This window comes from Pontibacter liquoris, assembly GCF_022758235.1.
GTDB classification, from domain to species: domain Bacteria; phylum Bacteroidota; class Bacteroidia; order Cytophagales; family Hymenobacteraceae; genus Pontibacter; species Pontibacter liquoris.
Window position 1 is genome coordinate 172323 of record NZ_JALEBG010000001.1, and the last position, 57671, is coordinate 229993.

Sequence of the window (57671 nt, forward strand, 5' to 3'; positions counted from 1 at the left end):
TTTTGCTGCCCGGCAAGTTTGGTCTCATTCAGCGCGCCGCTGCTTTTTACCGGTCCCATCTTGCTGCTGCGCCAGCCGGGCATAAGTATGCTTGCAGGCAAAGTATAAAAGGTGCCTGCAGCTACAATGCTCCCCATTTACGGGGGCCAACCTATGTTGTTGCATGCTACTCGTGGTGTGCCGGGGCAAGCGCCATACCTCCAGGGACTTGCCCTGGCGGGCGACGGGAATTAATTTCCTGGAACTTTGTAACCGTTCCTGTTTTGTGGCATCTAATCTTAATAAACCACAAAACCAGAACGTATGAGAACTTGGAAAACAATGGCGGCATGGGCAACAGGGATGTTGTGCTGCCTCCTTTTACCGGTCGTGCCAGCTGCTGCGCAGGATAACCCGGAACTATCGGATCCGGAAGTAGCTTCGGTGGCTGTGGTTGCCAACCAGATCGATATTGATCACGCCAAAATCGCAAAAGAAAGGTCAAAAGATCCGAAGGTGCTCCAGTTTGCGCAGACCATGGCCAGCGACCATCAAGCCGTAATCGACCAGGCCGTGGCCCTTGTTCAGAAGCTGGGTGTTACCCCGCAGGACAATGCCGTAAGCAAGAAATTATTGGCCGATGCTGCCACAACAGACAAAATGCTGCGCACCAAATCCGGCGTGGCCTTTGACAAAGCTTACATCGACAACGAGGTGGCCTACCACAAAGCTGTGATCGGGGCGGTAGAAAACCTGTTGATCCCGGAATCGGAAAATGCTGAATTAAAGGAATTGCTCCAAAGTATAGTACCCGCTCTTAAAACCCACCTGGAGCATGCCCAAATGTTGCAAACAGAATTGCAGGGCAAATGAGATCTTCCATTGCGCGCCGGCTAAGTGGGGTATACCTGGTGTGTGCCTTCTTTCTTTTGTATGGGCACACACCAGCCCGGGTTAACCCTGCCCCTAAAACATATACCGTAGAAATAAAGCAGATGCAGTTTCAGCCGGCGGAGCTTACCGTGCAGAAGGGCGACAAAATTGTTTTTATTAACCGGGACATCGTTACCCACAACGTAACAGAAGCTTCAGGCAAAACCTGGAAGTCACCGGACCTGATCTCCGGAAAATCCTGGAGCATGGTAGCCACCAAAAGTGCAGTCTATTACTGCAGCTATCACCCGGTGATGAAGGGGACCATACGTGTGCAATAAGCTTATTTGTAATCCATGCAGGTGCCGAAAGGAAAGTTAGTGGCCATTGGCGGCAACGAGGACAAAGGAACGGGAGAGGCAACGCTCGCCAGGCAGGGCTCCTTTTTTGACCAGGGCATTTTGAAGCGGATACACGACGAACTGTACGGGCCGGGCACCCGCATCGAGGTAGTGACCACGGCAGCCCTGGTGCCCGAACAGGCTGGCGAAGTGTATACGCATGCGTTCCTGTTGCTAGGCTGTGATAATGTGGGCGTGCTGCCCATACAACAAGCTGCGGATGCCCACCGGCCCGACTACCTGGAGCGGCTCTGCAAAGCGGATGCCGTGATGTTTACGGGCGGCGACCAAAGCCGTATTACGCGGGTTTTTCTTCATTCGGAGGCACTCGCCATACTTCGGCGCCGCTATCAACAGGAGGAAAAGTTCCTAATTTCCGGGACCAGTGCCGGCGCTATGGCCCTGTCGTTGCACATGATACATGGCTCGCTGGAGATGGACTCGCTGGTGAAAGGAACTGTGACGATGCAGGCTGGCCTGGGGCTGCTGAAGCATGTGATCATAGACACCCACTTTGTAAACCGCCGCCGCATCCCGCGCCTCATCGAGGCCATTGCTTGCGTGCCTTCCTGCATCGGCATCGGTCTTGGAGAAGATACCGGCATCCTGATAAAACAGAACCGGTGCATCGAAACGATCGGCTCAGGGCTGGTAATCGTGCTCGACGGGCGCAGGCTGGAAAAAAACAATTACAAGGACATCCGCGAAGGCGAGGCACTTTGCATGGAGAACCTGATCATGCATGTGTTGCCAAAAGGACAGGCCTATAACATTGCCTCCGGCGATTTTGTATAAGGCAGGCCGGCTCCTGATCAGCAACATGTCGTTTTTGCTGGCCATACTTCCCCGGCTGCAAAAGCACTGCGTCCTATAGCCTGCAAAACGTTAGTGCAGGCTCTGCAGGCGCTGAGTTATTTCCTCGATCAGCTCCTCGCTCCATTTGCCGGCAATTTCCTCATACTCCTGCTTTGTCCAGTTCTGGCAATACATCTTTTCAAGCCAGACCACGTTTTTGCCAGGTCCCACTTCATAGCTCATATAACCCAGTTTTAGCAGCAGGTCTTTGGTGATATCAAATGGCGGAGCGCCTGCCCGTTCAAAACCCTCCAGGCGAAGTTTTAAGCCCATTTGCTGCACGTTGCCGTTTTCGATGCTGATGGGTGTGCCCTCCTCGGCGTCTGGGTCCTTTGTCCAGGTATCGACTACGATCTCCAGGCCAAAATCGTGGAACAGGGGTGTAATGTCGGTCAGGTTCTGGTGGATGTGCGTTGCCAGTTGGGGCAGCACGTTGTTATAAAGGTGTTGGAGCGCCTCTTTGCTGCGCCGTGTCTGGTTATCGTCCATGTGCTATGTTGAAGGGTGCCCCGCCGGCTCCGCGGAGATACGGAGGGGTGGGGTAGCTATACTTATACCTTTTTGAATAAGCCTGAAAGCAGCTCGTAAGAGTGCAGCCTGGCCGCGTGCTCGTAAATGTTGGAAGCCACCATGATCTCGTCTACCTGCGTATCGTCGAGGAACGCCTGTAGCTCTTCCTGCACGGTGTGGGCACTGCCGATAAAGGAATAACGCAGCATCTGGTGCACCGAATATTTTTCCGAGCCATCCCAAAGGCCGTCCATACTATCCACCGGCGGCTGGGCCGGCTTTCCGGTGCCGCGGATGACATTCAGGAACGACATGTATAGCGTAGTAGCCAGGCGGTTTGCTTCTTCGTCCGTGTCGGCGGCAACTACATTCACGCAGGCCATAGCATAGGGTTCCTGCAGGCTTTCGGAGGGTTGGAAGCTTTCGCGGTATACTTTGAGGGCAAGCTGCAGGCTGGCCGGGGCAAAATGGCTGGCAAAGGCATAGGGTAATCCCATCATACCGGCCAACTGGGCGCCATAGGTGCTGGAGCCCAGCAGCCAGATAGGTACCCGGGTACCTTCCCCGGGAATGGCGCGCACCCGCGCGCCGGCATCGGCTGGTCCCAGGTAAGCCTGTAACTCCGCTACATGCTGCGGAAAATCCTCCACGTTGCCCCGCAGGTCGCGGCGCAGGGCCATGGCTGTTACCTGGTCTGTGCCGGGCGCGCGGCCCAGGCCCAGATCAATGCGGCCGGGGTAAAGGGTTTCGAGCGTGCCGAATTGCTCGGCAATGACTAATGGGGCGTGGTTGGGGAGCATAATGCCGCCCGAGCCTACCCGGATCGTGGACGTGCTGCTGGCTATATGGCCGATCAGCAGCGAGGTGGCCGAACTGGCAATGCCGGCAATGTTGTGGTGCTCGGCCAGCCAGTAGCGCTGGTAACCCCACTGCTCGGCGTGCTGCGCCAGGTCTGCGCTGTTACGGAACGACTCGGCCGCGGTTTTACCTTCCAGCACAGGCACCAGATCGAGTACGGATACAGGAATACCAGCCAGGTTTTGCTTTTCGTTTGTCATATGTCTGTACTTGTTGCGGAGCCTTATTTTTCAGTTTTTTCTTCCTGCCATACCTGCTGCAGGGCTTTCAGGAAAACCTCGCTGGGCTGGGCGCCCGAGAGGCCATACTTGTGGTTGATCACAAAAAAGGGCACGCCGTTGACGCCGATCTGCTGGGCTGTTTGGATATCGGCGTTTACCTCTTCGGCCAGCGCATCAGACGCCAGCATGGTGCGCACCTCGGCTGCGTCCAGGCCGATCTCAGTTCCCAGTTGCACCAGTGTTTCAGGATCCTGCACGTTCTTGCCTTCAATAAAGTGGGCTGCAAAGAGGCGCTCCTCTGCCTGGCTCTGCAGGCCATGGCTGGCTGCTAAATGGGTCAGGCGGTGGGCATCGAAAGTGTTGGCCACCTGTACTTTGTCAAAATTATAGTGTAGGTCTACTTCCCGGGCCATGTCAGCCACGCGGTTGTTCATTTCCTGCGCCTGCTGGCGGGTAGTGCCTTTTATTTCCGCCAGAAAATCATAGGTGTCCTTGCCGGGCACATGCTGCACGTCGGGCTGCAGCTGGTAGCTGTGCCAAACCACTTCTACTTCTTGGGCGTTGGGGAATTGTGCCAGCGCGTTTTCAAACTTGCGTTTGCCAATATAGCAGAAGGGGCACATGATATCGGACCAGATGTCTACTTTCATATCAATTTATACTTTGTTAAACGTTTTGCCTTGTGAGGGCCTTGCACCTGCCTGCTGCCACACAGCGGGTAAGTATAGCGCGGCAACCCCGGGCAATGTGCCGGCAAAGGTAAGGGAACACCGCCTTTTTAACGCACTTACGCCAGGTGGGTTTGCTCCTTTGCCCTTCTTTATACCTGTTCGGGCACGCTGCTGGCGGCCTGAAAGAGATGACCTTGAAGGAAATAGGTAGGAGCGGCTTCCGGAAATGATTTAAAATAAGCGGAAGTGTGTACCTTAGCAGGCGACCGGATATACATGTTTAACCAACGATCACCGGTTTTGTTTTAATCCTGATAAAAACGAACGATGGGCTTAAGAGCAACGAAAGCAGCTACGCTTCAGGTATGGCTGCTGTTGATAACACTGTTACCCGGCTTGCTAAGCAGCTGCGCCACCAATACGCAGATAGCAGGCAACAGCAAGGCGCGGGGGTATACCGCCGAAAAAGCAATGGTGGTATCGGCGCACCCCGAGGCCTCGCGGGTGGGCATGCAGATTATGGAGCAGGGCGGCAACGCCTATGATGCGGCCGTAGCGACCCAGTTTGCACTGGCCGTGGCCTTGCCCGTGGCCGGCAACATCGGCGGCGGCGGCTTTATGGTATACCGCAGCGCCTCCGGCCAGACGGGTGCCCTGGACTATCGCGAGACAGCCCCGGTAGCGGCTTCCGAAACCATGTACCAGGACAGCGCCGGCAATGTGGTGGATGGCCTGAGCACCGACGGCCACCTGGCTGTGGGCGTGCCCGGTTCGGTAGACGGCATGGTGAAACTGCACCAGAAGCTGGGGTCTTTGCCCTGGGCCGCCCTGGTGCAGCCCGCCATCGACCTGGCCCGCAACGGCGTGGTATTAACGCAGAAAGAGGCTGACGGCCTGAACAGCTCCCGCGAGGCTTTTATCAGCAATAACAAGCATATGCCCTACTTGGTGCGCAGCCGGCCATGGCAACCCGGCGATACGCTGCGCCACCCCGACCTGGCCCGCACGCTGGAGCGCATCCGCGACAAAGGCCGCGAAGGGTTTTACGCCGGCGAAACAGCCGACCTGCTGGTAAAGGAAATGAAGCGCGGTGGCGGTATTATTTCCACGCAGGATCTGGCAGATTATACTTCGGTATGGCGCCAGGCAGTGGAAGGCACTTACAAAGACTATAAAGTGATTTCGATGCCGCCGCCTTCCAGTGGGGGTATTGCCCTGCTGCAACTCCTCACGATGGTGGAACCTTATAACCTGCACAAGTATGGCTGGCAAAGTGCCGAAGCCGTGCAGGTGATGACGGAGGCCGAGCGCCGCGTGTATGCCGACCGTGCCCAATACCTGGGCGACCCGGATTTTGTGCAGGTGCCCGCGCAGCAACTGCTCGACAAAGACTACCTGAAAGCGCGCATGCGTACCATGAGCCTGGCGCAGGCCACCCCTTCCGAAGTCGTGAAAGCGGGCGAGCTGCAGGTGCATGAATCAGACCAGACCACCCATTTTAGTATCGTGGACCCTGCTGGCAACGCAGTTTCCATTACCACCACGCTCAACGGGGCCTATGGTTCCAAAGTAGTGGTAGAGGGCGCGGGTTTCCTGCTCAACAACGAGATGGATGACTTCAGCGCCAAGCCGGGCGTGCCTAACATGTTCGGGCTGGTAGGCGGCAAAGCCAATGCCATACAGCCCCACAAGCGCATGCTCAGCTCCATGACGCCCACCATACTGGAGAAAAACGGTAAACTCTACATGGTGGTCGGCACGCCGGGAGGTTCAACCATCATTACCTCTGTTTTCCAGACGGTGCTCAATGTACTGGAACATGACATGACGATGCAACAGGCCGTGGCGGCCCCGCGTTTCCACCACCAGTGGCTCCCCGACGAGCTCCAGCACGAACAAACTGCCCTGGCTGCCGAAGTGCGCGCCACCCTGACTAGCAAAGGGTATAAGCTGGAGCCCCGCGGCCGTTACGGCCGGGTAGATGCCATCCTAGTGCTGCCGGATGGCACCCTGGAAGCCGGCGCCGACCCGCGCGGCGACGATGCTGCAGCCGGTTTTTAACAAGTATAATCTCATTCCCGGCAGGCTATTTTATACTTGCCAAGCGAAGGTGTAAAAGTAAAAGCTGTACCCGGGTAACCAGGTACAGCTTTTTTATTGATAAAGAATTTTCTAAAACAGGCAGCTCCGGTTAGCTTAAGGGTTCTGATGCGGCTGCCAGAAATCGTTCCTGAAATTAGGTAACAAAGTATAGGCTGCGATCGGCAAGCCGAAAATAAGCATGTGGGAATCAGCATTTGGTTGCTACAGCATTCGGCAGACTACTTTCCATTAGTTGCCCATTGCAGTACCTGGGTACTGCGCTTGCTCAGCCATGCATGGCCGTGCTGGTCATCCGTGGCATCGTGTTCAAAAAGCTTGGAGCCCAGCCCCACGGCTTTTACACCCGCTGCAAACCACTCGGTTATACTTGCCCGGGTGGGCGCTACGCCGCCTGTGGGCATAAACAGCAGGCCGGGAAACAAGGGTTTGATAGCCTTCAGAAAGTCGGTGCCGAGCAGGTTGCCTGGAAACAGCTTGACTAGTGGGGCGCCTGCTTTTTCGGCCTGCGCAATTTCGGTAGGGGTCATGCAGCCGGGCACCCACAGCAACCCGTGCTGCTGCACCGTGCGGCCAATAGCCGCATCCATGATCGGGCAAACAATAAAGTCAGCGCCTGCCGCGATGAATTCCTCGGCCCGGGCACTGGTCTTGATTGTGCCGATGCCCAGTTTCAGATCCGGGTATTTGGTGCGGGCATCTTCTTTTAGAAGCGTGAAGTTATCGAGCGCTTCCGGGCCCCGGTCGGTAAACTCAAATACCCGAATGCCCCCCGCGTAGCAGGCTTCCAGCACCGCACGGCATTCGGTTGCATCGGGGTGAAAGTATACCGGGAGCACAGGCGTTTTAAGCAGCTGGTCGAGAACCTGGTTTTTATCAGTCGCCATAAGTATAAAGTATAAGTCAGGAACTCCACAAAGTGGCCATACTTGCTTTTATTTCTGATACGGTATGTTGGCCAAAGTCGCCGGCCACAAACAGTTTCTGAATAGCGGCGGCGCTGGCAAAGTCTACAATCGCCTGACCATCCAGCTGGTGGTATAAGCCATAGAGCAGCCCGGCCATAAACGCATCGCCGCTGCCGGTGCGGTCCAGTACCTCAAACGTTTCATACTGTTCAGAAGCAAAATCCTGCCCGCCGTGGTGGTAAGAGCCGTAAAAGAGGTTGTGCTGCGGGGTATCCATAAACCGGAAGGTAAAGGCTACATGGCGGCACTGCAGGTATGTTTTCTGCAGGACTCCGGCCGTTTGCGCAGCATGCGCCAGGTAATCTTCCCGGCTGGTCTGCCGGCTCAGGCCCGGTGCCAGCGGCGTGCCAAGCATCGTATGCGCAGCCCAGATGTTGCCCATCACCACATCACAATACGCCACCAGTTCGGGCATCACCTCCAGGGGTGTTTTGCCATAATCCCAGAGCCGATTTCGGTAGTTCAGGTCCACCGAAATAGTCAGCCCCAGCTTTCTGGCTGCGGTAAGGGCCTCTTTGCACACGGCTGCTACTTGGGCATTGAGGGCCGGCGAGATGGCGCTCCAGTGAAACCATGTATAATCCTGCAGCACCTGTTCCCAGTCGATGGTGCCGGGCGCCAGCTGACTGAAAGCCGAGTACTTGCGGTCGTATACCACCTGGCCGGTACTCAGGCCATTGGCGGCCAGCAGGAAGTATAAGCCCATCCGGTCGCCCTGCCGCAGCACCGGGCTGGTATCCACGCCGGCGTTTTGCAGCACCTTCAGCGCTTTCTGCGCCAGTTCATTTTGTGGCACGCAGGTAAAGTAGGAGCAGGGCAGTTGCCAAAGGCCCAGCGAGGCTGCTACGTTCGCCTCAGCGCCACCTGGGTGCATCTGCAGCGTAGCCCCGGCAGCTTGCAGCCCCTGATCGGTAGTGGCCAGCCGCCAGAGCAGTTCCCCGAAAGCGAATATCTTGCCTTGTCTCATACTAGTTCAGCATTGCTCGTAAAAAGCAGCGGGAGCCTGCCGGCCTGTTCTTTCGCCTGACAGGCTCCCGCCATCTCTTATCCGTTTCCTTAAATATAACGGTTGATCAGGTTCTCGAGGTACTCCTGGCGGCCGCTTCTTACTTCCGGCTCCCCCTGCTCGGCAGCATAGTTGCGCAGGTCTTCCAGGCTCAGCTTGCCTTGCTCATAGGCCTTGCCCTTGCCGCTGTCGAAAGAGGCATAGCGCTCCTCGCGGATCTTCCGGAAATCCGAGTTCTGCAGAATCTTATCGGCTGTGATGAGTGCACGGGCAAATGTGTCGGCGCCGCCAATGTGGGCGTAGAACAGGTCGGCCGGGTCAGTGGAGTTCCTTCTGATCTTGGCGTCGAAGTTGATACCGCCGCCCTGCACGCCACCGGCTTCCAGGAAGACCAGCATGGCCTCTGTCAGCTCGTTGATGTTGTTAGGGAACTGGTCGGTATCCCAGCCGTTCTGGTAATCGCCGCGGTTGGCGTCTATACTTCCGAGCAAGCCGGCATCGGCGGCTGCCTGCAGCTCATGCTGGAAGGTATGGCCGGCCAGCGTGGCGTGGTTTACCTCGATGTTGATCTTGAAATCTTCCAGCAGATCATACTTGCGCAGGAAGCCGGCTACCGTGGCTACATCATAATCATACTGGTGCTTGGTAGGCTCCATCGGCTTTGGCTCGATAAAGAACGTGCCTTTAAAGCCCTGCTTGCGGGCGTAGTCTCTAGCCGTCTGCAGGAAGCGGGCCAAGTGCTCCTGCTCTCGTTTCATGTCTGTGTTGAGCAGCGTCATGTAGCCTTCGCGGCCACCCCAGAACACGTAATTCTCTCCACCCAAGGCAATGGTCGCATCCAGGGCGCCTTTTACCTGCGCAGCGGCATGCGCCAGCACATGGAAGTCGGGGTTGGTAGAAGCTCCGTTCATGTAGCGGCTGTGCGAGAACACGTTGGCCGTGCCCCAAAGCAGTTTCACCCCGCTTTCCTGCTGCTTCTGTTTGGCATACGCCACCATCGTCTGCAACCTTCTTTCGTTTTCGGCTACATCGTTGGTATAATCCACTACATCCACGTCGTGGAAGCAGTAGTAGGGCATGTTCATTTTGGTGATAAACTCGAACGCCGCGTCCATTTTATCTTTGGCACTTTCGATCGGGTCTGCTTTCGTATTCCATGCAAAGTTCAGCGTAGGGCCACCAAACGGGTCAGAGCCGTTGGCATTGAACGAGTGCCAGTACGCCACGGCAAAGCGCAGGTGGTCTTTCAGGGTTTTGCCGGCCACCACTTTGTTCTCGTCGTACCAGCGGTAAGCCAGCGGGTTATCTGATTCCGGGCCTTCATACTTGATCTGGCCGATGCCTTTAAAATATTCCTTTTCTCCTAATACAATGTTTGCCATAGAGGTATCCTGATTAGTTGTTTTATAGTTTGTTTAGTTTTTATTCAGATGTTGCTGCAGCAGCGCTTTCCACTCCTGGTAAACCGGCTCATATTGGTCGATGGCGGTGGGCTCGACTACCTGCAGCTTTTTGCTTTTGGTAAAGGCTTCCTCTTCCGACTGAAAGGCTTTTACCCCGATGCCTGCGCCCAGGGCAGCGCCTACGCTGCCGTCGTTCTGGTAGAGCTCCACCGGCACGTGCGTGGCGTTCACAAACGCCTCCGTAAAGGTGTCGCTCAGAAACAGGTTGGCCTTGCCTGCCCGGATAATGCTGGGGTTCATGCCGCTTTCGCGCATAATGTCCAGGCCGTAGCGGAATGCAAAGGCAATGCCCTCCTGCACGCCCCGGAACAGGTGCGCTTTGGTATGCAGGTTCAGGTCGATGTTGTGAAAGTGGCTGCCCACCAGTTTATTACCCAGCATGCGCTCGGCACCATTGCCAAACGGAATCACGCGCAGATCGTTGCTGCCAACAGGAATGCCGGCAGCCAGCCGGTTCATTTCGGCGTAACTGATGCCTGTGCCGGCAATGGTTTTGATCCAGCGATTGAGGCTGCCCGTGCCGTTGATGCACAGCAACACACCCAGCCGCTTCTGCGCCTCGCCATAGTTGACGTGGGCAAAGGTGTTTACCCGGGACTGGGGGTCATAGATGAGCTGATCGCTTACGCCATAGATCACGCCCGAGGTGCCGGCCGTGGCGGCTACTTCGCCCGGCCTGAGCACGTTAAGCGAGAGCGCGTTGTTGGGCTGGTCGCCCGATTTATAGGTGACCGGAATGCCTGCTGTCAGGCCCAGTTCCGCGGCCACGGCTTGCTGCACGGTACCATGCTCCGAAAACACCGGGTTAATGGTAGGAATCAGCGACTTCTCAAACTGGTAATAGTCCAGCACATCGCCCGAGAGCTGGTCCTCCTGAAAATCCCAGAACACGCCTTCCGACAGGGCCGACACGCTGGTGGTGATGCTGCCCGTCAGCTTCATGGCCACGTAATCGCCGGGCAGCATGATCTTGTCGATACTTTCGTACAGCGCTGGCTCGTTTTCCTTTACCCAGGCCAGCTTGGAGGCCGTAAAATTACCCGGTGAGTTGAGCAGGTGTGCCAGGCTTTTTTCAGGACCAATGCTTTCAAAGGCTTTGTTTCCGATCTCCACGGCGCGGCTGTCGCACCAGATTATGGCATTGCGCAGCGTTTGCTGGGCCTTGTCTACCACGACCAGCCCGTGCATCTGGTAGGCAATGCCAATGGCGCCGATATCCTTGGGGTTATACTTGCCTGTGGCATTGGCCCGCAGGATGGCTGTTTTGGCATGCTCCCACCACATTTCCGGCGACTGCTCGGCCCAACCTGCTTTGGGAGAGATGATAGCCGATTCTTCATCCGGAAACTGGGCCGAAGCCACGCATTCCTGGGTCAGGGCATCTACTACCGCTACTTTAATGGACGATGTTCCGACGTCTATACCTAATAAGAGCATATGATTTTATTGGGAGGATGAACTTTTAGAGACACTTTTAAGCACCGCATCCAGCGCCGGCTTGGGCTGGTAAGTACGGTCGAAGAGCAGCGGATAGCTGGTGCGCCCTTTGATAGGCCAGTTGTTGAGCCACGAATCGGCATCCGTCACGCCCCAGAAGGTAACGCGCGCAATCTTTTCACGATGCTTATGAAAAAGGGCAAAGATGTCGGCATAGCGCCTGGCCAGTTTCTGCTGCACCTCTTCGGGCAACCCGTTGGTATACACATTATACTTTTCGTCGAAGGCAAAGGTCGCGTCAATGTCGGCGCCGTTGCGGTTGCTGGGGTTAGGCAGCACATCGATGTCGAGTTCGGTGATCATTACTTTCCCTACTTTCGAGAAGGCGACGATGCTTTCTTCGATCTGCGCGATGCTGGGGCTCTCCAGACCCCAGTGGCCCTGCATGCCAATACCGTCCACTTTCAGGCCCTTTGCCTGCAGGCTGCGCACCAGGCGCAGAGCGCCTTCGCGTTTGGCCGGTTTCCAGAGGTTATAGTCGTTGTAGTATAGCTCGGCTTTGGGATCGGCTTTGCGGGCCAACTGGTAAGCCTGCGCCAGGTAGTCTTCCCCGATAATGGTATACCACTTGGATTGCCGCAGGGTGCCGTCGTCGTTCAGCGCCTCGTTCACCACATCCCAGCCACCTATCTGGCCTTTATACCTGCCGGCCACCGTGTTGATGTGCTCTGCCATGCGTTGCTGCAGCAGCGCTTTGCCAGCCGCCTTGCCGTGCGCATCCTCAAACACCCAATCCGGCGTCTGGCTGTGCCACACCAGAGTATGGCCTACGGTAAACATGTTGTGCTGGCGACCAAACGCCACATAAGCATCAGCCGGGCCAAAGTTATACTTCTCGGGCTGCGGGTGAATGGCTTCCCACTTCAACACGTTTTCCGGGCTGATGGTGTTAAAGTGCTGCGTGATTATGGCCGTCGCTTCCGGGTCTTTGCCGCTTGCCTGTTTGCCGTTTAAAGCTGCACCCATTAAAAAGTCGTTTTTAAATACTTTTTTGAGTGAAGCCTCCGGGCTTGTGGTGGCCGTAAACCCACAGCTGGCCAGCACCAGGCAGGCCATTAACCATCGTTTGCTTTTAATCATATTCCTAAAGATAATCATTCTGTTGATGCAAAAAAGCGGGCGTCTTTTCCTGGCTTCCGGCCGGATAGCTACAGGTATGCCGGCCCTGAAAAAACGAAGTATAAACGGCCTGTTAAAACCCGATAGAATTGCCGCCATCTACCGGCAACACCGTGCCGGTCACATACCTGGCGCCTTCGGTGGCATAAAAGTAAACGGCGTCCGCCACATCAGCTGGGGTGCCCAGCTTGCCCATGGGCGTACGCGATAGTACCTTGTTTTTGCGTTCCGGGTCGTTGTCCAGTGCCTTGGCCGACATGTCAGTGGCGATAAAGCCCGGGGCCACGCAGTTTACCCGGATGCCCAGCGGCGACAGTTCCACGGCCATGGCTCTTGTCATGCCCTCGATGGCTGTTTTGGATGCGGAATAAGCAATGACTTTGGGGATGCCATACTGGGCCGTCATGGAGCTGATGTTCACAATAGCCCCGCTCCCGTGAGGTAGCATGGTTTTAACCACTTCGCGGCTCAGCGAAAATACGGAGGTGACGTTGGTGAGTATGATCTGCTGGAAATCCTCGTCGGTGACATCGGTAAAAGGCTTTTTCATGTTGATGCCCGCATTGTTTACCAGAATATCGATGCGGCCGTACGCCTCCACAATATGGTTGACCAAAGCAGGTATGCCGGCCAGGTTGGTCAGATCGAACACAATGTAGGTGCACAGCTCCCCAAACGTTTCTTTAGCCTGCTGCAGTTTCTGCTCGTTGCGGCCGATGATGATGGTGCGGATGTTTTGCTGCACGAATTTCTGGGCAATGGCATAGCCCAGGCCCGAGGCGCCTCCGGTTACAATAGCGGTTTTGATCGATTCTGAAGTCATAAGGTCTGTCAGGTTAAATGCCAGGTACAAATTTGGGGTCCAGGCCCATGTAATACTCCAGGGTCTTGTCAGGCTTTTCCAGTTCCTGGGGTATCGATCTTTTGGAAAAGGTCTGGAAGTATAGCAGGCACGAATTGCGCCACCAGGTCGCCTCTTTCTCCTGCATGGCCAGGAACATTTTCACGTGTTGAAATCTTTCTTCATCCACCAGTTCCTGCAGGTTGTCCCAGGTCTGCTGCATCTGGCGCACCGTGTCCACGCCGCTGCTATACTTGTAACAGAGCTCGTTCCACAGCGTTCTGCCGGAGTTCATTTTGTAATCCCAGCCTACATGGTGGAACCAGAGCAGGTAGGACTCGGGCACTTTTTTAAGGGAGCCGAATTGCCTGGCCACCGGCGCGAAGTACTGTTCAACAGCGTTGCTGCCGGTTTTGGTGCGGTCAAAGCCGATGCCTTCACCATCGGCGCGGTGGTAGTATACGGCCGTCCAGTCGGCGCGGTGCTTGTTGTTTACCCAGGGGCCGGGTCCGTAATGGTGGTCCCAGGCCATAAGGTGGTGCAGGCCCAGCGGCGTCATATAATTCACGATGGCCTCGCGCGAGTGCAGCAGTATGTTTTTGACAGGCGCTACAAACGTGTTGTTGTTGGTAAAGGTCATCTTCAGCCACTCGTCTGCCAGTTTTTCAGAAGACAAGGTATGATCCCAGGCCAGGCGGCCGAAGCTATACCAGTTAGCCTGGCCAAACTGATGCCCCGTCCAGTTGCGTTCAGTTCCAATGTTGGCCACGCCGGCTATACCTGTTAAAGGGTGCCGATCCAGGGTACCGTCCACTACTTTGGCCACGGTAGCGCCTTTGCCTTTGGCGTAGGTATCCGCCCCCAGCACCTCTTTGAACAGCGGAGCAAGATAGGCCAGCGTGGTGCCCTGCCCCAGGTACTCCTGCGTGAGCTGGAATTCCATCATCAGCGGGGTTTTGGGCATGGCGCCAAACAGGGGGTGGAAGGGCTCGCGCGGCTGGAAATCAACGGGGCCGTTCTTTACCTGCACCAGCACGTTGTCGCGGAACTGGCCATCCAGCGGCTTGAATTCGTTGTAGGCTTGTTTAGCGCGGTCTTGGGGTTCTTCGTTGCTGTAGACAAAAGCCCGCCACATCACAATGCCGCCCTTTGGGGCAACGGCATCGGCCAGCATGTTGGCGCCATCGGCATGCGAGCGGCCATAGTTCTGCGGACCGGGCTGTCCTTCGGAGTTCGCTTTTACCAGGAAGCCGCCGAAATCAGGCACGTAAGTATAAATCTCTGCTGTTTTCTGTTTCCACCAGGCGCGTACCTGCTCATCCAGCGGGTCGGCTGTTTTCAGGCCGCCAATCTCAATGGGCGCACTGAAGCGGGCAGTCAGGTATACTTTAAGGCCATAAGGGCGGAAGGCATCGGCCAGGGCCGCTACTTTTACCAGGTACTCCGGGGTAAGCACAAGGGCGTTGGCATTCACATTGGTCAGCACCGTGCCGTTGATGCCCACGGAAGCATTCGCGCGGGCATAATCAAGGTAGCGCTGGTCGATGTAGCCCGGCAGGCGGTGCCAGTCCCAGAGCGAAAACCCGGCGTAGCCGCGTTCCACGGTCCGGTCCAGGTTGTCCCAGTGGTTGAGCACGCGGTGCTTTATTTTAGGCGCGCTGGCCACAGAGAGCGTGCTGATATCCTCTTGCGTTTGCAGGAGCCGCAGAAGGTGAAAACTCCCATACAGCACGCCCACATCGGTGTTGGCCGCGACCACGGTATACTTCTGGCCGCCCTGGGTGGTGGTAAGCAGCAGGTAGCCTTCGTCGCCGGCAGCTTTCAGCTTTTCTGTTAGGTTAAGCTCTTTTATGAGCGTTGAGCTGGCAGGCGTGCCAGCCAAAAGTATGCGTTGCTGCGAAGGAGCCTGCCGGGCAGGTATGGGCTGGCCCAGTAGGCCGCTGAGCCCCGCCTGCAGTTCTTTCTGCGCGGCGGCAAGGGTAGGAGAGTTGCCCTGCACCACAATCTCCTGCACCGCTTGCCGGTATGCCTGCAGCCGGGCGGCATCGGGCACCTGCTCATACCTTAGCCAAAGCCGGTAGCCGTCTTCGGCCAGCAGTTTCTGGCCGACTGCAGTAAAAGCCAGCAGCAGCAGTAAAAGGCAGACAGATTTATACATCATATGCGAGGCATTGCTATACTTGCTAAAAAGGCTTCAGGGTACGTAGCAGGCTATACGTGCGTTTTTCGCTGCGATGATTCCCGCACTACCAGCTCCGAGCGCAGCGTGATGGTGTTGGTGATCGTCACATCCGAGGCGCCATCCAGGTAATTGATCAGGCTCCGCACTGCCACTTCGCCCATCTCATAGCCCGGGTAATCCACACTGGTCAGGTTGGGCTCTATCACCCGCGTAATCGGGTCGTTGTTAAAACCCACCACGGCCATATTGCCCGGAATGGCAATGCCCGCCTGCTTGAGGGTTTTCATGCAGCTCACCGCACAGTTATCGTTGGCTACAAAAAGGCCATCGGGCACGGGGTGCATGGTTAAGAGCTGCTGCGCTGCGGCTATACCTGCTTCTTCGCTCAGGTCTGTGGGAATAACCATAGAGTCGCTAAACGGTATGTTGTGGTCCAGCAAGGCATACTTAAAGCCCTTCAATCGGTCCTTGTACACATTTATTTTCAGGTTGCCACTGATGTGGACGAGATGCTGGCAGCCCTGCGCGAGCAGGTGCGACGTAGCTTTGTAAGCCGCCTGGATATTATCGATCACAATGCTGGTGCAGTTCCTGTTTTCGGGCACCCTGTCGTAGAACAGCAGCGGAATGCCCTTGTGGAAGAAAGGTGTAAAGTGATCTGTGTTCTCCGTGTCGTAAGCCAGAGATACCAGCAGGCCATCCACCCGGTTATCGAACATGGTTTTGGCGTTGGCGATTTCTTTCTGCACGTTTTCAAGCGACTGGCTGATGATCAGGTTGTAACCAGCATCGTTGGCTACTTTCTCCATCCCGGCCATCACCGACGACTGAAAGCTACTGTTGAGTTGCGGCACGATCACCCCAATGGTATGGGTGCGCTGCCTGCGCAGGTTGCTGGCAAAAGCATTCGAGCGGTAGCCCATCCGGCTGGCCGCTGCCAGTATCTTCTGCCTAGTATCTTTCTTTACAGCCGGATGGTTGTTGAGGCCCCTGCTTACAGTAGTAGGGGAGATGGACAACGCGCTGGCTATATCATAAATGGTGATTTCTTTTTCCATAAAGCGGTATTCGGTCGCACGTCGGCAGTAAATGAAACCGATTGCATAAAGGTGTAATCTACTTCCGGGTTTCTGCTTAAAAGCCAGTAAAGTGAGTGCTTAGTTGCTACAATTTAAATTAAATAATTTTATCAGCGCTACTTTTTCAGGAAATATTCTAAACTAAGGGTAGAAAAAGCGTATAAGTTGCGCCGGGCAGGTTATTTTGTGGGCTTAAACAAGTCCCGATAAAAAGTTTTTGCAATCGGTTGCGTAAATGACTTTAAATTTTGATGTTTACTAAGCAGTGAGTAGTAGCTTACCTTTCAAGGTATAAGCACAAGGCAAAAGCAGTAGTAGCTATTTCTAAGCTGTCCGCAGCTAAAACCAGAACATAACAACACCGCAGGTGTGCTCAAAACATGAGGAAATTGCCCCTTTGCCTATTCTTTTTACTGCTGTCCTGCGGTCTTAGCTGCTGGGCTTTCTCGTCTTTTGGCGCGGTCAGGCTGCCCTACCTGGTAAGCGATGGCATGGTGCTGCAGCGAAATGCCAGAATCAATATATGGGGATGGGCTGATGCCGGGGAGAAAGTAAAGGTGCGCTTCAGGGGCAAAACTTACAAGGCTACTACCGGCGCGAACGGAAAATGGCGCGTGCTACTTGCGCCCCTGCCCGCGGGTGGCCCTTATACCATGCAGATAGACGGCAGCAACCACCTCACCCTAAACGACATCCTGTTGGGCGATGTATGGGTGTGCGCCGGGCAGTCGAATATGGTGCACCAGATGAAGCTGCACAACATCCGCTATGTCCAGGACATTGCGCAGGCCAACTATCCGCAGATACGGCACTTCTGGATCCCGACGGCTACAAACCTGCAAGGCCCTGTCGATCGGTTGCCTTCGGGCAGCTGGAAAGCGGCCAATCCGCAGGACGTAAATGAATTTTCGGCGGTCGCCTACTTCTTTGCCCGCAAGCTCTATAACCAGTACCATGTTCCCATTGGCCTGATCAACGCCAGCGTGGGCGGCACGCCCATCGAAGCCTGGATGAGCGTAGAAGGCCTGAAAGACTTCCCGGCTAGTATTGCGACCATCGCCAGAAACCAGGATACGAGTTACGTGCAAAGTATAAACCGCCGCGCAATGGCTGCTGCAGCGGCTAACCAAGCAAAACCGGAGCAGGACAAAGGCCTGACGGGGGAAGTGAAATGGTACGACCCAGCGTATGTTCCGAAGAACTGGCAGAACGTTAACATTCCCGGCTACTGGGAAGACCAGGGCGTCCGGGACCTGGACGGCGTGGTGTGGTACCGGCGCGAAATAGAGGTGCCCGCAGCCATGACAGGTGTGCCGGCCAAGGTGTTTTTGGGCAGGATCGTGGATGCGGATTATCTCTACATTAATGGCCGGCAGGTGGGCAACACCACTTACCAGTACCCGCAGCGCAGGTATAGCCTGGCGGCCGGCGTTTTAAAGGCCGGCAAGAACCTGCTGGTGGTGCGGGTGCTTAACTCCGGCGGCAAAGGCGGCTTTGTGCCGGATAAGCCGTATTCTATTCAGGCCAACGGGCAGACACTGGACCTGAAAGGAATCTGGCAGTACAAAGTAGGGGAAGTATACCGGCCCGGTGCCGTCGAGGTGAGTGGTCTGAATGCCCAGAATCAGCCCACCGCTTTGTATAATGCCATGGTAGCGCCGGCGGTTAACTATACCATCAAAGGCATTTTGTGGTACCAGGGGGAGAGCAATGCCGCAGCTCCGGAGGCATACAAAAAGCTGTTGCCGGCCCTGATACAGGATTGGCGGGAGAAGTGGCAGCAGGGAGCTCTTCCGTTCCTGTACGTGCAGTTACCCAACTTTATGGAGGCCGCCTACCTGCCGGCCGAAAGCAACTGGGCCCTGATGCGGGAAGCTGCCCTGCAGACGCTGGCAGTGCCCAACACCGCCATGGCCATCACCATCGACCTGGGGGAGTGGAACGACATTCACCCGGACAACAAAAAGGACGTAGGGGAGCGGCTGGCGCTTGCCGCCCAAAAGCTGGCATATGGCGAGAAGCACCTTGTTTCCTCGGGGCCGCTGTACCAGTCTGCCAAAGTAACGGGCGATAAGATCAGCATCCGTTTTACAGATACCGGCAGCGGGCTGGTGGCTATTGATGGGGAAGAGCTTGCGCGCTTTGCCATTGCCGGCGAGGATAAGCAGTTTGTCTGGGCAAAGGCAAAGATTGTGGGCGATACTGTGGAAGTATGGAGCGAGGAAGTGCCGCAACCCAGGTATGTGCGCTACGCCTGGGCCAATAATCCGTTTGGTGCTAATTTATACAACAAAGAAGGGCTGCCGGCCTCTCCGTTCCGCACGGATTTATAGTTTATGGCTGTCGTGCGATAATGAAAGTCTATAAAACGAGCTTGTGTTTTCAGAAGAGGATACCGCAGCCGGATTGCCGATTATCTAATGCGCATACCTCTTTTTAACGGATTTATACTTGATACTCTTTAATTTATCTAATTACACAAAATAAACTATGTCATTATTACAAAGCTGGCGATGGTATGGCCCCAACGACCCGGTATCGCTGCAGGATGTGAAACAGGCGGGCGCCACTGGTATTGTGAGTGCCCTGCACCATGTGCCGCACGGAGAAGTATGGCCGCTGGCCGAAATACAGGAACGCAAACGCATCATCGAAGCGGCCGGCCTGCAGTGGGTGGTGGTGGAGAGCGTGCCGGTGCACGAAGCTATCAAAACCCGTAGTGCCGACTGCGAAGTATACCTGGAAAACTACCGCCAGACACTCCGCAACCTGGCTGCCTGCGGCATCCGCACGGTGTGCTACAACTTTATGCCCGTGCTCGACTGGACCCGCACCAATATTGCCTATGAGCTCTGGAACGGCGCCAAAGCCTTATACTTTAACTGGGTGGACCTGGCTGTTTTCGATTTGTTTATCCTCCAAAGAGAAGGGGCTGAAAATGATTATACCCCGACCGTGGTGCAGCAGGCGCAGGAGCGGTATGAGAACTGCTCTGCAGAAGACCTGGAGGCCCTTTGCGACATCATCCTGATGGGCGTGCCCACTGAGGAAAGCGTGACCGTAGAAACCCTGCGCCAAAGTATAGAAGTCTATAAAAGAATCGGACCGGACGGGCTGCGCAGCAACCTGACCTACTTCCTGGAAGCCATTATGGACGTGTGCGAGGACAACGGCATCGCCATGACCATTCACCCCGACGACCCACCATTCGCTATCCTTGGCCTGCCGCGTATTGCCAGCACAAAAGAAGACCTGCTCCACATCATCAACACCGTGGACCGGCCGGCAAACGGCATTTGCTTCTGCACCGGCTCGCTTGGCGCGGGGGTGCACAACAACCCGGTCGATATTCTCAAAGCTGTTGGCCACCGCGTATACTTTGCCCACCTGCGCAATGTGCTCAAAGATACGGAGGGCAACTTTTATGAATCCGACCACCTGACAGGCGACGTGGACATGTATGGGGTGATGCGCGAGCTGATCGCCTTGAACCAGGAGCGGCAGCTGCCTATTCCGTTCCGCCCCGACCACGGCCACCAGATGCTCGACGACCTGCAGAAAGTCACCAACCCGGGCTACTCGGCTATTGGGCGCCTGCGGGGACTGGCTGAGCTGCGCGGCCTGGAGATGGGCATTGCCAAATCAGTAGCAAGTTAACATGGACATGCCTGACAATACCAACCTACACGCCGCCAGCGGAGTAAGACCCGCTCAGGGGGCGGCAGGCTTTATGGGCGAGGATTTCCTGCTGCAAACCGAAACAGCCCGGCAACTGTACCACGACTACGCCAAAAACCTGCCCATTATCGATTACCACTGCCATTTGTCGCCGGAGGTAATTGCCCGCAACGCGCCTTTCCCGAACATGACGGCACTCTGGCTGGCCGGCGACCATTACAAATGGCGCGCCCTGCGCACGCTGGGCGTGGAGGAGCACTATATTACCGGCGCTGCCACTGACGAGGAGAAATTTGTGAAATGGGCAGAGGCCGTGCCTTATACCATGCGTAACCCGCTCTACCACTGGGCGCACATGGAGCTGAAAAATCCCTTTGGTACTACCGAATTGTTGTCTGGAGAGAATGCGCGCCAGGTGTATGCCCGCTGCAACGCGCTGTTGCCACAGCCGGCTTTTACACCGCAGGGTTTGCTGGCGCATTTCAACGTGGAGATGGTGGGCACTACCGACGATCCAATCGATGCGCTGACTTTTCATCAGCAGCTGGCCGCCTCGTCTTTCCCTGTAAAAGTGCTGCCCTCTTTTCGGCCCGATAAGGTGCTGCAGCTAACCGGAGGTAATGATTTCAGAACCTATATCGGGCAGCTGTCGGCGGCAAGTAACGTCAGCATCACCAGTATAAATACCTTGCTTGAGGCCCTGCAACAGCGCGTGGATTATTTCCATAGCAACGGTTGCCGTTTGGCAGACCACGGCTTGGTGCACCTGCCGCTACCAGGCAAAAGCAGCGGCAACCTGGCAAAAACCTTTGCCGCTGTGCTAGCCGGAGATGATGCTAGTGCCGCCTCCTGCCAGAACGAATTTGCTGGGTTTATACTTTTGGCGCTCTGCCGCATGTATAGCCGCAAAGGCTGGGTGCAACAGTTTCACCTAGGCCCGTTGCGCAATACCAATACGCGTATGCTGCAGACCAACGGCCCCGATACCGGCTATGATTCCATCGGCGATTTTCGGCAGGCAGCAGCCATGGCCGCTTTCTTTGATGAGCTGGAACAGAAGGGAGCACTGGCTAAAACCATCATCTACAACCTGAACCCGGCCGACAATGCCACCTTCGCCGCCATGATTGGCAACTTCCAGCAAAGCGGCATCAAAGGCAAAATGCAGTTCGGCTCGGCCTGGTGGTTCCTCGACCAGCTGGATGGCATGACCAACCAACTGAATGCGCTTTCCAATATGGGCCTGATCAGCTGCTTTATCGGCATGCTTACTGATTCGCGCAGCTTTCTTTCCTACTCGCGGCACGAGTATTTCAGGCGGCTGCTGTGCAATCTCTTCGGCAACGATGTGGCGCAGGGCCTGCTGCCGGCCGATATACCGTGGCTCGGGAAAATGGTGCAGGACATCTGCTATTACAACGCTAAAAACTACTTTCCGCTTACTTAAAAAATATCGAACCCATGTAATCGTACTTGTATGAACGCACCGCTCACCACCACTGAACCCATTACCGAAACCGTTAAAATAGGTTCGTACCGTTGGACCATCTGCGCCCTGGTGTTTGCAGCTAGCACCATCAACTACCTCGACCGTCTGGTTGGTAATCCATTACCTGTCGCCGCGCATGAAGCCGGTAGTTTTTGTGAGAGATTTTAGACGTTAGATTTTAGACAGTAGACAAGGGCTATCAACAGCCTTCCGCGTTCGCTGCTCTGGCAGCTGAAAAGGATTTAAGGAAACGGCTACGGCGGTTAACTTAACTTAGAACTGGTTTCAAGCTTTCCGGGAGGGGAATAATCATGTAGAATAGATTCTCCCCTTGAAAGGAGTTTGAGGGGGTAGACCGAACGCTTTGTTGCCAGATATTTTTTCAGTTCAGCAGGTAATCAGAATAAATACCTATAAAAGCCTTTTAACAAAAAACAAGTATGACAGCACATCTACCTTTCAAGCAGGCTGCCTTCGCCCTGTTGCTTGCCTCTCTTCTGGCTGGCGGTTGCCAGAGCACGGGTTCGGAAACGCAGACGAAACAGCCCGATGCAGCTCCGGCAACGGCAGCGCAACCAGCTCCCATCCTGGGGCCGCTGGTAACCGACATCTATACGGCCGACCCTTCGGCGCATGTATTCAACGGTAAAATTTACGTGTACCCGTCGCACGACATTGATGCCGGTATCCCCGAAAAAGACGACGGCTCGCACTTTGCTATGACGGATTATCATATCCTGTCGATGGACAGCGTAGGCGGCAAGGTCACCGATCATGGTGTGGCGCTGGATTTAAAGGATGTGCCCTGGGCGGGGCGGCAAATGTGGGCGCCGGATGCCGCTTACAAAGATGGCGCGTATTATTTATACTTCCCGGCCAAAGACAAGCAGGATGTGTTCCGCATTGGCGTAGCTACAAGCACCTCACCCAGCGGGCCGTTTAAAGCTGAGCCTGCGCCCATTACAGGTAGTAACAGCATCGATCCCACCGTTTTTAAAGACGATAACGGCGATTACTATATGTACTTCGGCGGTATCTGGGGCGGGCAGTTGCAGCGCTGGAGCAGTGGCAAGTATATCCAGGCCGATACTTACCCTGCCGACGACCAGCCGGCGCTCAGCCCCAAGGTGGCCAGGCTGGCCGATGATATGAAAAGCTTTGACGGCGCGGTGCAGGATGTGCAGATACTGGGCAAAGACGGCAAGCCGCTGCTGGCAAAAGACAATGACAAGCGCTTTTTTGAGGCTGCCTGGCTGCACAAGTATAACGGCAAGTATTACTTCTCATACTCCACCGGCGACACACACAACATCGCCTACGCCATTGGCGATAGCCCGGTGGGACCCTTCACCTACCAGGGCGTTATCCTGAAGCCGGTGCTTGGCTGGACCAACCATCACTCCATTATTGAGAAAGACGGCAAATGGTACCTCTTCTTCCACGACAGCTCGCTATCGGGCGGCAAAACGCACCTGCGCAGTGTGAAAGTAACCGAGCTGAAGTATAACCCCGACGGCACCATCCGACCCATCGACGCGATGGTGAAAAGCTAAGCTTTCACATCCACCAAACAAAAAAATGCCTGCACGAACTGCAGGCATTTTCTATTTTATCAGAACAAGTATAATTACCAGACATAGGTGCCCACAGCGCCGGCAGCCAGCCGGGTGGTTACCTGTTTGTCTTCGGAGCTGATGTTGAACGCCTGTTCTGTTTTGCCCGTGTTGATCACGACCACTACGAGCTTGCCATTTGGGGTTTTGTAAGCCACGTTGGGCAGCGCGGCCGGCATGTTGGAGGCAATACGCACAGAGCCGGGGCGGGCAAATTTGGAGGCATGCGCCACAATATAGTAAGCCGGGTTGCGCGTTACGCTATTGCCGGCAATCGTGATGGCACCCAGGCACTCGGTGCAGCCTCCCGGTGTATGCGGGTTTTGCTCCGGGTCGGCGGCCAGGTTCCATTCCAGCACGGTTTTGGCCCAGTTGCGGGGCGCCCCGATCATCAGGGTTTCTACGTGCCAGGCCAGGTCTTTGGGGAAGTCGCCGGGGGCGCCGATCCACTGCTCGGTAAAGTATAAATTTTTGTCGGGGTGCGCTTCATGCACTTTTGATAAGGCATCGATGGTGCCGCCGTACAAATGGAAAGCCGAGCCATCCACATACTTGCGGGCTTCCGGGTCATTCAGAATGGTGATTGGGTAATCCGGGCGGTCAGCATTGTGGTCATATACAATGATCTTGGTGTCGAGGTTGGCGGCCTTAAACGCAGGTCCCAGGCTTTTCTTTACAAACACGGTCTGGTCTTCGGCCAGCATCAGCAGGCTGGGGTTATTGCCCGGGTGCAGCGGCTCGTTTTGTATGGTGATCGCATCGATCCGGATGCCTTCGGCGGACATGCCCTGGATATACTTTACGAAGTATTGCGCATAGGCATCATAGAATTCCGGCTTCAGGCTGCCGCCTTTCGAGTTGTTGTTGGTCTTCATCCAGGTAGGCGGCGACCAGGGCGAGCCCATGATCTTGATGTCCGGGTTGATGGCCAGGATCTCTTTGAGCACCGGAATGAGGTGTTGCCTGTCGGGTGCCAGGCTGAACCTGGCTAGTGTAGGATCGGTTTGGCCGGCAGGCAGATCATCGTAGGAGAATACCCGGTCGTCGAGGTCGGAGGCGCCGATGCTGAGGCGCAGGTAGCTGATGCCGATGTTGTTGCCTTCGGTGCCGAAGAGTTCCTGCAGCAGGGCTGCGCGCGCTGCCGGCGCCATCTGGTGCAGGAGCATGGCACTGCCGCCTGTCAGTGCATACCCAAAGCCGTCCATGGTCTGGTAGGTCTGTGAGGCATCTACCGTAATAATTGGCAGCTCGTTGGTGCTGTTTCCGAAATGCAGCGCCGTATTTTGCTTTGCAAACAAGGCGGTTTTATCGGGCTTCGTGAGCCACAGGGCTACGGAAGCAGCATCGGCAGGAGAAGAACTGACAGCCTGGGAGGCCATCTCTTTTCTGCAGCCCGAAAACAGGGAGAGCAGCAGCAAAAGGGCGACATACTTGAGTCCGTTTTGCAGCGGCATCCTGCTGCTTTTAACTGCAGTGGCGGAGAATTGCTGCGTGCGGGCTGTACGCATCCGGTTGCCTGCAAACCATGGCCGCACGTTTGCGGCTTTCACTTCCGGACATGCGCCGGCTGAGAACTTATCGGGTAAGGGTTGATCCATAAAGTTAGGGGTTGACTGGTTCTAAAGTTAATAACTATGTAGCGCTCTACACCATTGCTGTTGAAAAAAGCCGGGGACGCACTTTTAAGTCGGGAAGTTGAAACCAGTACCGCATCCCTTTTATACTTAACCCAGAATAAACCGCTGCTATTGAAATGCAACCTTTTGCTACTGTGCCAACACGGCGGCCAACGGGCTGCCACCGGATTGTTCTTTTTGCCGTGCAGCTGCTGCCTCTGCAGCAAGTATGTTCTCGATGCCGGGCAGCAGCGCGTCGGGGTTAAAGGAAATACTGTCGATGCCCTGCTCGACTAAAAACTGCGCAAACGCCGGGAAATCGCTGGGCGCCTGCCCGCACAGGCCTATTTTGGTGCCGGTCTCTTTGGCTGCCCGGATCACCATAGCCATCATGGCTTTGGGCGCGGCGTTCTGCTCGTCAAACAGTTCGCTGATAATAGCCGAGTCGCGGTCAATGCCCAGCGTCAGCTGCGTTAGGTCGTTGGAGCCGATCGAAAAGCCGTCGAACACCTGGGCAAACTCCCGGGCCAGCAACACATTGCTCGGGATCTCGGCCATAACATAAATCTCCAGCCCGTTCTGCCCGCGCTGCAGACCATACTCGGCCATCAGGGCCACCACTTTACGGCCTTCTTCCACGGTGCGGCAGAACGGGATCATGAGCTTAACGTTGGTCAGGCCCATCTCGTCGCGTACCTTTTTCATGGCCTGGCACTCCAGCCCGAAGCCTGCACGGTAACGCGGGTTGTAATAGCGGGAAGCGCCCCGGAAACCCAGCATCGGGTTTTCTTCTACCGGCTCAAATTCCTTTCCCCCGATCAGGTTGGCATACTCGTTAGTCTTAAAATCGCTCATGCGCACAATCACATCCTTGGGGTAAAAAGCGGCCGCAATGGTGGCCACCGACTGCGACAGCTTCTCCACAAAAAATGCTTCCTTGTTCTGGTGATGGGGCGTTAGTTCCGCGATCTGCGCTTTGGCAGCTTCGTCGGACAGGTTCGGGTAATTTACCAGCGCCATCGGGTGGATGCGGATACTATCGTTGATGACAAATTCCAGCCGCATCAGGCCCACGCCATCATTGGGATAAGCAGCCAGCTGAAAGGCTTTATCGGGGTCGCCAAGTATAAACATGACCTTCGTGCGCGGCCGGGTCAGCTGGGCAAAATCCAGTTCCTTTTCCTGCCAGGCAAGTTTGCCGGCATATACCAAACCATTCTGCCCGTCGGTACAGGAAATGGTGAGTTCCTGGCCGTCACGGATCACCTGCGTCGCGTTACCGGTACCCACCACGGCCAGGGCACCCAGCTCGCGGGCCACAATGGCGGCATGGCTGGTGCGCCCGCCCTTGTTCGTAATTATGGCCGATACTTTTTTCAGAATAGGGTCCCAATCGGGCGTGGTGATATCGGTTACCAGGATGTCGCCGGGCTGGAACTGGTGCGCCTGCTGGGGCGAGGCGATAAGCCGGGCCGTGCCAGTGATAATGCGCTGGCCAATGCCCTTGCCGCTGGTGAGCAGCTCGCTGGTTTCGGTTAAGGTATACGTATGGGCTTTCAGGATTTTACCTTCCCGGCTGTGTACGGTCTCGGGGCGGGCCTGCACAATGCTGATCTCGCCTGTTTCGCCGTCTTTTGCCCATTCCACATCCATGGGGCAGCCGTAGTGCTCCTCAATTTTTACAGTCCATTCGGCTACCTGCGTTATTTCGGCATCTGTCAGCACATAGGTTCCACGTTTGGCCTCGGGTGTCTCCACGTTTTTTACAGGACTTTCTTCCTGGTCCGCGGCTTCTGAGTAAATCATGGTCTGGGCCTTGGTGCCCAGTTTTTTACTGATGATGGCCTGTTTGCCCTGCTGCAGCGTTGGTTTAAAGATATAAAACTCATCGGGGTTCACAGTTCCCTGTACCACGTTTTCGCCCAGGCCCCAACTGCCCGTTATCAGCACCACCTGCTTAAAGCCCGATTCCGGGTCGAGGGAAAAGCACACGCCGGCGCTAGCCAGGTCGGAGCGAACCATTTTCTGAATGCCCACCGACAAGTATACTTTCAGGTGATCGAACCCATTATCGAAGCGGTATTTTATGGCCCGAGCGGTAAAAAGCGAGGCATAGCACCGCAGGCAGGCGGTAAGCACCTGCTCCTCGCCCGAGATGTTGAGAAAGGACTCGTGCTGGCCGGCAAAGCTGGCATTGGGCAGGTCCTCGGCGGTGGCGCTGCTCCTGACAGCTACCTGGATGGGGGCTTTATACTGTTGGCAAAGCGCCTGGTAGGCCGTCCGGATGGCATGGGCCACAGCCTCGGGTAATTGCGCCTGCAGCAGCAGGGCCCGGATCTGTTCGCTGATCTCCTGCAGGTTGGCAAAAGTAGTAGTATCCAGCTGGCCCAGGAGCGCTTCGAGTTTCGGCACCAGTTGGTTTTCTTTCAGAAAGTCCTGGTAGGCCCGGGCGGTAGTAGCAAAGCCATTGGGGATTCGGATGTGGTTCCCCGCTAACTCGCGGTACATTTCACCAAGCGACGCATTTTTGCCCCCTACTTCGGGCACGTTGCGGATTGTAATTTGCGCGAATGGCAGGATATATGAAGGCATAATGGAATGGGTTAGATCGTTTGTAATCGTCTGAAACGGGTGCGGGTAGAAGTAATTTGCTGCGGAAATATTATACTTTAAAATTGATTATTTATACGCAAACAGAGGAGGGAATAGCTCATTTCGCAGCATGATAAAAATCATTAGTTGCTGCCAGCTATAGTATAAGCAAGCCCCCTGTTGCTTCTTATACTTCTTGTATTGATGGGCTTAGCTATACTTGCCGGGCGGGTTATAGGATAGCTCGGTCAGTTCGAGCTGGAGCCAGGTAAAATCGCCGGTCTTTAATTTCCAGGTTACCTCGCATTGGTAAGGCACCCGGAAATCCTGGAACACACGATAGCTTTTTGCCCGGACATGCCACTTTTTTAGTGACGTTTTGCCGTTAAAATCGCCATACCGCATCGCTTCGAAAGCGACGAAATCGCCCTGTTCATTAAAAAAGAAAACACCCGACACGGTGATGCTTCCTGCTGTGATCGTGGCCCTGGCTGAGCCCGCATCCAGCGGCTCCCAACGGATATAATCGCGCAGGGCAGCGGAGGGAAACCAGCATGTTTCGGCAAGGTAGCGCAACAGACTGGCCTGGTTCAACTGGTCGGTGCCGCCGGCACGCACCACATTTTTAATGGACAATAATTTGATCAGCATCTCGCCCCGACCGTTTCCATACTTGTCGCGGCCTGTTAAGTAAATGCCCGGGAAGGCCCGCACTTTTGTTTGCCAGATAAACGCCGGTTCATCTGCCCTAAAGTACTGCGTGGCCTTAAATGGCATCCATTTGCCACCAGCTTTTGTACGCATAGCCCCTTTTTGCTTCAGCCTTACAGTATGGGGCAGTGCTGTGCCCTCTACGCCGGATCGTTGCAGCCATTTTTGGACCACGGGCGGCAAATGCGCCATTAGTTGGGGCGTAACAAGGGTTTGGGTACCTGGTGGTTTGGCAAGCAGGGCCGTTACTTCGCCGGCTACCTGTTTGTTAAACTTCCGATCGGCATAGTATAGCAGGCCTGCCAGCACTACCAGGGCACTGGCGATAATGCCGAACCAAGCGACCGGCATCTGCTGCGCCAGGAACGTGCTGTTACCATAGCCAAATCCCACCTCATAAAGCAGGCCTTGCAACAGGAGCAGGGAAAGCAGGGAGCATGCCATCGTAAAAGGCTGTCAGGAAAGTGGAGCAGAGCGGCTACAAAGGCGGGTACTGATGTTTGCGGCGGGGCCGCCTGGCAAGCAAGCTGACCGTAACTCCCAGCAGCGCGCCCAGGGCAATGTAGCGCCCTTTGTTAATGCGAACAAACCGCGTTTCATTGGGGGTTACCTCAATGAACCCGATCGGTTTGGCCGACAGGCCTCCGCCCATGCCGCCCCCTTCGCCGTTAGCCTCGGCCGGGTTGGATGGCGCGGTAGCCTTGCCGTTTTTATCGCCAAAGCCGCCCCCGAAACCGAAGGCTACTTGGGCTACGGGTATAATGGTTTTGCCTTGTGTTTCGATCGGCTCGCCGTATACTTTTTTAACAGTAGCAGTTCGGGAAAATATTTCCGGAAGCGAGGCGAAAAGCTGTTTGAAAGAAGTAGTTTCCATATGCTGTAAAGTAAAGTATGAGAATAGTTAAAAGGAGGCGCTCAGCCGGTGCGGGCTGTTACAGGAAGGGTGCGTGCTGTATACTTTAGTTTACGAAAGGACATGACAGAGGTCATTTTTTATTTTGGGCAGGTAACGCTATCTTTAACTACTGCCAGCTGGTTTATGGCTGCTGATTTTCCGGTTGCGTACCATATATAACTTCCTGGTGTTGCCGGTGGTGTTAGGTGCGCCGGTGCTGCACAGGCCTTTAACGGACATACACATTTTAAGCCATCGCAATATGCTATCCGCTTCGTCCGCCCGTTCGCCTGATTACCTGCGGCTCCTGTTGTATGTTTTGGTAATCAGCCTGTTGATGTACCTGGGGCAGCCGCTGCTGGTGCCTTTAAGCTTTGCGCTGCTGATCAGTTTTGTGTTGTACCCGGTCTGCCGTTGGCTGGAGCGCCATCACGTACCGCGGTTTCTGGCTATTGGGCTGGCTTTACTGGCACTGGGCGTTGCCGCGGGCGGGCTGCTCTTTCTGCTGGCAAACCAGTTTATACAATTTTCGCGGGAGTGGCCTTCGCTGCAGGGCAAAATAACGGCTTTGCTAGCGCAGGTAAGCCGCTACCTGGCGCTGCACTTTAACCTGCCGCTTACCAGGCAGGCACTTTGGGTGGAGCAAATGCTGCTGAGTGGCGCCTCGCAGCTGTTGCCCGTGGTGCAGCAACTGGCCTATAGCTCAGCGGTAGGGTTTGTGCTGCTCATACTTATTCCGTTTTATAGTGCCCTGATTCTATACTACCGGGAGGAGTTTGCGAGATCCCTGGTGCACTTTTTTCCGCCAGCCGAAGCCGCCAAAGTGCACTTCATTCTGCGGCAAACCATCACCACCTTCTATAATTTTATCAAAGGCATGGCGCTGGTATACCTGATTGTTGCCTTGCTGAATGTGGTGGGCCTGCTGCTGCTGGGTATTCCGCATGCGGTGCTGTTCGGTGTGGTAGCTTCTTTGCTGACCTTTATTCCGTATGTGGGCATAACGCTGGGCTCGCTGCTGCCCATTACCATGGCCTGGCTGACCTATGATTCTGTCTGGTATCCGTTGGGGGTAGTGGCCGTTTTTACAGTGGTGCAGTACCTGGAAGCCAATGTTATTTTCCCCATGGCTGTTTCTTATCGCTTGCAGGTAAATACGCTTTTCATGATCCTGGCCATTGTAGCAGGCGGGCTGATCTGGGGAGGCGCCGGCATGATCCTGTTTGTGCCTTTCCTGGGGATTTTAAAGCTGGTCGCCGACCAGGTGGAGCGCTGGCAACCGGTCGGGCGGCTCCTGGGGATTGGTACCCGCACATATGCGGCCCGCAACCAGGTGCCGCAGCACTAAAGTGACCGGGAGAAGTATAGGGGCAGTGGGGCGCAAGCCTGTCGTGTTCTCGTGTTCCATACTGTTCCGGGGAGATTTGAAACAGCAAAAGTATATGATGCTACGCAGCGTTGGTAGCAACCAACCACAAGTATAAAAAGCGGGTAAGGTACCCCTGTTAAATCTTTAACGTCAGCAGATATGAAAACTATTTTAGTTCCGACCGATTTTTCGCCAGAGGCACGCAAAGCGTTTTCTTACGCCCTGCATATGGCCAGCACCGCACAGGCGGAAGTGGTGCTGTTTCATGCTTTTCACCAACCAATTCCGGTATCCAGTGCTTACCGGCTAGACGAAACAATTTCAATGCTGGAAAAAGAAAAACGGGAGCAACTGATCTTGTGGGCCGCAGACGCGGAAGAGGACCAGTATAAAGATTTTTACTGGGAGTTTAACGCAAAGCAAGGTGCCGGAGCAGAAAAGCAAGCCACCCTGACCTCAGGTACAAGCGGTTTTCATACTATCCAGATGCCGCCTGCGCCGGATAAGAGCGTAAGGATTACCTGCGTGAGCAAATTTGGCCTGGCTGCCGACGAAATTAACCAGGCGGCGCTCACCTACCAGGCCGACCTGGTACTGATCAGCAGCAGGGGAGCCGACGCGGTGGAGCAGGCCCTGCTGGGCAGTACGGTGGCTGCGGTTATCTCTTACTGCCAGGTGCCGGTCCTGACCTTGCCGCAGCAGACAGAATTCAAACAGCTACGATCGTTTGTCTTTGCGGCCGACCTGCAGCACCTGGCTGACAACGAAGCCCTGACCTATTTGCAAACCCTGGTAAAAGCTTTTCAGGCAAACCTGCATGTTGTGCACTTCTACCAGGAGAAAACGCTGCTGCCTGCCCAAATTCAGGGTATGAAAGGTATAAGCGCCCTTGATAACCGGTTGTCGGATGTCAGTTACAGGGTATACTTCCGGCAGCGCACAGATATTGTGGCTGGCATTTATGAATTTGTGCAGCAGCAGCAAGCCGATCTGCTGGTGCTGGTGCCGCAGCCGCATACTTTTCTGGAGGTCTTGCTGAGCAGGAGCGTAACGGGTAAAATAACCGAACAGGGCTTTATTCCTTTTCTCACATTGCCGGACCCCACCCGGCTGGCAGCCGATAAACCAGCCAGCGGCAGTATGTTGGGGTAAAAGCCCTCGAAACAAGGCGGTCCTTTCCATTTAAGCATTCTTACCAAAGTATAGCCAGCAGCACACAGGTTTTGAGCAGGCCGGGTAAGGTATGCCCATTTCTGCCGGTTGGTGCTTACCACGCACGCATGCCCGGATGTCAGAACATACTCTGCGGCAGGTCTGCTAAGCTGCCTGCTCCCCAAGTAGAGCGCTTTCCAAACAAATTTCAGGCATTCTTTTCTTCCTCCGGCGGGTAATGCCTAGCAGGTCAGGGGAATAGGCTTGTTTCTGTCTATGCCGGTTTGTGCGATATTTTAAAACTAATTTGCATAAACATTAGGGTTTAAAATTATTTCTCTCTTATTTTATGCCTAAATAAAGTGTTCACTCACTTTATATGTTTTATCGGATGCGTTTTCGTGCAGGAAATTTCTGCAAGCCTTTTATGCTGGCTCAGGAAGGTGGCAGCCCGGCATGGACAAAGCAACAGCGTTGTCTTGCCGCAGGTCGTGCCCGCAGCGCGCAGCATGAACAGACAGAAAGCACGAAGTAAAACAAAATCACCGGTTATTTTTATACGCTAACATAGTGACTTTTCGCATGAGGTTTTTGCTCCATTTTATGCTGCCGCTCATGGTTTTAGCCCTCGTAAGCAGTGCTTGTACAAAGCCATTGCAAACGGCCGGGACTACTGTTTCTCAGGCAGGAGATAAGGCGCCTGCTGCAGGCCTGGTAACAGGCGCCGACCAGGTAGCCGAATACCTGCCTTACCTGAAAGGCAAACGCGTAGGCATGGTCGTGAACCCTACGTCCATCATTGGCAAAACGCCTAGCGTAGACAGCCTACGAGCTTTGGGTGTGAACATTGTCCGCATCTTCGGTCCGGAGCATGGCTTTCGGGGCAATGCCAGCGCCGGCGCGAAAGTGGATGACAGCGTAGACCCCGCTACCGGCATTCCGGTTTTTTCGCTTTACGGTAAAACACACAAGCCTACAAAAGAGAGCCTGGCTGATATCGACGTGCTGGTTTTTGATATCCAGGACGTAGGCGCCCGGTTTTATACTTATATCGGCACCATGCACCGCGTGATGGAAGCCTGCGCCGAAAATGGCAAGGAGCTGCTGATTCTGGACAGGCCTAACCCGAATGGCTACCTGGTAGACGGCCCCGTGCTGGACATGGCCCTGAAATCCGGCATTGGCATGCACCCGGTGCCCATTGCACACGGCATGACGGTAGGGGAATATGCCCAGATGATCAACGGCGAAGGTTGGCTGGCCAACGGCGTAAAATGCCCGATAAAGATCATCAAGGTTCGTAACTATAGCCGCCAGCTGCCTTATACTTTGCCGGTAAACCCGTCGCCTAACCTGAATACGCCCCAATCTATTCTGCTATACCCGTCGCTGTGCCTCTTCGAGGGCACCATCATCAGCCAGGGCCGTGGCACGCACTTCCCCTTCACGGTGCTGGGCAACCCCGACCTGAAAGGCAAGTATGACTTCTCTTTTACCCCCATCAGTATTAACGGCATGAGCGAAACGCCGCTGCACCAGGACAAGGCCTGTTACGGGCTGGACCTGCGCACGTATGACACGGCTGCCCTGCGCCAAAGCGGGCAACTGAACCTGGGCTGGCTGCTGGAAATGTATCAAGCCTATCCTTATAAAGACAAGTTTTTCGATTTTAAGCAGAGTAACCAGATGGGCGACTTTGATAAACTGGCAGGCACCAGGCAGCTTAAAGCGCAGATCATAGCCGGTGCTACCGAAGCCGAGATCCGCCAGAGCTGGGAGCCTGCCCTGAGCCAGTTCAAAAGTATGCGCCAGCAGTATCTGCTTTACCCGTGAGTTTCATCCATACAAGTATACATCAGTCCTTTACCCAATTGCTCTTTAAGAGTAAGGTGCAAGCGCCCTTTCACACGGGTTGCTACCCATCATTAATTTAACCAAAACCATTAGCAAAGCTGTCATGAAAAAAAAGTTACGATGTTTTTTATGGGGAATGTGCTTTCTCCTATTTCATTTTCAATGTCTTGCACAAGCCGGTACGGTAACCGGTACCGTTATTTCGGCATCGGATAAAAGCCCGCTGCCCGGCGTTTCGGTTGGTGTAAAAGGTACCACCAGAGGCACTGTAACAGATGCAAACGGTAAATTCTCGGTGCAGGCTGCCCCGGCTGATGTGCTGGTGTTCAGCTTTATCGGCATGAAAAAGTTTGAAAGACCGGTAGGTACGTCGACCAACATTGATGTTACGCTGCAGGATGACTCCAACAGCCTAGATGAAGTGGTTGTAACAGCCTTGGGTATAAAGCAGGAGAAAAAAGCCCTGGGTTATGCCGTAACAGAGGTGAAAGGAGCAACCATTGCTAAAACCCAGCGCGAGAACTTCGTGAACGGATTAGCGGGCCGCGTGGCCGGTGTAGAGGTAACCACTACCTCTGGTCTGCCGGGTTCTTCTTCTTCGGTGATGATCCGGGGGGTAAGCTCGCTGAGCGGAAGCAACCAGCCGCTTTATGTGGTGGATGGTTTGCCGATCAACAACACCACTTTTAACACATCAGGTTTTGCGTCTTCTGCCAGCTCGGCCACATCACTGGATAACCGCTCTACAGACTTTACCAACCGCGGCGCCGATATCAACCCGCAGGACATTGAGAGCATCACCATTCTGAAAGGACCGGAAGCTTCGGCTCTCTACGGTATCGATGCTGCTTCCGGCGCTATTGTGATCACCACGAAAAGAGGCCAGGCCGGCGACGGCCGTATTGACTACAGCAACAGCTTCCGCTTCGACCGGATCACCAAATTTCCGGAGATCCAGCAGGTATATGGCATCGGAACAAATGGTGCACCGGATGCCTCGCAGACAGAGCCCAAGTACTTTGGCCCCCGTTATCCGGAAGGAACGAAGTTTTATGACAACGTAGACGCGTTCTTCCAGACGGCCTTTACGCAAAAGCATAACCTGGCTTTTTCAGGTGGTTCTGAGAAATCGCAGTACCGTATTTCCAGCTCCCTTACCGACCAGGAAGGCTTTGTGCCCGGTACGGATCTGACGAAATTCAACTTGTCGTCGGCTGTTACCTCTACACTGAACAAGTACATCTCTACTGATGTAACCTTCAACTATACTTACTCGGATAACAACTCCGCTTTTAAAGGAGCCGGTGGTCCGTTGCTGGGCCTGTTAACCTGGCCATCAACGGATGATGCCAGCATCTACCTGACACCGACCGGAGAAAGAAGAACAACCACAGCCGGAACGGCAGAAGTGGATAACCCTTTCTTCAACGTAAATAAGAACACCATCAACAATGTGAACAACCGCTACATTACCAACGCACGCGTAACCATCGACCCGGCCTCATGGCTGAAGTTTGTCGGTAACGTGGGTTTTGATATGTCTACGGGCAAGATCACGATGGTGCGCCACCCGGAATCTAACTACGGTAAATCAAGAGGCGGTATTTTTGACCAGTCGCTGGACAACAACCGCAACTTTAACGTGCAGTACTATGCGCAGCTGACCCATTCCTTCTTTAACGATAAGTTAAATGCAGATGTAAAACTGGGTAGCGCTATTAACGACCAGAACACCTATACGCAGGCGGTAACAGGCGAAAGATTCCTGGCACCTAACCTGTACTCGATCGAAAATACAGACGGTACGACAAACAGAGGCCGCAACAGGCTGTTTCAGCGGCGCCTGGTGGGTGCCTTTGGTAACCTGAACCTGAACTACAACGACATGTTGTACCTCAACCTGACCGGCCGTAACGACTGGAGCTCTACGCTGCCGATCGAGAGCCGCTCTTTCTTCTATCCATCTGCTTCCCTGAGCTTTATCTTTACAGAACTGGCACCGTTTGCCGGTATTCGTAATGTGCTTTCTTATGGCAAGCTGCGCGGCTCTATTGCAAAAGTGGGTAAAGATGCCAACCCTTACAGCATCCGTGCCTTCCTGGAACCGAAATCAACAACAGGCGGCGGCTTTGGCTACGCCTTTACAGGCCCAAGCCCGAACCTGCGTCCGGAGATGACCACCTCGTATGAGTTTGGTACCGAAATGAAATTCTTTAACGATCGCCTGGGCTTTGATGCGACTTACTTTAACAAGAAGTCGGTAGACCAGATCGTGAAAGACATGCGCCTGAGCTACGGTACGGGCTTTGTACTGCAGGCATTTAACGCCGGTGAGATGAAAACAGAAGGTGTTGAATTACAGCTGAATGCCACTCCGGTAACTACCCCTGATTTCCGTTGGGATGTGCTGGCTAACTTCACCCACCTGTGGAGCGAGCTGCTCACGCTACCAAAAGGCGTGAACGAGTTCTACATGTCGGATACCTGGTTGTATGGTAACGTGCGGAATGGCGCCATACCTGGCGGCGAGCTGACCACCTTTACAGGTTTTGATTACATGCGCAACGATAACGGCGATATCCTGATCAGCCCAACGACTGGTTACCCACTGCGCAACACAACCAAATGGGTAGAGGTAGGCGACAGACAGCCTGATTTTACCGTTGGCTTAACAAACAGCTTCACTTATAAGAACCTGTCTTTAAACTTCCTGCTCGATATCCGCAAGGGTGGCGACATTTACAACGCGACCGAGCACTACTTAACGGCACGTGGCTTAAGCAAAAGAACGCTGGACCGAGAACAGCCTGTGGTTTTCAAGGGCGTGTTAAAGGACGGGCTGGAGAACTCAACTAATCCGACGCAGAACACCATCGTGATCGATCCAGCGCATGATATCAACTTTTGGTCTACCACCTATGGCTTGCCGGAAGTTGACTTTATCGAGAAAGATATCAACTGGATTCGCTTACGAGACATTACCCTGAACTACAACGTGACCTCTTCCTGGCTGAGAAGTGTGAAGTTTATCAAATCAGGCAGTGTGTTTGTAACAGCAACCGACGTGTTCATCCTGACCAACTATTCCGGCCTGGATCCTGTGGTGAATGGTAACTCTGCTGCCGTTGGCGGTAGTGGCGGTGCCGGTTTTGATTACGGTAACTTCCCAATGCCTATGGGCCTGAACTTTGGTGTTAACGTTGGATTTTAATTAATACGAGCAATGAGAATACAAGAACGATCAATCAGAAAGATACTGTGCGCTTCGCTGTTAACGGCCGGTTTGTTTGCATCTACCAGCTGCGAAAGCTACCTGGATGTAAACACAAATCCCAACGGACCAGACCAGGTGGTAGCACCGCAATATTACCTTCCCTCTATCCAGACAGGCCTGGCCCTGGGCATTGAGTTCGACTCGCGGTACCTGGGCAAGTATGTGCAGAACTGGAACGCCAGAGATGCCGGCGACCTCTGGGATCAGCATGGCTTTCTGGCCAGCAGCGATGCTTCGGGCGAGCTGTGGAAGTCGGTATACTATATCATGGGTGCGAACCTGACCGACATGATCTCCAAAGCGGAGGAAGAGCAGAAGTGGGACTTTGTAGGCGTTGGTTATCTGCTGCGCGCCTTCGGCTGGCAGATGCTGACGGATTATCACGGCGAAGCGATCGTGTCGCAGGCTTTTGAGCCCGGCCGCACAAGCTTCGACTACGACACCCAGGAGGAGATCTACGCCGAAGTGCGACGCTTAACAGAACTAGCTATCACCAACCTGGAAAGAACCGACGGCGCTGTGGCAACGTCTACCCTGAACAGAGGCGACCTGATCTATGGCGGCGACCGTGCCAAGTGGCTCAAGTTTGCCTACGGCCTGCTGGCTATCAACGAGCACCATTTATCCAACAAGGGTTCTTACAGCCCGGATAAAGTGATCGCGTACGTAGACAAGGCGCTTGCCAGCAATGCCGATGATGCGTCAGTGCGTTTTGAAGGAAGTATAAGCGACGATACCAACTTCTATGGCCCGAGAAGAGGTAACCTGAATACGTTCCGCCAGTCGAAGTTTATTGTTGGGTTACTGGATGGCACCAATGCCAGCCTGCACGACAATGCGCTGTCCGTTGTTGACCCGCGCCTGCCGGTTATGCTGGCGCCAGCGCCGGATGGCAAGTACAGAGGTGTGACGCCAGGAGTAGGTTTTACCGAGTATGAAGCGGCCCTGCGCCCGAGAAACCTCTGGAATACACCAACGGATGTGGTGGCAGCAACTACGCCTAACAAATACCTGTTCGGCAACAACGAGCGGTTCCCGCTCATGACCTATGCGCAGCTGCAGTTCATCAAAGCAGAAGCTGCCTTTATCAAAGGCGATAAGTCCCTGGCGCTGGATGCCTATACCAAGGGCGTGAATGCGCACATGGATTTTGTGAAGAAGTATGTGATCAACGATCCGGCAACACCGGAAGATGAGGTAGCGGTGTTCGGGCAAAGACGACAGGCGTACATGGCCAGTGCGGACCTGATCCCGACCGATGCGGCTAACCTGACGTTGTCGAAGATCATGCTGCAGAAGTATATCGCGCAGTGGGGCTGGGGTTTCCTGGAGACCTGGACCGATTTGAGAAGATACCACTACAGCAGCGATGTGTTTACTGGCTTCCAGTTACCTGATCCTTTGTATGGCTTAAACCAGGGCAAACCAGCTTACCGTTTCCGGCCAAGGTATAACTCCGAATACATGTGGAATGCGGCCGCGCTGGAAAAGATTGGTGGGCTTAACCCCGATTTTCATACATACGAATTGTGGTTCAGCAAAAAATAATCTGATAACTCCATGAAAAATATTGTTACTAAATCATTCGCTATACTGGTAGCCGGTCTTGTATTAGGCGCCTGCGAAAAGAATACCATTGCCGAACACTACGAGCCGATGCATTCGGGTGCCTTGGTAAAAGTGGTGCATGCGGCCGAAATGGCCCCGATGGTTAACTTCTTCCTCAATAGCCAGAAGGTTACAGGTTTGACGCCTGCTGCTACCGGCCAGGAACTAGGGCTGTCGTATGCCGGTACGGCCGTGTTCCCCGCAACCTATGGCTATGCCAACGTGGCTGCCGGAAATTATACTGTGCAGGTGATCGATACAACATCGGAAAAGGGTGTTGCCGAAAAAGTGGCCAGTGCGCCGGTTACGCTCGAGGAAGGGGCCAGCTATTCGGCTTTCCTGATCGGAAACACCGGTGCCTTTGAGACACTCCTGCTGAAAGATGCATTGCCTGCGAAAAGTGAAACCACGGCGTATATCCGGTTTGTGCATGTAATGGCAGATGCCCCGGTAAATTTCGATGTGAAAGCCGTGCGCAAAGCAACCACTACCGAGCCTGAGATTATCACCAACATAGGTGCCAATGTGGCTTATAAAGGCAACACTGCTTACGTGGAAATAGCGCCGGGTACCTACGACTTCCCAATTTACGCAGCTGGCGCAACGGTGCCGTATACAACCCTGACAGGGGTAGCTCCTGTGGCAGGCCGGGTGTACACCCTGTATGTGCGCGGAAACTACACCGCCACACCTGCCGCAACAAACCGGGTGCTGATACGAGAGCGCTAACCGGTTAAGCATAGCATAGTAGCCAGAAAGCCCTCCGTTGATAAATCTTCGGGGGGCTTTTTTCTAAATCCATCCCTTGCTTTCCTATGATCAAGAAGTATACTTTTCTGCTTGCTTTCCTTTTTACCACCACCCTTCTTTGGGCCCAGCAAGCGAACGTTTCGCCTAAACGCGAGTTTCGCGGCGTGTGGGTTGCCACCGTAGAAAATATTGACTGGCCTTCCAAACCAACTTCGAAAACAAACGCAGTACAACAGCAGCAGGAGCTGGTGCAACTGCTCGACGCGCATCAGAAAACGGGCATCAATGCCATTATGCTGCAGGTACGCCCCGCTACCGACGCCTTCTACGGCAAAGGCCGGGAAGAATGGAGCCGCTTCCTGACAGGCACCCAGGGGCAGGCGCCCACCCCATACTACGACCCGCTGGCCTTTGCCATTACAGAAGCGCACAAGCGCGGTATGGAGCTACACGCCTGGTTTAACCCGTACCGCGCCACTACCGACTTGGTGGACAATCACGTGAGCCCCACCCACATCACCCGTACCCATCCGGAGTGGTTCTTTACCTATGGAAGCAAAAAATACTTTAATCCCGGCCTGCCCGAGGTGCGGGCCTACATTGTGCAGGTGATTCTGGATGCCGTGCGCAACTATGATCTGGACGGCGTGCACTTCGACGATTACTTTTACCCTTATCCTGAAAAGAGCGCGCTGCCCGACTCGGCCGCTTACCGGCAGTATGGCAGCCGCTTTGCCAGCATAGACGACTGGCGCCGCCACAATGTCGACACGCTGATTTATACTTTGTCGGATAGCATCCATGCAGCCAAAAGCTATGTCAAGTTTGGGGTGAGCCCCTTTGGTATCTGGCGCAACAAGGCCCAGGACCCGGCCGGCTCCGAGAGCAACGGCCTTTCGGGCTATAGCGCCTTGTATGCTGATGCGCGCAAATGGATGCAGCAGGGCTGGCTCGATTACGTGAACCCACAGCTATACTTCCCCTTTCACTATCCGGCCGCTCCTTATGAGAAGCTGCTGGACTGGTGGAGCGTGAACGCCGGCGGCAGGCATTTATACATTGGCCAGGGCGTGTACCGGGCCATGGAAGACCGCGAAGGCTGGCGCGACCGGCAGCAGCTGCCCAACCAGGTGCGCTACTTGCGGCAGAATGACCGCGTGCACGGCAGCGTCTACTTCAGTTCCAAATCCCTGACCGATAACCTGGCCGGCTTCCGCGACTCGTTGCAGCAGGATTTTTACCGCTACCCGGCTCTGCAACCTGTTATGCCGTGGCTGGGCAAGCAGGAAGTAGCCCCACCGGTAAACCTGCGCGAGCACAAGTTCCTGTTCTTTTCTTCGGGCAAAAAAACGAAATTGCGCTGGCAGATGCCGGCCGGCAGCCCTGTGTATGGCTATGTGGTGTACCGCTTTCAGGATGAGGAGCCCTTCGACCTATCCCGGCCGGAAAAGATCGTGAAGATCACCTTCGACCAGACCCAAACCGCTTTCGACGATACCGGCCTGAAGCCGGGCCATACGTATCATTACGTGGTGACCGCTCTGGACCGGCTAAAGAACGAGAGCACTGCTTCAGCTGCTTTTAAAAAGAAAATCCGGTAATACGGCATGCCCCGCGCATGCAGAAGTTATTCTTCAATCTGTCAGAAACGATATGGTGATGTTTAAGAAAAAGAGATTTCTAGCGCTGGCTTTCGGAATGCTGGTGGCCCTTGGCGGCACGCTGGGAGTAGCTGCGAAAGCAACCTTCGATAACCCGCTTCCGCAGCAGGTGGCGCAAAACGGCCAGGCATGGATTCGTATCAACCAGCTGGGCTACACGCCGGCAGGTATAAAAGTAGCCGTATGGGCCAGCAAGAGCTCCAAACGCATCAGGCGCTTTGCGCTGGTAGATGCTGCCACAGGCAAGGTAGTTTTTAAAGGAAAAGCAGGCAAAGCGTTTGGCGCTTACGGCCCTTTTCAGGCCTCTTACCGGCTCCATTTCAGCGCCTTTACCAAACCTGGAAGCTACTTTCTGAAAGCCGATGGCGTACGTTCGCCGGTTTTCCGGATTGCAGCCGATGTGTACAAAGGCACAGCTGATTTTGCGCTGCGCTACATGCGGCAGCAACGGAGCGGGTTTAATCCTTTTCTGAAAGACTCCTGCCATACTTCCGACGGCTATACTATGTATGGCCCCATGCCCGACAGCACGCACATCGATGTGTCGGGCGGCTGGCACGACGCCTCCGATTACCTGCAGTATGCCACTACCTCGGCCAACGCCACCTACCACCTGCTGGCCGCCTACCGCGACTTCCCTGCCGTATTTTCGGATGCGCACCTGGGCAATGGCCTGGAGGGTACGAATGGGGTGGCCGATGTGCTGGATGAGGCCAAATGGGGGCTGGACTGGCTCCTGAAAATGCACCCGCGCGAGGACTGGCTGTTTAACCAGCTGGCCGACGACCGCGACCACCAGGGCATGCGCCTGCCCACGCTGGATGATGTGAACTATGGCATGGGCAAAGGAAAAGCCCGCCCGGTATACTTTGCTACCGGCGAGCCGCAGGGCCTGGGCAAGTATAAGAATAGGGCAACCGGCGTAGCCTCCATTGCGGGTAAGTTTACGAGCGCCTTTGCCCTGGCGGCCCAGGTATACAACACCGACCCTGCGCTGGCAAAGCTGTTCGGCAGCAAGGCGGTATCGGCCTACAAACTGGGATTGCAGAAGCCGGGGGGCTGCCAGACGGCTCCTAACCTGGCGCCCTACTTTTATGAGGAAGACAGCTGGGTAGATGATATGGAACTAGGTGCTGCCGCGCTTTACCAACTTACCGGCAATAAGGCTTATTTCGGGCAGGCATACACGTATGGGCAGCAGGAAAAAGTAACGCCCTGGATGGGCGCCGACACGGCCCGCCATTACCAGTGGTATCCTTTCCACAACTTCGGGCATTTTGAGCTGGCTAAAAAGGCAGATGTCCAAGCCAAGGCCGATCTGATCAGTTTCTATCAACAAGGCATCGACAAAATATACAACAAGGCCAAAACCAATGCTTTTTACAGGGGCATTCCGTTTATCTGGTGCTCTAATAACCTGACGACTTCCTTTGCCATTCAGTGCCACCTGTACGGGCAGCTTTCGGGCGATGCGGCCTATGCTGAGCTGGAACAGGCTAACCTGGACTGGCTGTTTGGCTGCAACCCTTGGGGCACCAGCATGGTGTATGGCTTGCCGGCTCACGGCGATACCCCCGTTGATCCGCATTCCGCGTTCACGCACCTGTATAAATTTCCGATCGATGGCGGCTTGGTAGATGGCCCGGTGTATGGCAGCATCTACAATAACCTGAAAGGCATTACGCTCTACAGCCCCGACGAATATGCCGCCTTCCAGTCGGACCTGGTCGTATACCACGACGATTATGGCGATTATAGCACCAATGAACCGACCATGGACGGTACGGCTTCGCTCGTGTACCTGCTGGCAGCAAAAGAACAGGAAGCGCTGAAGCAGGCGCCGGTTAAAAAAGAGTAGCTGCCGGGCGCCAGCCACAAACTTCCGGCCTCTGGTACGTAGCGTTAGCGCTGCTAGTATAAATAACGAGAGATGATATGCGTATTTATGCGTGTTTAGGAGAAAAATTGGGCAGAAGCCCGGCATTATTTCACGTGAATTACTAGCTTTAGAGGCTATACATTGTTTAAATTTGCCAGAGGCTTGCAGGTTTGTGCGTTAATTGCTGAAGCTGCTTTAGATTTTAGCTGAATGGAGCAACCCCATACCATTAGCCTGAGAAAACGAAAATGGAAAAGTTAACCTATCGCCTGCTGTTTGTGCTGCTGCTGCTTGCAGCTATGCCTGCCAGGGCGCAGTCCTTTCAGTTTGCGTTTGTAACCGATACCCATGTGGGGAGCGGCACCGGGGCTGAGGACCTGCAACGCACCGTAGCCGATATCAATGCCAATGATTCGCTGGCTTTTGTGCTGGTGACCGGCGACGTAACCGAGTTTGGCTCGGACGAGGAGCTGCAACAGGCAAAACAGCTGCTGGGGCAGTTGAACAAACCCTGGCACATTATTGCTGGCAACCATGATGCCAACTGGTCGGAAAGTGGCGCGAACACCTTCCGGAAAGTTTTCGGTGCTGAAACCTTTGCTTTTACCTATAACGGCTACCTGTTTGCTGGCACCAGTTCGGGGCCCAATATGCGCATGGGGCCGGGGCAGGTGCCGCGCGAAAACCTCGTGTGGCTCGATTCGGTGCTCACCCATATGCCCGATGCGGCAATGCCGGTGGTGTATGTGAACCATTACCCGCAGGATTCTTCGCTGAACAACTGGTACGAGGCCCTCGACCTGGTGAAAAAACGCAATGTGCAGCTGGTGCTGCACGGCCACGGCCACAACAACCGCCGCTTTACCTACGAAGGTATCCCGGCGGTGATGGGCCGCTCGAACCTGCGCGCCAAGGACAGCACCGGCGGCTATAACATTGTAACCATCAAAGACAACCAGGCCACGTTCGAAGTGCGCCGGCCGGTGGTGCAAACGCAGCAGCAGTGGCTGGCAGTGCCGCTGGAGAATCATCATTTCGACCAGGAAACCCGTCGCTACCCGAGGCCTTCCTATGCGGTGAACAAAGTATACCCGCAGGTAAAAGTAGTATGGCAATACCAGGATAACAGCGACGTAGGCGCCGGAACAGTGGCAAACAAAAAACTGGTGATCGCCACCAACACCCAAGGCCAGGTGTATGCCCTCAACCAGGAAACAGGCAAGCCCGCATGGACTTACCAGACCGGCGGCAAGATCTACTCCACGCCGGCCCTGGCCAACGGCTACGTGGTGGTGGGCTCATCCGATCACAATATTTACTGCCTGAAAGCTGCCAGTGGCAAGCTGGTCTGGAAAGTGCCTACTGCCAAAGCGGTGCTGGGCGCCCCCCTGATTCAGGGCAAACAGGTATACATTGGCGGCTCTGACGGCCATTTCAGGGCCATTAGCCTGAAGACCGGCAAGGTAGTATGGGATTTTGACCAGGTGCAGAACTTTGTGGTCACCAGGCCGCTGCTTTACCAGGGCAAGGTATACTTCGGAAGCTGGGGCAACGATTTTTATGCCCTCGATGCTGCTACCGGCAAACTAGCCTGGAAGTGGAACAACGGCGCGACCAACCGCATGTTCTCCCCGGCCGCCTGCTATCCGGTGGCGGCTAATGGCCGCATCTTTCTGGTAGCCCCGGACCGCTACATGACTGCGCTGGATGCCACCACCGGAAAAGAAGTATGGCGCCGCCAGATGAAAGACGTGCGGGTGCGCGAGTCCATGGGCTTGTCGGCAGACAAGGCGCTGGTATACGTGAAAACGATGGACGGGCAACTGTATGGTGTTTCCACGGCCGCCGATTCGATGCAGTTGGCCTGGCAGTCGGACCTGCAGCTGCCTTACGAGCTGGCACCCTCGGCGCTTGTCGAAAGCAAGGGCGTGGTGTATGTGCCTTCGCATTCGGGCCTGGCCAGCGCCGTTAGCCGTAAAACAGGCAAGGTGCTCTGGCAGCATAAAGTATCCAACAGCCTGATGAACCCCGTGCTGCCGCTGGGCAAAGGCAGGGTAGTGGTGAGTACCATGGACGGTAAAATTGCCTGCCTGGAGTTTGGCGCGGAATAAACGTAAAAGAAGTAGGAACAGGCGCCCAAAAGTGGCCTGCTAAAATCAAGTAATTCTAAAAGCATTATTACACTCGAATAAATGGAAATAGTTACCGAGAGAGATTCAAAATACAATGATCTCGAGAAGATGTCTGTGCGGGAGGTACTCGAAAACATCAACAGGGAAGACAAAACAGTGCCGCATGCCGTAGAAAAAGCTATTCCACAGATAGAGGCGCTGGCCACGGTGACCGCCGCAAAAATGAAGGCTGGCGGCCGCATGTTTTATATTGGCGCAGGCACCAGCGGGCGCCTGGGCGTGCTGGATGCCTCGGAGTGCCCGCCCACCTTCGGCGTGCCCTTCGACTGGGTGGTAGGCCTGATTGCAGGCGGCGACACCGCCATCCGAAAAGCTGTGGAGTTTGCTGAAGACGACACCGCGCAGGCCTGGAAAGATCTGCTGGAATTTGACATAACCGATGGCGATGTGGTGATCGGGCTGGCTGCTTCGGGCACGACGCCTTACGTGATCGGAGGGCTTAAAAAAGCAAACGAACAGGGCCTGGTAACCGGCTGCGTAGTGTGCAACACGGGCAGCCCGGTAGCAGCGGCAGCGCAGTTTCCGGTAGAGGTTGTGGTAGGGCCTGAGTTTCTGACGGGGTCTACGCGCATGAAATCAGGCACGGCCCAGAAGCTGGTGCTCAACATGCTCACCACTTCCGTGATGATACAGCTGGGCCGGGTAAAAGGCAACAAGATGTTCGACATGCAGCTCACCAACCACAAGCTTTACAACCGCGGCGTGCGCATTATCATGACCGAAACAGGAACAGACGAAGCAACCGCCGCCCAGCTTCTGGACAAGTATGGCAGCGTGCGCAAAGCCGTGGAGAACCTCCGGCAGTCGTCTTAATCCTGCGCCTGCAGCCGGTTTATACTTGTAAATCAGCTGCAGAATGACTAACTATAAGGTTTGCAACTGCTGCCACTCTACTCATTTTGATCTAAAAAGCATATGCCTCCCATTGTTCTGTTATCTTTTTTGCTGGGTTATTTTGCCTTGCTGATCGGGGTCTCGTACCTCACCTCCAAGGGTACTTCCGATAATAGCACCTTCTTTATTGCCAACCGCAACTCCAAATGGTATTTTGTGGCCTTCGGCATGATCGGCACAGCGCTGTCGGGCGTTACGTTTATCTCGGTACCCGGGGCGGTGGTCAACAACCAGTTTGGCTATTTCCAGTTTGTACTGGGTAATGCGGTCGGGTTCCTGCTCATCGCCACGGTGCTGCTGCCATTGTATTACCGCATGAACCTGGTCTCCATTTATACTTACCTGGAACAGCGCATGGGCTACTGGAGCTATAAATCCGGCGCTATGATCTTCCTGGTTTCGCGCATTATCGGCTCTGCCTTCCGGCTATACCTGGTGGCCATTGTGCTGCAGAAGTTTATCTTCGATGCCTGGAATGTGCCCTTCGGCCTGACCGTAGCCATCTGTCTGGTGCTTATCTGGGCCTACACACACCGCGGCGGGCTTAAAACCATCGTGATCACCGATACGCTGCAAACAGTTTTCCTGCTCTCGTCGGTGTTGCTCTCCATCTGGTTTATTTCCCGAAGCCTGCACCTGGACCTGATGCAGACCTTCGAAGCCGTAAAAGAAAGCTCTTATTCTAAAATATTTTTCTGGGAGGATTTTGTGGGCAGCAAGAACCACTTTCTGAAGCAGTTCCTGGGCGGTATTTTTGTAACCGTAGCCATGACGGGCCTGGACCAGGATCTGATGCAGAAAAACCTGAGCTGCAAGAATATCGGTGAGGCGCAGAAAAACATGCTCACCTTTACAGCCGTTTTTGTAGCTATCAACATCTTTTTCCTGAGCGTGGGCGCTCTGCTTTACCAGTATGCCGATGCTAACCAGATCAACGTAGCCGACCTGCGCACGCCCGATTACCTGTTCCCCGAAATTGCGCTGAATCACCTCAACATCATTCCGGCCATCGTGTTCATGCTGGGCTTAACAGCAGCTACTTTTGCCACCACTGATTCGGCTCTGACGGCGCTCACCACGTCCTTCTGCATCGACTTCCTGAACTTCGAGAAAAAAGAAGACCAGAACTCCCGCCGCCTCGTGCGCCAGCGCCAGCTCGTGCACATGGTGTTTTCGGTGCTGATGCTGCTGGTTATACTTGTGTTCCGGGTAATCAACGACGACTCGGTGGTGAATGCCATCTTTAAAGCCGCCGGCTATACATATGGGCCGCTGCTGGGGCTCTTTGCCTTTGGCATGACGAACAAGCGTGCCGTAACCGACCGGCTGGTACCTTTCATCTGCCTTCTTTCGCCGGCCATCACCTACCTTATCGACAGTCATTCGGTGGCCTGGTTTGGGTATGCCATGGGCTTTGAGCTGATCGTGCTCAACGGCCTGATCACGTACCTGCTGCTGCTTATAACAAGCAAGCATGCCAGGTATAACCCGGCTAGCCAACTGAACGAAACAGCTGACCGAAAGACAAAACAGGCTACTTACTAACCTTATCCCCTGGTTATGGAACTAGATCAGCTTTTGGAAGCCATTCTGCCAAAAGCACGCATCAAGTCGCGGCTGATTGACGTGGTGGCGTACGCCTCGGATGCCGGCTTTTATTACCTGCGCCCCAAAGCGGTGGTGCAGCCCGTATCCGAAGAAGAAGTGCAGGCGCTGTTCAGGCTCTCGCAGCGCCAAAAAATTCCGCTTACTTTCCGCGCTGCAGGCACTAGCTTGTCGGGGCAATCAATATCAGACGGTATTCTGGTAGATTTGAGCCAGTTCTGGAACAAGATTCAGATAGAGCAGGAAGGAGAACTGGTGCGAGTACAGCCCGGCGTGATTGGCGGAAACGTAAACGCCTACCTCCGCAGGTATAAGCGCAAGATCGGGCCCGACCCGGCCAGCATCAACTCGGCCATGATGGGCGGCATCCTGTCCAACAACGCCAGCGGCATGTGCTGCGGAGTGAGTAAAAACTCCTACCATACGACACGCTACATCCGGTTTATGCTGCCCACCGGAGCGGTATTCTCTACCGAGCAACCCCAGGATTACGCCCGCTTCGAGGCCGAATGCCCGGCCCTGTTCCAGCTCCTGCAGGCCTTGCGCGCGCAGGTATGGCAGGACGAGGCCATGTACGAGCTCATCCGCCGCAAGTATAAAACCAAGAACACGGTGGGTTACTCGGTCAATGCCCTAATCGATTACGAACACCCGCTCGATATGCTGGCGCACCTGCTCATCGGGGCCGAGGGCACGCTGGGTTTTATTTCGGAGGCCGTGCTGCAAACCGTGCCTGATTACCCGGCCAAGTCCACCGCGCTGCTATACTTTCCGGATATCTATGCGGCCTGCCAGGCCATTGTGCCTTTAACCGAGGCTGGTGCCGAAGCCGTGGAGCTGATGGACCGCGCCTCGCTGCGCTCCATTGAGCACATGGCAGGCGTACCTGCCGTTATTCATACCTTGCCTGCTGCGGCAGCCGCTTTGCTGGTAGAATTTCAGGGAGAGAATCCGGCTGACGTGCAGCACAAGATCAGCGGGTTTATGCTGCGTGCACCGGAGCTGCAATTGCTTGAGGAACCGGTGTTTACGACCGATCCGGTGGCGCAGGGCTTGCTGTGGAAAGTGCGCAAAGGCATGTTCCCGGCAGTGGGCGCCGTACGGGCCAGTGGCTCCACGGTGATCCTCGAGGATATTGCCTTTCCGGTAGCCCAGCTGGGCGACGCCATACTTGACCTGCAACAGCTCTTTAAAAAGCATCACTACGAAAAGGCCATTATTTTTGGGCATGCCAAGGATGGCAACATCCACTTTGTGGTCACGCAGGCCTTCGACACCCCCGAGGAGATTAAACGCTACGACCAGTTCCTGAAAGAGGTGGTGGTGCTGGTGGTGCTCAAGTATAAAGGTGCCCTGAAAGCCGAGCACGGCACGGGCCGCAACATGGCGCCCTTTGTAGAAACAGAATGGGGAAGCGGCATCTACCAGATCATGAAAGCGCTGAAGCAGACCATCGACCCGGAAAACCTGCTCAACCCCGGCGTGATCATCAACGAAAACAAAAACGCCCACATCCAAAACCTCAAAGAACTGCCCCGTGTGGAGGAAGAGGTGGACAGATGTATGGAATGCGGCTTTTGCGAGCACAAATGCCCCAGCCGCGACCTGACCCTGACCCCCCGCCGCAGAATTGTAGTGCGCCGCGAGCTGCTCCGGCTAAAACGAGCCGGCGCTAAAAAACAGCACAAACAGCTGCTGCACCAGTACCAGTACGATGGCCTGGATACCTGCGCCGTGGATGGCCTGTGCGCCACCGCCTGCCCCGTCGACATCAACACCGGCGACCTGGTAAAGCGCCTGCGCCGCGAAAGCCACAGCGATTTTGCCAATAACCTGGCCTTGCTCATTGCCCGCAACTTTAAACCCGTAACGGCTGCTGTTAAGATGGGCCTGCAGTCGGGAGCAGGTATAAATGCCCTGCTGGGTGCGGCAACGCTCACAAAGTTTACCCGCCAGGCCCGGAAAATAGCACCTGCCCTGCCGCTCTGGTCGGAGCAGCTGGCGCCGGCACCGGCCTTTGCAACCTATAAAACAATAGACAAAGCTGCGCAGCAGCAGGCCGCGGTAGTATACTTCCCTACATGCATTTCGCGCACCATGGGCAACGCCGCCGGGCAAAACGGGAACAGCATCATCGCTACATTTGCGCGCGTGTCGGAAAAGGCGGGCATCGGGTTTGTGATTCCGGAGGATGTGGAGAGCAGCTGCTGCGGCCAGATCTTCTCCTCGAAGGGCTACAGCAAAGCGTTTGAATTTACGGCCAATGCCACCATCGAAAAAGTATGGCGCTGGACGGATGGCGGCCGCCTGCCGCTGGTGCTCGATGTGACCTCCTGCACGCATACCCTGCAAAACTGCCGCCCGGTTCTCTCGCCGGAAAACAGGCAGAAGTATGACGCCCTGAGCATCATCGACAGCATTGATTATGTGGCCGACTTTATACTTCCGAAGGCAACTGTGCTTCGCAAAAAGGGCCGTGTGCTGCTGCACCCGGTATGCTCGCTGCAGAAAATGGGCCTTGAGAATAAGTTTGTAAGTATAGCCCGCCAGCTAGCCCACGAGGTGGAGGTGCCGCTGCACGCGGGCTGCTGCGGCATGGCCGGCGACCGGGGCTTTTTATTTCCGGAGCTCACGGCGGCAGCCACCCGGCCCGAGGCGCAGGAAGCTAGACAGCAATGCTACGACGGCTATTACTCGTCGGCCAAAACCTGCGAAATGGCCCTGTCCGAAGCCGTCGGAAAGAATTACGAATCGATTTTATACCTGCTGGATGCCTGTCTTTAAAACAGCCCGGCAAACCCAAACAACGCAGAACCTTCTTAAACGCCTGACATGTCACGATTAAACTTACTTGAGGAAACCCGTTACGAGAAGCTTTCGGTCGCGGTATACCCCGACCAGCACATCGCATCCAAAACCGTTGCCCGCCGCATTGCCGACCTGATCCACGCCAAGCAGCGCCGCCAGGAGCAGGCTGTGCTCGGGCTGGCCACCGGCGTAACGCCCATCGGGGTGTATGCCGAGCTGGTGCGCCTGCACCGCGAGGAAGGGCTCAGCTTTAAAAACGTGGTGACCTTTAACCTGGACGAATATTACCCCATGCAGCCCACCTCGGAGCAGAGCTACGTGTGCTTTATGCGCGAACATCTCTTTAACCACGTGGACATCAACATGGCCAATGTGCACATTCCGGATGGCACGCTGCCCCTGGAAGAGATCGCCGATTTCTGCCTGGCCTACGAGCAGAAGATCAGCGCTTACGGCGGCCTGGATCTGCAGATCCTGGGCATCGGCCGTACGGGCCACATCGGCTTTAACGAACCGGGCTCTGCACCCAATTCAGGTACGCGCCTGGTAACACTGGATGATCTGACCCGGCGCGATGCCTCGCGTGACTTCGGGGGCAAAGAGAACGTGCCTACCAAAGCCATCACCATGGGCATCGGTACCATCTTCAAGGCCCGCGAGATCATTCTGATGGCCTGGAATACCAAAAAAGCGCCCATCATCAAGAAAGCGGTGGAAGGGGAGATCTCCTCGGATGTGCCGGCTACTTATCTGCAGCTTTCCGATAAGGTAGAGTTCATTGTGGATCAGGATGCCGCCTCCGAGCTGACGCGCTTTAACACGCCCTGGCTGGTGAAGGACTGCGTGTGGGATGACAGAATGATCAAAAAAGCGGTGATCTGGCTGGCCAAAACGCTGCAGAAACCAATTCTGAAGCTCACCGAAGAAGACTACAACAACCACGGCATGGCGCAGCTGGCCACTGAAAAAGGGCCTGTTTACAACATCAACATTGATATCTTTAACCAGGTGCAGCGTACCATCACCGGCTGGCCAGGCGGCAAGCCGGGTGCCGATGACAAGCAGCGCCCCGAGCGTGCCGAGCCGGCCAGCAAGCGGGTGATCATCTTCTCGCCCCACCCCGATGACGATGTGATCTCGATGGGCGGCACGTTTATCCGGTTGGTAGACCAGGGCCACCAGGTGCATGTAGCCTATCAAACTTCGGGCAACACCGCTGTGTGGGACGATGACGCACTGCGCTTTGTAGAGTTTGCCATCGACTTCAGCAATTCGCAGGGGCAGGACGCAGGCGCCCTGCAAACACTTTACCAGAACATGCGCCGCTTTTCGGAAGAAAAGCAGCCTAACCAAACCGACATCGAAAGCATGCAGGTGGTAAAAGGCCTCATCCGGAAAGGCGAAGCCATTGCCGGGGCCCGCTTTGCCGGCCTGCCCGACGAGCACATTCACTTTATGGCGCTGCCTTTTTATGAGCGGGCCAAAACCCAGAAAAGAGCCATCAGCCAGGACGATATCCAGCAGACCATGGACCTGCTGCAGCAGGTGCAGCCCAACCAGATCTTTGCTGCCGGCGATTTTGACGACCCGCATGGCACGCACAAAGTATGCTTCGATATTGTAATAGAAGCCCTGCAGCAGCTGCGTAAAACCGAAAGCTGGGCGCAGGAGTGCTGGCTGTGGATGTACCGCGGTGCCTGGCACGAGTTCGAAACTTACGAGATCGAGATGGCCGTGCCGCTCTCGCCGCAGGAGGTGGAACGCAAGCGCTACGCCATTTTCAAACACCAGTCGCAGAAGGACAGGCCAGTGTTTCCGGGAGATGACGCCCGCGAGTTCTGGGTAAGGGCCGAAGACCGCACCCGCGAAACAGCCCGCGCCTACGACCAACTGGGCCTGGCAGAGTACGAGGCCATGGAAGCCTTTGTGCGCTGGCAGTTTTAAGCCACCGCGCAAAAGCAAGCAAGTATAAACAAACAGGAGCCGCCCCGATGGGAGCGGCTCCTGTTTGTTTATACTTTATATGGGTGCTACGTGATACTTGATACGTGCTTCGTAATACGTATAGGCGGCTAGAGCACGGTCACGGCCCGGGCATAAGAGGCCAGCGTCGGGTGGCTGGGCTTCAGGTCGGTGATGAGGTAATGGATGGCGCTCAGGTTGCATACTTTCATGTTCTGGATCGATTCCAGCTTTTCGGCAATGCTCATGATCACGGTTTTGCGGGCCGCTTTCAGCATGGCCTTTTTCACCTGCACCACTTCCCAGTCCGAGTCCGTCATGCCGTCGGCCAGCGACAGGGCATTGGTACCCAGGATGCAGAGATCCACCCGTATCTCGGAAAGCTGGTTGATCACCTGCGCGCCAATGTTGATGTGAGAGCTTCGGGACAACTGGCCACCTACCAGTATCACGCTGATGTTGGGATGTTCGGCCAGTTCCAGCGCCACCAGCGGGCTCACTGTAAAGAACGTGCACTTAAGGTTTTCCGGGATCATGCGGGCCACCTCGATCATGGTGGTACCGCCGCCCACCAGCACCATCATATCGTCCTGGATGAGCTGCAGCACCTTGCGGGCAATCTCTTTCTTTGAATCCTTGGCGTATACTTCGCTCTGCTGAAAGGGGTAGTGAAACGACTTGGACAAAGCGCCGCCGTGCACCTTCAGGATCTTGCCGCTTTCAGCCAGCTCGTGCAGGTCGCGGCGGATGGTATCTTCCGACACATTCAATTGGGTGCTCAGGTCGGAGGAGAGCACTTTGTTATGCAAATTGATCTGCTTGATAATAAAAGATTGCCGTTCTTCTTTCAGCATGCTGCTTTAACTAAGTATACTTTCAAATATAAGGGAAAAAAGACAACCCGGGCGCATTGCTAGCAGAAATGCATCCACTGCCTGTTAGTAGCGCCCGGGCTGCCGGTAGGCTGCGGTTATACTTTGACGTAGATCTTCTTTTTATCCATGATGTAGCCGATTAGCCACATCGTGAGCATGTAGGCCAGGGCAAACAGCAGCGACGCATTTTTGCCTTCGCTCCACGTCAGGAAACCGTGCTGGTAGATCCAGCTATTGAGGCTAATTTCGCCCACTCTTATAAATGAAAGGGTTTTAATAACCAGCGCCGACATGGCAAAGATAAAGAGTGGGTTGCGGCCAAAGACCTCGAAAAAGTATGTCCATTTTTTATAGCCGGCCACTTCGATCAGCAGCATCAGCGTAGCGATCAGCAGCAGGTCCCAGCCCACCGAGTAAAGCACGTAGGAGCTTGTCCAGAGCGGCTTGTTGATGGGGAACTGCGTGTCCCATAGCAGGCCTGCGCACAGCAGCGCTACCCCGGCCAGCAGCAGTTTTGTTACCGTACTTTTGGTATTGCCCTGTTTCTGGATGAACACGCCGGCAAAGTAACCGCCGATCACGTTCACGACCGCCGGGAAAGTGCTGAACATGCCTTCCGGGTCGAAGGGAATGCCAAAGCCGTGGTACAGGTTCTGCGGTGCCAGGAACAGCAAGTCAAATTTTAGGGCGGCGTTGCCTTCCAGGCTGTAAGGGTCGGCCGCATCGCCAAAGAAATACATCGCGGCCCAGTAGCCCAGCAGCACGACCACGCTGAAAATAACAGCGCCCCTAAACCGCAGGTAATACACCACCAACGAGGCGATGCAATAGCAGATGGCGATGCGTTGCAGCACCCCGAAAATGCGCATTTCCGCAAAGTTCTTCCAGGCGTAGCCGCCCTCCGGGGTATGCACCACAAACGGGAAGAGTTGCAGGAAAACGCCGATCATAAAGATCAGGAAGGTTCGTTTAAAGACCTTTTTTAAGAAAGCTTCGTTTCCGAGCGTTTCGAACTTGCGCATGCTGAAACTCATGGCATTGCCCACCACAAACAGGAACGTAGGGAAAACAAGGTCGGTAGGGGTGAAGCCGTGCCAGGCCGCATGCGCGAAGGGAGCATAGATGTTGGCCCAGCTTCCGGGCGTATTTACTACAACCATCAGCGCGATGGTCAGGCCCCGGAGTACGTCCAGGGACAGGTAGCGCTGGGAAATGCGCGGACTAGACAAGGTGGTTACAGGCGCGGTGTTGGCCGTGAGGAGGTTAGTCATAAATAAAAGGGTGTGTAGAAATATAATCAGTTGCTGAAATTCAGGTGAAATGAAAGCAGTATACTTAATAAGTTATATCAGGAGGCAGTATTGGCCCGGAATACCCGCAGGAAGTTACCGCCCAGGATCTTTTTAATGTCTTTGGGGCTGTACCCTCTAGCCAGCAGCTCTTTGGTGATCAGCGGGAAGCTGGTCACATCGTCGAGCTGTTGCGGGGTGGAGGTGATGCCGTCAAAATCAGAGCCCAGGCCCACGTGGTCTACGCCTACCAGCTGCACAATATGATCGAGGTGGTCGAGTAGCAGCGAGAGGGGCGGGCGCAGGGCGGCAGCTTCCTGCGGGTACTTTTTGGCGGCCCAGCTCATGCGGTTGTCTCCTGACCAGTGAAGCTGCTCCAGTGAATCGAGTTCGACTTTGTGTTTGGTTTTGAATTGCTGCAGGCGCGCCTCGAAGTTGGGGTCCAGAAAGCCCGAAAAGAAGTTCAGGTCGATCACGCCGCCGTTTTTGCCGACAGCCTTTATCTGAGCATCCGTCAGGTTCCGGAAATGCGGGTTTATACCATGCACGCAGCTATGCGATACCAGCACCGGCTTGGTAGTGGTGGCCATGGCATCCCAGAAGGTTTGCTCGCCTACATGGCTCAGGTCCACCATCATGCCGAGTTTGTTCATGCGCTGCACCACCTTTTTGCCAAAGGCATTCAGCCCTTTCTTCGGATTTGGCACGGTGCCTTCGGCCTCGTCTTTCGCCGAGCTGGCCCAGGAGGTGGAGTTATTCCAGGTCAGGGTCATGTAGCGGGTGCCGCGGGCGTAGAGGGTATCCAGGTAATCGAGGTTGTCTTCTATCATGTGGCCGCCTTCCACGCCGATCATGGCGGCCAGCTTTTGTTGCTTTACGACCTGCTGCAGTTGCTGCGGCGTACGGACGAGCTGTATCTTTTCCGGGTTGCGCCGAATAATGGCATTCAGCGAGTCGATCTGGGCAAGGGCATACTTCAGTTCCTTTCCTTTACCCAGGCTTCCCTCGCTCCACACCGAAAACACCTGCACATCCACGCCTCCTTTTTTAAAGCGCGCCAGGTCCGAGTGCGTTTTGCCTGTCAGGTCTTTGCCGATGTCCAGGCCCTCCATGGTGGAGATCAGGATATCGTTGTGCGTATCGATCACGATCGCTTCCTGGTGCAGCTTTTTGTAATCCTGCGCCTGCAGGCTCGCGCTGCTGATCAGGAGAGTCGCCAGGGCGGGGAGGATGGTTGCTGCTTTCATGCGGTTTCTGCTGTTATACTAGTTTTGGGTGATTTGCTGTAAACGGTGCGCCAGCCTTCAGGAAAAGAAAAAAGGAATTACCCTGAAGCCGGAATATGCGCTTGCGCTGTAAAAGGTAGCAAAAACCTTCATTAAATCCCAAGTTCCGGTGCCTTCTTTTGCACAGCCGCACCCACGCCCGGCGCCGGGGTTGGAAATTGGTGGAAAGGACTGTATCTTAAAGGCAGAAACAACCCCAAAGCACCATGTGCCTAACCACCCGGACTCTCCGCAGCAGGCGGTCCCTGCCTGCCGGCGCCCTGCTTTTTCTGCTCCTGCTCACGGCTTTTGTGGCAGGCCCCGCCGCCGCCCAGAAACACCGGGATAAACGGCTGGTGAAGAAGATACTGAAAGCCCACCCGGCACAGTTCAAAAACATACTCCGGCATCCGGACAACTACCGGGTGCAGATCCTGTACACGCAAATAGACCGCGACGCGCAGAACCAGCCCCACTTTACGTCCTATTCCTATCGCCTGAACCCGGAAGAATATTTCTATCCGGCCAGTACGGTAAAGCTGCCGGCTGCCTTGGTGGCGCTGGAGAAGCTGAACAAACTCAACATTCCCGGCTTTACCAAGGATACGCCGCTGCAGATCGACAGCGCTTACTCACGGCAGAGCGCTGTAAAAGTTGATAGCACCTCCGAAAACCAGCTGCCCTCTGTAGCGCATTACATCAAAAAGATTTTTCTGGTGAGCGACAACGATGCCTACAACCGTTTGTATGAGTTTATCGGGCAGCGGCCGCTGAACGAAGCCCTGCATACCAAAGGCTTTCAGGACGTGAAGATCGTGCATCGCTTAAATATTTTCAGAACGCCCGACGAGAACCGCCATACTAACCCGATCACGTTTTTTGACGGTGATAAAATTGTGTACCAGCAGCCGTTGGTAAACAACCCCACGCCTTTTGAAAATAAGCTGAAAGACGCCAGACTGGGCAAGGCGCACTACCAGGGCGACAGCCTGGTGCAAGGGCCGATGGATTTTTCTGCCAAGAACTATGTTTCGGTGCAGGTGCTGCAGGATATCCTTAAAACGGTGCTGTTTCCCGAGTCGGTGCCGGCGCAGCAGCGCTTTAACCTCACGCCCGACGATTATACTTTCCTTTACAAATACATGTCGATGCTGCCCTCCGAAAGTGACTACCCCAAGTATGACCCGAAGGAGTACCCCGACAGCTATGGCAAGTTCCTGCTTTTTGGCAACAGCAAAGAGCCGCTTCCGTCCAACATCCGCATCTTTAACAAGATAGGCGATGCCTACGGCTTTATGATCGACAATGCCTATGTGGTGGATTTTGATAACAAGGTAGAGTTTATGCTCACGGCGGTAATCCTTGTAAATGAGGATCAGGTTTTTAACGACGATACGGCCGAGTATGAGGAAGTTGGCTTCCCGTTTATGGAGCACCTGGGCCAGGCCGTTTACCAGCACGAACTCAAACGCAAAAAGAAATACCTGCCCGACCTGAGTAAGTTTAAAATGGATTACCGGTAGGATGAAGGAGGGGGAGTGGGATGTTAACGCTAGTCTTCCCTTTACGAGCTTTGGCTGAAGGTTCTTTTTTGAAGTATAGGCGTTGCAGGACCGGGTCCAATCACCACCTAACCCCTCTTTGACTAAGGAGGGGAGTCTGCTATTGCTGCAGGTGAAGTATAAGCGGTGTAGGTTCTATGCAGTTGCGACAAGAGTAACTCGCTCCACACTGTCATATCGACGCAAGGAGAGATCTGTTTATATTCCTTCATGATTCTGTAGCAGATTTCTCCTCGCGTCGAAATGACAGGTTGGTTATAGTTATTGCTGGGGAGAACGCAAGTATACTTTAGCCTAAGTATAAGCAGGTTAGTTTAGGATAAAGAAAACATCCCCTACCCCCTTCAAAGGGGGACTTTGGGCTGTAAGAGAATGGAAGCTTTACGTAGTATAGTATAAGCTTCATCTCCCTTCCACCAAGATCCTTCCAGGATGACAAAACGGGAATGGCCAGG

The 57671-nt window shown here is 54.8% G+C and carries 41 protein-coding genes; 23 read left to right on the forward strand and 18 right to left on the reverse strand.

The genetic code is table 11. From position 1 onward, the window contains the following. Nucleotides 1-303 precede the first annotated feature (303 nt). Genes LWL52_RS00700 through LWL52_RS00710 form a run of 3 tightly spaced genes read left to right on the forward strand, consistent with a single transcriptional unit; the run spans nt 304 to nt 2048 of the window. A complete protein-coding gene (locus LWL52_RS00700; RefSeq protein WP_242916206.1) occupies nt 304-852 on the forward strand; it encodes a DUF4142 domain-containing protein in 549 nt (182 codons plus the stop codon). Then, on the forward strand, nt 849-1193 hold the full coding sequence (locus tag LWL52_RS00705) for a plastocyanin/azurin family copper-binding protein (RefSeq protein WP_242916207.1): 345 nt from the start codon (nt 849-851) through the stop codon (nt 1191-1193). The genes LWL52_RS00700 and LWL52_RS00705 overlap by 4 nt, the downstream gene beginning before the upstream one ends. A 15-nt stretch (nt 1194-1208) precedes the next feature. Continuing rightward, nucleotides 1209-2048, forward strand: a complete 840-nt coding sequence (locus LWL52_RS00710; protein ID WP_242916208.1) for a cyanophycinase — start codon at nt 1209-1211, stop codon at nt 2046-2048. Between the two features lie 90 nt (nt 2049-2138). Here LWL52_RS00710 and LWL52_RS00715 read toward each other — a convergent pair whose 3' ends face one another. The 3 genes from LWL52_RS00715 to LWL52_RS00725 form a co-directional block, all read right to left on the reverse strand. Further along, nucleotides 2139-2597: a hypothetical protein gene (locus LWL52_RS00715; protein ID WP_242916209.1), complete on the reverse strand. Its 459-nt coding sequence runs from the start codon at nt 2595-2597 to the stop codon at nt 2139-2141. 62 nt (nt 2598-2659) lie between these two features. Further along, nucleotides 2660-3676 (reverse strand): LLM class flavin-dependent oxidoreductase, encoded by a 1017-nt coding sequence (locus tag LWL52_RS00720; protein WP_242916210.1) that lies wholly within the window; start codon nt 3674-3676, stop codon nt 2660-2662. 23 nt (nt 3677-3699) lie between these two features. Next, the gene (locus tag LWL52_RS00725; RefSeq protein ID WP_242916211.1) at nt 3700-4347 is read right to left on the reverse strand and encodes a DsbA family oxidoreductase; all 648 of its coding nucleotides are present in this window, start codon (nt 4345-4347) and stop codon (nt 3700-3702) included. Nucleotides 4348-4695: 348 nt separating this feature from the next. On the opposite strand from LWL52_RS00725, the gene ggt reads away from it, so the two are divergent. Continuing rightward, nucleotides 4696-6429 (forward strand): gamma-glutamyltransferase, encoded by a 1734-nt coding sequence (gene ggt, locus LWL52_RS00730; protein WP_437179334.1) that lies wholly within the window; start codon nt 4696-4698, stop codon nt 6427-6429. 260 nt (nt 6430-6689) lie between these two features. Here the strand turns inward: ggt and LWL52_RS00735 are convergent, their stop codons facing one another. The 8 genes from LWL52_RS00735 to LWL52_RS00770 all read right to left on the reverse strand — a co-directional run bounded on the left by LWL52_RS00735 (nt 6690) and on the right by LWL52_RS00770 (nt 16602). Continuing rightward, nucleotides 6690-7355, reverse strand: a complete 666-nt coding sequence (locus tag LWL52_RS00735) for a bifunctional 4-hydroxy-2-oxoglutarate aldolase/2-dehydro-3-deoxy-phosphogluconate aldolase (protein WP_242916212.1) — start codon at nt 7353-7355, stop codon at nt 6690-6692. Between the two features lie 16 nt (nt 7356-7371). Further along, nucleotides 7372-8403, reverse strand: coding sequence for a sugar kinase (locus LWL52_RS00740; RefSeq protein WP_242916213.1), 1032 nt, complete (start codon nt 8401-8403; stop codon nt 7372-7374). Between the two features lie 89 nt (nt 8404-8492). Beyond that, a complete protein-coding gene (xylA, locus tag LWL52_RS00745; protein WP_242916214.1) occupies nt 8493-9824 on the reverse strand; it encodes a xylose isomerase in 1332 nt (443 codons plus the stop codon). A gap of 33 nt (nt 9825-9857) precedes the next feature. Beyond that, a complete protein-coding gene (locus LWL52_RS00750) occupies nt 9858-11342 on the reverse strand; it encodes a xylulokinase (protein WP_242916215.1) in 1485 nt (494 codons plus the stop codon). 6 nt (nt 11343-11348) lie between these two features. Further along, nucleotides 11349-12482 carry an endo-1,4-beta-xylanase gene (locus LWL52_RS00755; RefSeq protein WP_242916216.1) on the reverse strand — a complete coding sequence of 378 codons (1134 nt, stop codon included), beginning with the start codon at nt 12480-12482 and terminating at the stop codon, nt 11349-11351. Between the two features lie 112 nt (nt 12483-12594). Next, nucleotides 12595-13344 (reverse strand): SDR family NAD(P)-dependent oxidoreductase, encoded by a 750-nt coding sequence (locus tag LWL52_RS00760; protein ID WP_242916217.1) that lies wholly within the window; start codon nt 13342-13344, stop codon nt 12595-12597. A 13-nt stretch (nt 13345-13357) separates the two neighbouring features. Continuing rightward, complete coding sequence (locus LWL52_RS00765) at nt 13358-15520, reverse strand: alpha-glucuronidase family glycosyl hydrolase (protein ID WP_437179349.1); 2163 nt, start codon at nt 15518-15520, stop codon at nt 13358-13360. 53 nt (nt 15521-15573) lie between these two features. Continuing rightward, nucleotides 15574-16602, reverse strand: a complete 1029-nt coding sequence (locus LWL52_RS00770) for a LacI family DNA-binding transcriptional regulator (RefSeq protein WP_242916219.1) — start codon at nt 16600-16602, stop codon at nt 15574-15576. Nucleotides 16603-17003: 401 nt separating this feature from the next. On the opposite strand from LWL52_RS00770, the gene LWL52_RS00775 reads away from it, so the two are divergent. The 5 genes from LWL52_RS00775 (at nt 17004) to LWL52_RS00795 (ending at nt 23343) form a co-directional block, all read left to right on the forward strand. After that, nucleotides 17004-18956, forward strand: a complete 1953-nt coding sequence (locus LWL52_RS00775) for a sialate O-acetylesterase (protein WP_242916220.1) — start codon at nt 17004-17006, stop codon at nt 18954-18956. 157 nt (nt 18957-19113) lie between these two features. Next, nucleotides 19114-20280: a mannonate dehydratase gene (gene uxuA / locus LWL52_RS00780; RefSeq protein WP_242916221.1), complete on the forward strand. Its 1167-nt coding sequence runs from the start codon at nt 19114-19116 to the stop codon at nt 20278-20280. A gap of 7 nt (nt 20281-20287) precedes the next feature. Continuing rightward, complete coding sequence (gene uxaC, locus LWL52_RS00785; RefSeq protein WP_242916222.1) at nt 20288-21748, forward strand: glucuronate isomerase; 1461 nt, start codon at nt 20288-20290, stop codon at nt 21746-21748. A 30-nt stretch (nt 21749-21778) separates the two neighbouring features. Further along, nucleotides 21779-21958, forward strand: a complete 180-nt coding sequence (locus LWL52_RS00790) for a hypothetical protein (RefSeq protein WP_242916223.1) — start codon at nt 21779-21781, stop codon at nt 21956-21958. Nucleotides 21959-22230: 272 nt separating this feature from the next. Continuing rightward, on the forward strand, nt 22231-23343 hold the full coding sequence (locus tag LWL52_RS00795; RefSeq protein ID WP_242916224.1) for a glycoside hydrolase family 43 protein: 1113 nt from the start codon (nt 22231-22233) through the stop codon (nt 23341-23343). Between the two features lie 74 nt (nt 23344-23417). Here LWL52_RS00795 and LWL52_RS00800 read toward each other — a convergent pair whose 3' ends face one another. The 4 genes from LWL52_RS00800 to LWL52_RS00815 all read right to left on the reverse strand — a co-directional run bounded on the left by LWL52_RS00800 (nt 23418) and on the right by LWL52_RS00815 (nt 29196). Next, entirely contained in the window at nt 23418-24782 is a 1365-nt protein-coding gene (locus LWL52_RS00800; RefSeq protein ID WP_242920619.1) for a glycoside hydrolase family 30 protein, read from the reverse strand. Nucleotides 24783-25169: 387 nt separating this feature from the next. Continuing rightward, nucleotides 25170-27611: a phosphoenolpyruvate synthase gene (gene ppsA, locus LWL52_RS00805; protein ID WP_242916225.1), complete on the reverse strand. Its 2442-nt coding sequence runs from the start codon at nt 27609-27611 to the stop codon at nt 25170-25172. 210 nt (nt 27612-27821) lie between these two features. Then, nucleotides 27822-28766, reverse strand: coding sequence for a DUF6544 family protein (locus tag LWL52_RS00810; RefSeq protein ID WP_242916226.1), 945 nt, complete (start codon nt 28764-28766; stop codon nt 27822-27824). Nucleotides 28767-28800: 34 nt separating this feature from the next. Further along, nucleotides 28801-29196, reverse strand: coding sequence for a spore germination protein GerW family protein (locus LWL52_RS00815; RefSeq protein WP_242916227.1), 396 nt, complete (start codon nt 29194-29196; stop codon nt 28801-28803). 283 nt (nt 29197-29479) lie between these two features. On the opposite strand from LWL52_RS00815, the gene LWL52_RS00820 reads away from it, so the two are divergent. The 13 genes from LWL52_RS00820 to nagB all read left to right on the forward strand — a co-directional run bounded on the left by LWL52_RS00820 (nt 29480) and on the right by nagB (nt 52207). Further along, nucleotides 29480-30565 carry an AI-2E family transporter gene (locus LWL52_RS00820; protein WP_242916228.1) on the forward strand — a complete coding sequence of 362 codons (1086 nt, stop codon included), beginning with the start codon at nt 29480-29482 and terminating at the stop codon, nt 30563-30565. Nucleotides 30566-30745: 180 nt separating this feature from the next. Continuing rightward, complete coding sequence (locus tag LWL52_RS00825; RefSeq protein WP_242916229.1) at nt 30746-31738, forward strand: universal stress protein; 993 nt, start codon at nt 30746-30748, stop codon at nt 31736-31738. A 615-nt stretch (nt 31739-32353) separates the two neighbouring features. Beyond that, nucleotides 32354-33571: an exo-beta-N-acetylmuramidase NamZ family protein gene (locus LWL52_RS00830; RefSeq protein ID WP_242916230.1), complete on the forward strand. Its 1218-nt coding sequence runs from the start codon at nt 32354-32356 to the stop codon at nt 33569-33571. Nucleotides 33572-33728: 157 nt separating this feature from the next. Beyond that, complete coding sequence (locus LWL52_RS00835; RefSeq protein ID WP_242916231.1) at nt 33729-36803, forward strand: SusC/RagA family TonB-linked outer membrane protein; 3075 nt, start codon at nt 33729-33731, stop codon at nt 36801-36803. Between the two features lie 12 nt (nt 36804-36815). Next, nucleotides 36816-38414, forward strand: a complete 1599-nt coding sequence (locus tag LWL52_RS00840; RefSeq protein WP_242916232.1) for a SusD/RagB family nutrient-binding outer membrane lipoprotein — start codon at nt 36816-36818, stop codon at nt 38412-38414. 12 nt (nt 38415-38426) lie between these two features. Continuing rightward, nucleotides 38427-39203, forward strand: a complete 777-nt coding sequence (locus tag LWL52_RS00845) for a DUF4397 domain-containing protein (RefSeq protein ID WP_242916233.1) — start codon at nt 38427-38429, stop codon at nt 39201-39203. A gap of 86 nt (nt 39204-39289) precedes the next feature. Further along, the gene (locus LWL52_RS00850; protein WP_242916234.1) at nt 39290-40825 is read left to right on the forward strand and encodes a glycoside hydrolase family 10-like protein; all 1536 of its coding nucleotides are present in this window, start codon (nt 39290-39292) and stop codon (nt 40823-40825) included. 52 nt (nt 40826-40877) lie between these two features. Beyond that, nucleotides 40878-42743: a glycoside hydrolase family 9 protein gene (locus tag LWL52_RS00855; protein WP_242916235.1), complete on the forward strand. Its 1866-nt coding sequence runs from the start codon at nt 40878-40880 to the stop codon at nt 42741-42743. A gap of 269 nt (nt 42744-43012) precedes the next feature. Beyond that, nucleotides 43013-44875 (forward strand): outer membrane protein assembly factor BamB family protein, encoded by a 1863-nt coding sequence (locus LWL52_RS00860; protein ID WP_242916236.1) that lies wholly within the window; start codon nt 43013-43015, stop codon nt 44873-44875. A gap of 81 nt (nt 44876-44956) precedes the next feature. Continuing rightward, a complete protein-coding gene (murQ, locus tag LWL52_RS00865) occupies nt 44957-45769 on the forward strand; it encodes an N-acetylmuramic acid 6-phosphate etherase (RefSeq protein ID WP_242916237.1) in 813 nt (270 codons plus the stop codon). A 102-nt stretch (nt 45770-45871) separates the two neighbouring features. After that, entirely contained in the window at nt 45872-47395 is a 1524-nt protein-coding gene (locus LWL52_RS00870; RefSeq protein ID WP_242916238.1) for a sodium:solute symporter, read from the forward strand. A 15-nt stretch (nt 47396-47410) separates the two neighbouring features. Continuing rightward, nucleotides 47411-50239 carry an FAD-binding and (Fe-S)-binding domain-containing protein gene (locus LWL52_RS00875; RefSeq protein ID WP_242916239.1) on the forward strand — a complete coding sequence of 943 codons (2829 nt, stop codon included), beginning with the start codon at nt 47411-47413 and terminating at the stop codon, nt 50237-50239. A 48-nt stretch (nt 50240-50287) separates the two neighbouring features. After that, entirely contained in the window at nt 50288-52207 is a 1920-nt protein-coding gene (nagB, locus tag LWL52_RS00880) for a glucosamine-6-phosphate deaminase (RefSeq protein ID WP_242916240.1), read from the forward strand. A 128-nt stretch (nt 52208-52335) separates the two neighbouring features. Here the strand turns inward: nagB and LWL52_RS00885 are convergent, their stop codons facing one another. From LWL52_RS00885 to LWL52_RS00895, 3 genes are all read right to left on the reverse strand, one after another. Then, nucleotides 52336-53079, reverse strand: coding sequence for a DeoR/GlpR family DNA-binding transcription regulator (locus LWL52_RS00885; RefSeq protein ID WP_242916241.1), 744 nt, complete (start codon nt 53077-53079; stop codon nt 52336-52338). A gap of 116 nt (nt 53080-53195) precedes the next feature. Then, on the reverse strand, nt 53196-54371 hold the full coding sequence (locus LWL52_RS00890; RefSeq protein ID WP_242916242.1) for an acyltransferase family protein: 1176 nt from the start codon (nt 54369-54371) through the stop codon (nt 53196-53198). A gap of 77 nt (nt 54372-54448) precedes the next feature. Next, nucleotides 54449-55636 carry a dipeptidase gene (locus LWL52_RS00895; RefSeq protein WP_242916243.1) on the reverse strand — a complete coding sequence of 396 codons (1188 nt, stop codon included), beginning with the start codon at nt 55634-55636 and terminating at the stop codon, nt 54449-54451. 245 nt (nt 55637-55881) lie between these two features. On the opposite strand from LWL52_RS00895, the gene LWL52_RS00900 reads away from it, so the two are divergent. Continuing rightward, nucleotides 55882-57177 carry a serine hydrolase gene (locus LWL52_RS00900; RefSeq protein WP_242916244.1) on the forward strand — a complete coding sequence of 432 codons (1296 nt, stop codon included), beginning with the start codon at nt 55882-55884 and terminating at the stop codon, nt 57175-57177. The last annotated feature ends 494 nt before the right edge of the window (nt 57178-57671 follow it).

What these genes read in the sequence shown, in the direction of transcription:
- LWL52_RS00700 (WP_242916206.1), top strand. Translation starts at nt 304, where the DNA reads ATGAGAACTTGGAAAACAATGGCGGCATGGGCAACAGGGATGTTGTGC.
- LWL52_RS00705 (WP_242916207.1), top strand. Translation starts at nt 849, where the DNA reads ATGAGATCTTCCATTGCGCGCCGGCTAAGTGGGGTATACCTGGTGTGT.
- LWL52_RS00710 (WP_242916208.1), top strand. Translation starts at nt 1,209, where the DNA reads ATGCAGGTGCCGAAAGGAAAGTTAGTGGCCATTGGCGGCAACGAGGAC.
- LWL52_RS00715 (WP_242916209.1), bottom strand. Translation starts at nt 2,597, where the DNA reads ATGGACGATAACCAGACACGGCGCAGCAAAGAGGCGCTCCAACACCTT.
- LWL52_RS00720 (WP_242916210.1), bottom strand. Translation starts at nt 3,676, where the DNA reads ATGACAAACGAAAAGCAAAACCTGGCTGGTATTCCTGTATCCGTACTC.
- LWL52_RS00725 (WP_242916211.1), bottom strand. Translation starts at nt 4,347, where the DNA reads ATGAAAGTAGACATCTGGTCCGATATCATGTGCCCCTTCTGCTATATT.
- ggt (WP_437179334.1), top strand. Translation starts at nt 4,696, where the DNA reads ATGGGCTTAAGAGCAACGAAAGCAGCTACGCTTCAGGTATGGCTGCTG.
- LWL52_RS00735 (WP_242916212.1), bottom strand. Translation starts at nt 7,355, where the DNA reads ATGGCGACTGATAAAAACCAGGTTCTCGACCAGCTGCTTAAAACGCCT.
- LWL52_RS00740 (WP_242916213.1), bottom strand. Translation starts at nt 8,403, where the DNA reads ATGAGACAAGGCAAGATATTCGCTTTCGGGGAACTGCTCTGGCGGCTG.
- xylA (WP_242916214.1), bottom strand. Translation starts at nt 9,824, where the DNA reads ATGGCAAACATTGTATTAGGAGAAAAGGAATATTTTAAAGGCATCGGC.
- LWL52_RS00750 (WP_242916215.1), bottom strand. Translation starts at nt 11,342, where the DNA reads ATGCTCTTATTAGGTATAGACGTCGGAACATCGTCCATTAAAGTAGCG.
- LWL52_RS00755 (WP_242916216.1), bottom strand. Translation starts at nt 12,482, where the DNA reads ATGATTAAAAGCAAACGATGGTTAATGGCCTGCCTGGTGCTGGCCAGC.
- LWL52_RS00760 (WP_242916217.1), bottom strand. Translation starts at nt 13,344, where the DNA reads ATGACTTCAGAATCGATCAAAACCGCTATTGTAACCGGAGGCGCCTCG.
- LWL52_RS00765 (WP_437179349.1), bottom strand. Translation starts at nt 15,520, where the DNA reads ATGTATAAATCTGTCTGCCTTTTACTGCTGCTGCTGGCTTTTACTGCA.
- LWL52_RS00770 (WP_242916219.1), bottom strand. Translation starts at nt 16,602, where the DNA reads ATGGAAAAAGAAATCACCATTTATGATATAGCCAGCGCGTTGTCCATC.
- LWL52_RS00775 (WP_242916220.1), top strand. Translation starts at nt 17,004, where the DNA reads ATGAGGAAATTGCCCCTTTGCCTATTCTTTTTACTGCTGTCCTGCGGT.
- uxuA (WP_242916221.1), top strand. Translation starts at nt 19,114, where the DNA reads ATGTCATTATTACAAAGCTGGCGATGGTATGGCCCCAACGACCCGGTA.
- uxaC (WP_242916222.1), top strand. Translation starts at nt 20,288, where the DNA reads ATGCCTGACAATACCAACCTACACGCCGCCAGCGGAGTAAGACCCGCT.
- LWL52_RS00790 (WP_242916223.1), top strand. Translation starts at nt 21,779, where the DNA reads ATGAACGCACCGCTCACCACCACTGAACCCATTACCGAAACCGTTAAA.
- LWL52_RS00795 (WP_242916224.1), top strand. Translation starts at nt 22,231, where the DNA reads ATGACAGCACATCTACCTTTCAAGCAGGCTGCCTTCGCCCTGTTGCTT.
- LWL52_RS00800 (WP_242920619.1), bottom strand. Translation starts at nt 24,782, where the DNA reads ATGGCCTCCCAGGCTGTCAGTTCTTCTCCTGCCGATGCTGCTTCCGTA.
- ppsA (WP_242916225.1), bottom strand. Translation starts at nt 27,611, where the DNA reads ATGCCTTCATATATCCTGCCATTCGCGCAAATTACAATCCGCAACGTG.
- LWL52_RS00810 (WP_242916226.1), bottom strand. Translation starts at nt 28,766, where the DNA reads ATGGCATGCTCCCTGCTTTCCCTGCTCCTGTTGCAAGGCCTGCTTTAT.
- LWL52_RS00815 (WP_242916227.1), bottom strand. Translation starts at nt 29,196, where the DNA reads ATGGAAACTACTTCTTTCAAACAGCTTTTCGCCTCGCTTCCGGAAATA.
- LWL52_RS00820 (WP_242916228.1), top strand. Translation starts at nt 29,480, where the DNA reads ATGCTATCCGCTTCGTCCGCCCGTTCGCCTGATTACCTGCGGCTCCTG.
- LWL52_RS00825 (WP_242916229.1), top strand. Translation starts at nt 30,746, where the DNA reads ATGAAAACTATTTTAGTTCCGACCGATTTTTCGCCAGAGGCACGCAAA.
- LWL52_RS00830 (WP_242916230.1), top strand. Translation starts at nt 32,354, where the DNA reads ATGGTTTTAGCCCTCGTAAGCAGTGCTTGTACAAAGCCATTGCAAACG.
- LWL52_RS00835 (WP_242916231.1), top strand. Translation starts at nt 33,729, where the DNA reads ATGTGCTTTCTCCTATTTCATTTTCAATGTCTTGCACAAGCCGGTACG.
- LWL52_RS00840 (WP_242916232.1), top strand. Translation starts at nt 36,816, where the DNA reads ATGAGAATACAAGAACGATCAATCAGAAAGATACTGTGCGCTTCGCTG.
- LWL52_RS00845 (WP_242916233.1), top strand. Translation starts at nt 38,427, where the DNA reads ATGAAAAATATTGTTACTAAATCATTCGCTATACTGGTAGCCGGTCTT.
- LWL52_RS00850 (WP_242916234.1), top strand. Translation starts at nt 39,290, where the DNA reads ATGATCAAGAAGTATACTTTTCTGCTTGCTTTCCTTTTTACCACCACC.
- LWL52_RS00855 (WP_242916235.1), top strand. Translation starts at nt 40,878, where the DNA reads ATGGTGATGTTTAAGAAAAAGAGATTTCTAGCGCTGGCTTTCGGAATG.
- LWL52_RS00860 (WP_242916236.1), top strand. Translation starts at nt 43,013, where the DNA reads ATGGAAAAGTTAACCTATCGCCTGCTGTTTGTGCTGCTGCTGCTTGCA.
- murQ (WP_242916237.1), top strand. Translation starts at nt 44,957, where the DNA reads ATGGAAATAGTTACCGAGAGAGATTCAAAATACAATGATCTCGAGAAG.
- LWL52_RS00870 (WP_242916238.1), top strand. Translation starts at nt 45,872, where the DNA reads ATGCCTCCCATTGTTCTGTTATCTTTTTTGCTGGGTTATTTTGCCTTG.
- LWL52_RS00875 (WP_242916239.1), top strand. Translation starts at nt 47,411, where the DNA reads ATGGAACTAGATCAGCTTTTGGAAGCCATTCTGCCAAAAGCACGCATC.
- nagB (WP_242916240.1), top strand. Translation starts at nt 50,288, where the DNA reads ATGTCACGATTAAACTTACTTGAGGAAACCCGTTACGAGAAGCTTTCG.
- LWL52_RS00885 (WP_242916241.1), bottom strand. Translation starts at nt 53,079, where the DNA reads ATGCTGAAAGAAGAACGGCAATCTTTTATTATCAAGCAGATCAATTTG.
- LWL52_RS00890 (WP_242916242.1), bottom strand. Translation starts at nt 54,371, where the DNA reads ATGACTAACCTCCTCACGGCCAACACCGCGCCTGTAACCACCTTGTCT.
- LWL52_RS00895 (WP_242916243.1), bottom strand. Translation starts at nt 55,636, where the DNA reads ATGAAAGCAGCAACCATCCTCCCCGCCCTGGCGACTCTCCTGATCAGC.
- LWL52_RS00900 (WP_242916244.1), top strand. Translation starts at nt 55,882, where the DNA reads ATGTGCCTAACCACCCGGACTCTCCGCAGCAGGCGGTCCCTGCCTGCC.